Annotated in this window: 61 protein-coding genes and 10 pseudogenes (1 of these 71 cut by a window edge); 28 read left to right on the forward strand and 43 right to left on the reverse strand. The window is 39.7% G+C overall.

The features are described from left to right. The 15 genes and pseudogenes from traU to V3224_RS23550 form a co-directional block, all read right to left on the reverse strand. Window positions 1-382: pseudogene (traU, locus tag V3224_RS23480) on the reverse strand (conjugal transfer pilus assembly protein TraU); its annotated part reaches 368 nt to the left of the window's first position; the annotation flags it as partial. After that, complete coding sequence (locus V3224_RS23485) at window positions 382-1,026, reverse strand: thioredoxin domain-containing protein (RefSeq protein ID WP_334472970.1); 645 nt, start codon at window positions 1,024-1,026, stop codon at window positions 382-384. The gene V3224_RS23485 and the pseudogene traU, both read right to left, overlap by 1 nt. A 35-nt stretch (window positions 1,027-1,061) precedes the next feature. Further along, entirely contained in the window at window positions 1,062-1,685 is a 624-nt protein-coding gene (gene traW / locus V3224_RS23490) for a type-F conjugative transfer system protein TraW (RefSeq protein WP_334472968.1), read from the reverse strand. Beyond that, a complete protein-coding gene (locus V3224_RS23495; protein ID WP_334472967.1) occupies window positions 1,678-2,019 on the reverse strand; it encodes a TrbI F-type domain-containing protein in 342 nt (113 codons plus the stop codon). Before V3224_RS23495 ends, traW begins: the two co-directional genes overlap by 8 nt. A 106-nt stretch (window positions 2,020-2,125) precedes the next feature. After that, window positions 2,126-2,290, reverse strand: a complete 165-nt coding sequence (locus tag V3224_RS23500; protein WP_334472966.1) for a hypothetical protein — start codon at window positions 2,288-2,290, stop codon at window positions 2,126-2,128. Between the two features lie 15 nt (window positions 2,291-2,305). Beyond that, window positions 2,306-4,891, reverse strand: a complete 2,586-nt coding sequence (gene traC, locus V3224_RS23505) for a type IV secretion system protein TraC (RefSeq protein WP_334472965.1) — start codon at window positions 4,889-4,891, stop codon at window positions 2,306-2,308. After that, entirely contained in the window at window positions 4,891-5,421 is a 531-nt protein-coding gene (traV, locus tag V3224_RS23510; protein ID WP_334472964.1) for a type IV conjugative transfer system lipoprotein TraV, read from the reverse strand. Before traV ends, traC begins: the two co-directional genes overlap by 1 nt. After that, window positions 5,415-5,801, reverse strand: a complete 387-nt coding sequence (locus tag V3224_RS23515) for a hypothetical protein (protein ID WP_334472963.1) — start codon at window positions 5,799-5,801, stop codon at window positions 5,415-5,417. The genes traV and V3224_RS23515 overlap by 7 nt, the downstream gene beginning before the upstream one ends. A 4-nt stretch (window positions 5,802-5,805) precedes the next feature. After that, the gene (locus tag V3224_RS23520; RefSeq protein WP_334473044.1) at window positions 5,806-6,126 is read right to left on the reverse strand and encodes a hypothetical protein; all 321 of its coding nucleotides are present in this window, start codon (window positions 6,124-6,126) and stop codon (window positions 5,806-5,808) included. A 112-nt stretch (window positions 6,127-6,238) separates the two neighbouring features. Continuing rightward, on the reverse strand, window positions 6,239-7,441 hold the full coding sequence (locus V3224_RS23525; protein ID WP_334473045.1) for a TrbI/VirB10 family protein: 1,203 nt from the start codon (window positions 7,439-7,441) through the stop codon (window positions 6,239-6,241). Next, on the reverse strand, window positions 7,438-8,151 hold the full coding sequence (locus V3224_RS23530) for a TraK domain-containing protein (protein WP_334473047.1): 714 nt from the start codon (window positions 8,149-8,151) through the stop codon (window positions 7,438-7,440). The genes V3224_RS23525 and V3224_RS23530 overlap by 4 nt, the downstream gene beginning before the upstream one ends. After that, window positions 8,148-8,717, reverse strand: a complete 570-nt coding sequence (locus V3224_RS23535) for a TraE/TraK family type IV conjugative transfer system protein (RefSeq protein ID WP_334473049.1) — start codon at window positions 8,715-8,717, stop codon at window positions 8,148-8,150. Before V3224_RS23535 ends, V3224_RS23530 begins: the two co-directional genes overlap by 4 nt. Window positions 8,718-8,726: 9 nt before the next feature. Next, on the reverse strand, window positions 8,727-9,023 hold the full coding sequence (traL, locus tag V3224_RS23540; RefSeq protein ID WP_334473051.1) for a type IV conjugative transfer system protein TraL: 297 nt from the start codon (window positions 9,021-9,023) through the stop codon (window positions 8,727-8,729). Then, the gene (locus V3224_RS23545; protein WP_334473053.1) at window positions 9,024-9,377 is read right to left on the reverse strand and encodes a type IV conjugative transfer system pilin TraA; all 354 of its coding nucleotides are present in this window, start codon (window positions 9,375-9,377) and stop codon (window positions 9,024-9,026) included. A gap of 125 nt (window positions 9,378-9,502) precedes the next feature. Then, complete coding sequence (locus V3224_RS23550; protein WP_334473054.1) at window positions 9,503-9,727, reverse strand: hypothetical protein; 225 nt, start codon at window positions 9,725-9,727, stop codon at window positions 9,503-9,505. Window positions 9,728-9,972: 245 nt separating this feature from the next. Here V3224_RS23550 and V3224_RS23555 point away from each other — a divergent pair, with 245 nt between their 5' ends. Beyond that, window positions 9,973-10,623, forward strand: a complete 651-nt coding sequence (locus tag V3224_RS23555; RefSeq protein WP_334473055.1) for a hypothetical protein — start codon at window positions 9,973-9,975, stop codon at window positions 10,621-10,623. Between the two features lies 1 nt (window position 10,624). Next, window positions 10,625-11,269: a VUT family protein gene (locus V3224_RS23560; protein ID WP_334473056.1), complete on the forward strand. Its 645-nt coding sequence runs from the start codon at window positions 10,625-10,627 to the stop codon at window positions 11,267-11,269. Here V3224_RS23560 and V3224_RS23565 read toward each other — a convergent pair. From V3224_RS23565 to V3224_RS23595, 7 genes are all read right to left on the reverse strand, one after another. Next, window positions 11,226-11,930, reverse strand: coding sequence for an SDR family NAD(P)-dependent oxidoreductase (locus tag V3224_RS23565; RefSeq protein ID WP_334473057.1), 705 nt, complete (start codon window positions 11,928-11,930; stop codon window positions 11,226-11,228). The genes V3224_RS23560 and V3224_RS23565 overlap by 44 nt on opposite strands. Window positions 11,931-12,367: 437 nt before the next feature. Next, entirely contained in the window at window positions 12,368-12,640 is a 273-nt protein-coding gene (locus tag V3224_RS23570; protein WP_334473059.1) for a helix-turn-helix transcriptional regulator, read from the reverse strand. Window positions 12,641-12,658: 18 nt separating this feature from the next. Beyond that, window positions 12,659-13,285 carry a helix-turn-helix transcriptional regulator gene (locus V3224_RS23575; protein ID WP_334473060.1) on the reverse strand — a complete coding sequence of 209 codons (627 nt, stop codon included), beginning with the start codon at window positions 13,283-13,285 and terminating at the stop codon, window positions 12,659-12,661. A 256-nt stretch (window positions 13,286-13,541) separates the two neighbouring features. After that, the gene (locus V3224_RS23580) at window positions 13,542-14,285 is read right to left on the reverse strand and encodes an autoinducer binding domain-containing protein (RefSeq protein ID WP_334473062.1); all 744 of its coding nucleotides are present in this window, start codon (window positions 14,283-14,285) and stop codon (window positions 13,542-13,544) included. A gap of 259 nt (window positions 14,286-14,544) precedes the next feature. After that, complete coding sequence (locus tag V3224_RS23585; protein WP_334473064.1) at window positions 14,545-14,805, reverse strand: CopG family transcriptional regulator; 261 nt, start codon at window positions 14,803-14,805, stop codon at window positions 14,545-14,547. Continuing rightward, a complete protein-coding gene (locus V3224_RS23590) occupies window positions 14,796-15,440 on the reverse strand; it encodes an AAA family ATPase (protein ID WP_334473065.1) in 645 nt (214 codons plus the stop codon). Before V3224_RS23590 ends, V3224_RS23585 begins: the two co-directional genes overlap by 10 nt. A gap of 104 nt (window positions 15,441-15,544) precedes the next feature. Continuing rightward, window positions 15,545-16,501, reverse strand: coding sequence for a replication initiator protein A (locus V3224_RS23595; protein ID WP_334473066.1), 957 nt, complete (start codon window positions 16,499-16,501; stop codon window positions 15,545-15,547). A 655-nt stretch (window positions 16,502-17,156) separates the two neighbouring features. Here V3224_RS23595 and V3224_RS23600 point away from each other — a divergent pair. From V3224_RS23600 to V3224_RS23675, 16 genes and pseudogenes are all read left to right on the forward strand, one after another. After that, window positions 17,157-17,366 (forward strand): annotated as a pseudogene (locus V3224_RS23600) (HU family DNA-binding protein); the annotation flags it as partial. Between the two features lie 359 nt (window positions 17,367-17,725). After that, window positions 17,726-18,979 carry a UvrD-helicase domain-containing protein gene (locus tag V3224_RS23605; RefSeq protein ID WP_334473067.1) on the forward strand — a complete coding sequence of 418 codons (1,254 nt, stop codon included), beginning with the start codon at window positions 17,726-17,728 and terminating at the stop codon, window positions 18,977-18,979. 17 nt (window positions 18,980-18,996) lie between these two features. Then, window positions 18,997-19,281, forward strand: coding sequence for a hypothetical protein (locus tag V3224_RS23610; protein ID WP_334473234.1), 285 nt, complete (start codon window positions 18,997-18,999; stop codon window positions 19,279-19,281). Window positions 19,282-19,409: 128 nt separating this feature from the next. Beyond that, on the forward strand, window positions 19,410-19,745 hold the full coding sequence (locus V3224_RS23615) for an Rpn family recombination-promoting nuclease/putative transposase (RefSeq protein WP_334473069.1): 336 nt from the start codon (window positions 19,410-19,412) through the stop codon (window positions 19,743-19,745). Between the two features lie 601 nt (window positions 19,746-20,346). Next, window positions 20,347-22,011, forward strand: coding sequence for a group II intron reverse transcriptase/maturase (gene ltrA, locus V3224_RS23620; protein ID WP_334473236.1), 1,665 nt, complete (start codon window positions 20,347-20,349; stop codon window positions 22,009-22,011). A gap of 76 nt (window positions 22,012-22,087) precedes the next feature. Then, a complete protein-coding gene (locus tag V3224_RS23625; RefSeq protein ID WP_334473071.1) occupies window positions 22,088-22,726 on the forward strand; it encodes an Rpn family recombination-promoting nuclease/putative transposase in 639 nt (212 codons plus the stop codon). Between the two features lie 2 nt (window positions 22,727-22,728). Continuing rightward, entirely contained in the window at window positions 22,729-22,995 is a 267-nt protein-coding gene (locus V3224_RS23630; protein ID WP_334473073.1) for a hypothetical protein, read from the forward strand. Between the two features lie 35 nt (window positions 22,996-23,030). Next, window positions 23,031-23,216, forward strand: a complete 186-nt coding sequence (locus V3224_RS23635) for a hypothetical protein (protein WP_334473074.1) — start codon at window positions 23,031-23,033, stop codon at window positions 23,214-23,216. Between the two features lie 146 nt (window positions 23,217-23,362). Beyond that, window positions 23,363-23,515, forward strand: a complete 153-nt coding sequence (locus V3224_RS23640) for a hypothetical protein (RefSeq protein ID WP_334473075.1) — start codon at window positions 23,363-23,365, stop codon at window positions 23,513-23,515. Further along, window positions 23,490-23,675 carry a hypothetical protein gene (locus V3224_RS23645; RefSeq protein ID WP_334473077.1) on the forward strand — a complete coding sequence of 62 codons (186 nt, stop codon included), beginning with the start codon at window positions 23,490-23,492 and terminating at the stop codon, window positions 23,673-23,675. The genes V3224_RS23640 and V3224_RS23645 overlap by 26 nt, the downstream gene beginning before the upstream one ends. A 326-nt stretch (window positions 23,676-24,001) precedes the next feature. After that, window positions 24,002-24,307: a GIY-YIG nuclease family protein gene (locus V3224_RS23650; protein WP_334473078.1), complete on the forward strand. Its 306-nt coding sequence runs from the start codon at window positions 24,002-24,004 to the stop codon at window positions 24,305-24,307. A 111-nt stretch (window positions 24,308-24,418) separates the two neighbouring features. Further along, a complete protein-coding gene (locus V3224_RS23655; protein WP_334467716.1) occupies window positions 24,419-25,291 on the forward strand; it encodes an IS982 family transposase in 873 nt (290 codons plus the stop codon). 328 nt (window positions 25,292-25,619) lie between these two features. Further along, the gene (gene proP, locus V3224_RS23660; protein ID WP_334473079.1) at window positions 25,620-27,128 is read left to right on the forward strand and encodes a glycine betaine/L-proline transporter ProP; all 1,509 of its coding nucleotides are present in this window, start codon (window positions 25,620-25,622) and stop codon (window positions 27,126-27,128) included. Window positions 27,129-27,275: 147 nt separating this feature from the next. Then, window positions 27,276-27,455 carry a Rop family plasmid primer RNA-binding protein gene (locus tag V3224_RS23665; RefSeq protein WP_334473080.1) on the forward strand — a complete coding sequence of 60 codons (180 nt, stop codon included), beginning with the start codon at window positions 27,276-27,278 and terminating at the stop codon, window positions 27,453-27,455. A gap of 42 nt (window positions 27,456-27,497) precedes the next feature. Then, a complete protein-coding gene (locus tag V3224_RS23670; RefSeq protein WP_334473081.1) occupies window positions 27,498-28,412 on the forward strand; it encodes a deoxyribodipyrimidine photo-lyase in 915 nt (304 codons plus the stop codon). 12 nt (window positions 28,413-28,424) lie between these two features. Continuing rightward, window positions 28,425-28,517 (forward strand): annotated as a pseudogene (locus V3224_RS23675) (FAD-binding domain-containing protein); the annotation flags it as partial. A 10-nt stretch (window positions 28,518-28,527) separates the two neighbouring features. Here the strand turns inward: V3224_RS23675 and V3224_RS23680 are convergent. Then, complete coding sequence (locus tag V3224_RS23680) at window positions 28,528-29,400, reverse strand: IS982 family transposase (protein ID WP_334467716.1); 873 nt, start codon at window positions 29,398-29,400, stop codon at window positions 28,528-28,530. A gap of 113 nt (window positions 29,401-29,513) precedes the next feature. Between V3224_RS23680 and V3224_RS23685 the strand changes: the two are divergent. Next, window positions 29,514-29,897 (forward strand): annotated as a pseudogene (locus tag V3224_RS23685) (FAD-binding domain-containing protein); the annotation flags it as partial. A 58-nt stretch (window positions 29,898-29,955) separates the two neighbouring features. On the opposite strand, the gene V3224_RS23690 reads toward V3224_RS23685, so the two are convergent. After that, on the reverse strand, window positions 29,956-30,252 hold the full coding sequence (locus V3224_RS23690; protein WP_334473082.1) for a hypothetical protein: 297 nt from the start codon (window positions 30,250-30,252) through the stop codon (window positions 29,956-29,958). After that, window positions 30,221-30,703 (reverse strand): lytic transglycosylase domain-containing protein, encoded by a 483-nt coding sequence (locus tag V3224_RS23695; RefSeq protein WP_334473083.1) that lies wholly within the window; start codon window positions 30,701-30,703, stop codon window positions 30,221-30,223. The genes V3224_RS23690 and V3224_RS23695 overlap by 32 nt, the downstream gene beginning before the upstream one ends. Before the next feature lie 487 nt (window positions 30,704-31,190). Between V3224_RS23695 and V3224_RS23700 the strand changes: the two genes are divergently transcribed. Genes V3224_RS23700 through recD2 form a run of 3 tightly spaced genes read left to right on the forward strand, consistent with a single transcriptional unit; the run spans window position 31,191 to window position 34,356 of the window. Beyond that, the gene (locus V3224_RS23700; protein ID WP_334473084.1) at window positions 31,191-31,586 is read left to right on the forward strand and encodes a hypothetical protein; all 396 of its coding nucleotides are present in this window, start codon (window positions 31,191-31,193) and stop codon (window positions 31,584-31,586) included. A 49-nt stretch (window positions 31,587-31,635) separates the two neighbouring features. Further along, window positions 31,636-32,133, forward strand: a complete 498-nt coding sequence (locus tag V3224_RS23705; RefSeq protein ID WP_334473085.1) for a TIGR00645 family protein — start codon at window positions 31,636-31,638, stop codon at window positions 32,131-32,133. Window positions 32,134-32,163: 30 nt separating this feature from the next. Next, on the forward strand, window positions 32,164-34,356 hold the full coding sequence (gene recD2, locus V3224_RS23710; protein WP_334473086.1) for an SF1B family DNA helicase RecD2: 2,193 nt from the start codon (window positions 32,164-32,166) through the stop codon (window positions 34,354-34,356). Between the two features lie 45 nt (window positions 34,357-34,401). On the opposite strand, the gene V3224_RS23715 is transcribed toward recD2, so the two are convergent. The 3 genes from V3224_RS23715 to V3224_RS23725 all read right to left on the reverse strand — a co-directional run bounded on the left by V3224_RS23715 (window position 34,402) and on the right by V3224_RS23725 (window position 39,935). Then, entirely contained in the window at window positions 34,402-35,430 is a 1,029-nt protein-coding gene (locus V3224_RS23715; protein ID WP_334473087.1) for a hypothetical protein, read from the reverse strand. A gap of 162 nt (window positions 35,431-35,592) precedes the next feature. Next, complete coding sequence (locus tag V3224_RS23720; protein WP_334473089.1) at window positions 35,593-35,838, reverse strand: hypothetical protein; 246 nt, start codon at window positions 35,836-35,838, stop codon at window positions 35,593-35,595. Next, on the reverse strand, window positions 35,823-39,935 hold the full coding sequence (locus V3224_RS23725; protein ID WP_334473237.1) for an AAA family ATPase: 4,113 nt from the start codon (window positions 39,933-39,935) through the stop codon (window positions 35,823-35,825). Before V3224_RS23725 ends, V3224_RS23720 begins: the two co-directional genes overlap by 16 nt. 76 nt (window positions 39,936-40,011) lie before the next feature. On the opposite strand from V3224_RS23725, the gene V3224_RS23730 reads away from it, so the two are divergent. Continuing rightward, complete coding sequence (locus V3224_RS23730; RefSeq protein WP_334467716.1) at window positions 40,012-40,884, forward strand: IS982 family transposase; 873 nt, start codon at window positions 40,012-40,014, stop codon at window positions 40,882-40,884. A 10-nt stretch (window positions 40,885-40,894) separates the two neighbouring features. Here V3224_RS23730 and V3224_RS23735 read toward each other — a convergent pair whose 3' ends face one another. From V3224_RS23735 to V3224_RS23775, 9 genes and pseudogenes are all read right to left on the reverse strand, one after another. Further along, a complete protein-coding gene (locus V3224_RS23735; RefSeq protein ID WP_334473090.1) occupies window positions 40,895-41,185 on the reverse strand; it encodes a relaxase domain-containing protein in 291 nt (96 codons plus the stop codon). 33 nt (window positions 41,186-41,218) lie between these two features. Beyond that, a pseudogene (traT, locus tag V3224_RS23740) lies at window positions 41,219-41,943 on the reverse strand (complement resistance protein TraT). Between the two features lie 108 nt (window positions 41,944-42,051). Further along, window positions 42,052-42,504 (reverse strand): hypothetical protein, encoded by a 453-nt coding sequence (locus V3224_RS23745; protein WP_334473092.1) that lies wholly within the window; start codon window positions 42,502-42,504, stop codon window positions 42,052-42,054. Further along, the gene (locus V3224_RS23750) at window positions 42,501-43,781 is read right to left on the reverse strand and encodes a hypothetical protein (RefSeq protein ID WP_334473093.1); all 1,281 of its coding nucleotides are present in this window, start codon (window positions 43,779-43,781) and stop codon (window positions 42,501-42,503) included. Before V3224_RS23750 ends, V3224_RS23745 begins: the two co-directional genes overlap by 4 nt. 44 nt (window positions 43,782-43,825) lie before the next feature. Then, window positions 43,826-44,137, reverse strand: coding sequence for a hypothetical protein (locus V3224_RS23755; RefSeq protein ID WP_334472489.1), 312 nt, complete (start codon window positions 44,135-44,137; stop codon window positions 43,826-43,828). Between the two features lie 21 nt (window positions 44,138-44,158). Then, window positions 44,159-44,482 (reverse strand): conjugal transfer protein TraG N-terminal domain-containing protein, encoded by a 324-nt coding sequence (locus V3224_RS23760; protein WP_334473095.1) that lies wholly within the window; start codon window positions 44,480-44,482, stop codon window positions 44,159-44,161. Further along, on the reverse strand, window positions 44,382-45,275 hold the full coding sequence (locus V3224_RS23765; RefSeq protein ID WP_334473096.1) for a conjugal transfer protein TraG N-terminal domain-containing protein: 894 nt from the start codon (window positions 45,273-45,275) through the stop codon (window positions 44,382-44,384). Before V3224_RS23765 ends, V3224_RS23760 begins: the two co-directional genes overlap by 101 nt. A 2-nt stretch (window positions 45,276-45,277) precedes the next feature. Then, complete coding sequence (locus tag V3224_RS23770; RefSeq protein ID WP_334472494.1) at window positions 45,278-46,636, reverse strand: conjugal transfer protein TraH; 1,359 nt, start codon at window positions 46,634-46,636, stop codon at window positions 45,278-45,280. Further along, window positions 46,633-46,758 carry a hypothetical protein gene (locus V3224_RS23775; RefSeq protein ID WP_334473098.1) on the reverse strand — a complete coding sequence of 42 codons (126 nt, stop codon included), beginning with the start codon at window positions 46,756-46,758 and terminating at the stop codon, window positions 46,633-46,635. Before V3224_RS23775 ends, V3224_RS23770 begins: the two co-directional genes overlap by 4 nt. Before the next feature lie 60 nt (window positions 46,759-46,818). On the opposite strand from V3224_RS23775, the pseudogene istA reads away from it, so the two are divergent. Beyond that, window positions 46,819-47,848: pseudogene (gene istA, locus V3224_RS23780) on the forward strand (IS21 family transposase). Further along, a pseudogene (istB, locus tag V3224_RS23785) lies at window positions 47,835-48,596 on the forward strand (IS21-like element helper ATPase IstB). The pseudogenes istA and istB overlap by 14 nt, the downstream one beginning before the upstream one ends. Here the strand turns inward: istB and traF (V3224_RS23790) are convergent. Then, complete coding sequence (gene traF / locus V3224_RS23790; protein ID WP_334473099.1) at window positions 48,551-49,099, reverse strand: conjugal transfer protein TraF; 549 nt, start codon at window positions 49,097-49,099, stop codon at window positions 48,551-48,553. The pseudogene istB and the gene traF (V3224_RS23790) overlap by 46 nt on opposite strands. Before the next feature lie 2 nt (window positions 49,100-49,101). Next, window positions 49,102-49,437: pseudogene (gene traF, locus V3224_RS23795) on the reverse strand (conjugal transfer protein TraF). 169 nt (window positions 49,438-49,606) lie between these two features. Here traF (V3224_RS23795) and V3224_RS23800 point away from each other — a divergent pair. Continuing rightward, window positions 49,607-50,785: pseudogene (locus tag V3224_RS23800) on the forward strand (IS91 family transposase). Window positions 50,786-51,010: 225 nt separating this feature from the next. Here V3224_RS23800 and V3224_RS23805 read toward each other — a convergent pair. The 4 genes and pseudogenes from V3224_RS23805 to V3224_RS23820 form a co-directional block, all read right to left on the reverse strand. Next, the gene (locus V3224_RS23805) at window positions 51,011-51,649 is read right to left on the reverse strand and encodes an Rpn family recombination-promoting nuclease/putative transposase (RefSeq protein ID WP_334473100.1); all 639 of its coding nucleotides are present in this window, start codon (window positions 51,647-51,649) and stop codon (window positions 51,011-51,013) included. A gap of 76 nt (window positions 51,650-51,725) precedes the next feature. Beyond that, window positions 51,726-53,389 (reverse strand): annotated as a pseudogene (gene ltrA / locus V3224_RS23810) (group II intron reverse transcriptase/maturase). A 601-nt stretch (window positions 53,390-53,990) separates the two neighbouring features. Beyond that, window positions 53,991-54,326, reverse strand: coding sequence for an Rpn family recombination-promoting nuclease/putative transposase (locus V3224_RS23815; protein WP_334473102.1), 336 nt, complete (start codon window positions 54,324-54,326; stop codon window positions 53,991-53,993). Window positions 54,327-54,996: 670 nt separating this feature from the next. Further along, window positions 54,997-55,269, reverse strand: coding sequence for an HU family DNA-binding protein (locus V3224_RS23820; RefSeq protein WP_334472501.1), 273 nt, complete (start codon window positions 55,267-55,269; stop codon window positions 54,997-54,999). Window positions 55,270-55,758: 489 nt separating this feature from the next. Between V3224_RS23820 and V3224_RS23825 the strand changes: the two genes are divergently transcribed. Together V3224_RS23825 and V3224_RS23830 are read left to right on the forward strand one after the other, a co-directional pair. Beyond that, window positions 55,759-56,295, forward strand: coding sequence for a replication initiation protein (locus V3224_RS23825; RefSeq protein WP_334473104.1), 537 nt, complete (start codon window positions 55,759-55,761; stop codon window positions 56,293-56,295). A gap of 155 nt (window positions 56,296-56,450) precedes the next feature. Then, entirely contained in the window at window positions 56,451-56,654 is a 204-nt protein-coding gene (locus V3224_RS23830) for a hypothetical protein (RefSeq protein ID WP_334473238.1), read from the forward strand. Window positions 56,655-56,986 lie beyond the last annotated feature (332 nt).

Consider the following 56,986-nt stretch of genomic DNA (forward strand, 5'->3'; position numbering starts at 1 on the left):
CTGGATTTTCATTCGCGCCTTTGGTGCCTTTTCCCATGCCAATTTGTCCTATCGGAATGGTGAAACCACCCATATTGACCATACACATCGGTGAGCGCGTCACATCGGTCATGGCAAACGGCTCCCAGAAACCTATCGCAAGACCAATACGCTGAAATAACGGCGGTGACGCAGGACATAGCTGAATCGGTGATGAAGGATTACGCGTATCCGGTAGACTACTGCTATTTAAACTGATATCACCAAGGCTGATTGGAAACAGACAACGCCAGCAGATATCGGTAATGGGATTAACCCAGCGACCCTCACACAACGATGCTTTTGCTAGCATCGGATTGAGTAGTAAAAAAGCAAACAATAAGTGCAAGCGTCGCGTTTTCATCATTTGCCTCGCTTCGCTTTTTCAACAGCAGCTAATAACGTTTTTTCATCGACCACACCGGTTAATATTGAATTATTCTGTGCAACGGGGTTTTCGCTACTAGCAATAATTAACGCGGGTAATGTTTGTATATTAAATTGCTCAGCAAAAAATGCGATCGTTGTTGCCAGTTTTTCGTTAGCATTTTGAAAACCCCTAAGTTGAGATTCTTTGTCCAGCAAAGGAACACCGTTTTTTCTAAAGCTCTCATCAATACTGATGCCACTAAATAAATCCGCGTAATAATTTAAAAATGCTACTTCGCCACCATTTAGCCATACCATCAATTCGGCTTGCGCCGCCAACAACGATTGTTTTGACTCATCTGGCAGATTTTTAAAAACAAATCGAATATCAGGGTGGTTTTTGGCTAACTTTAAAATCATCGGCGCCATCTTTGCGCAGTCGGCACATTGATAGTGATAAAGCACCATGACCCTGACTTTGCCAGCAGGATTGACAACAGGGGTAATATCACCCTTATCACTGTCGTAATATTCCCCAAGCATTTTTAGATTTTCTAGCCCTGTTAACTCCTCTGCCAATGAAATGATTGGCAACAAAAATGCACCCAGTAGTGATCCGATAATGAGATGTTTGTTCATTATTCCCTTTTCTCCATTTTGCGTGTTTTGGAGTTTCATTGTACCGCAACCTCGGTTATCCGTAGCAAGGATTGATTTGGCATTTCATCCACGACACTGGGTAATTTCTCAATGCCAAACCGGTTAACCAAAACGCCACCTTGGTCAAAGTAGATACGCTGATTTAAGGTCTTTGCCGTGGTTTTTATATTTCCGTTCACCAAAATGATTTTTTGGATGGCAGTCTTGGGTTTTTGCGCCACGACCCAGGCAAGTTGTTTTTCGTCATCGCCATCGATGAAATAAAGCGTTTCATTAAAAGGGGTGATATCAAAGGGGGTTATCTTCTGCCCTTTGCGCGCAAACACCGTGCCGTTGTGGTCACGAATATCTTTGGTGACGGTGAAACTGGGGTCAAACGTTCGTGTGGTATATTTTACCGCTTTGGTGAGTCCCTGCACCGGTTCAGGTCGCTCGGCATTTTTTGTTACCCGTTGCCGCCATTCCTGCTGAATTTTTTCCTCATTGCCTAAAAAGGCACTTTCCACCTGTTCTTTAATCACCGTCAGCAAATTTTGTTCGGCTATCGCCCAAACATCGCCAAACGTGCCGATTTCAGTGGCTAGACTTCCTGCACTGAAATTCATCAAAATACCGATACAAGGCAGCCACTTATTCATGGTTTTTCATTGCCTCGGCAATTTGTTGCTGGATATCAGCGGTTTTATCGACTGCCCCTGCCATCACCGCACTATTGACCAGTATTACAGTGTTACTTTTACTATTTTTTTCTAGTACCCGCTTTAAGGTGTTGTTATATCGTTCTATCAGCTGGTCTTTTTTCTCATCTGACAAGTCCAGTTTGCTGACCTGCAGTAAAAAGCGATCAGGGGTCTTTTTCATATCAAAGGTGATAATGTTCGTCCGAGGACAAAGACAGTGGTGTACGGAAATCATCAGCAGAGCACTTAATAAGCTCCCCGTGATAAAATTGATGATGGCGGTCTTTTTCATGCGGCTATGCCTTTGAGTAATGCGACTATTTTTTGCATTTATTTGTACTCCAAAAACAGTTAATCGATATGACAAACGCTAACTAAAGCCTTATCCCATGACATACCTAGGTAATACCCCGAATACTTGTTGAAATCATGAAAAACTCAGTGGTCATCGCAACTACCAGCACCACCTGAATCACCCAGCGCCACCTTGACTGCGGATGTAACTTGAGAAGCACACACAACAATGCGATGATTATCAACGCCATGATGATTATGATGTCCAATTCACACCACCTCTCTCATGGTTTCACCTGCTTTAATTTCGCCAATAACGCAGGGTCTTTTTGTTGCGCCATTTCAAAAATAATGTCATTGATGCTTGCCCCTTCCTTTAGGCGTTTTTCCCGATAGGTGAAGTCGTCACCTCGGGAAGAGAAAAGCTCATTACTTAACGGGTCGAGCATCAATCGATGAAAACTGCTGTAACCGCCCACACTTAAATGCACGGCACTAAATCCGGCACGGCTGGCAGGGGGAAACTTTTGAATTAATGCCCACTCCATTTCGTTGAAGGTGGAAGGTTCTTCTTTCTGGAAGGTGGTAAAGGCTTTTGCATCCTGCATCAGCGTGAATTTAAAGCTGCTGTTGTCATAAGCGGCCAGCGCTGCCGTACTTAAATTTTTATCGCGGATGCTTTGTGTTACAGTGCCAAATGAGCCATTATGCCGACGGGCAGTACGGTAACCTTCTTCGATGAAATCGCGGACTTTAGGGCTTTTGGCATCCAGCAGTTTCCAGCCTTCATCAATGATGTTCATCTTGCGTAAACTGCGTGGCGTGTTGTACATCAGGTTTTCTGACCAGAGCATGAGCGTAAATAACACTGCCATGAGCAAATCCCGATTGGCTTTTAAGCCACCGAGTTCGGTGACCACAAAGCGCATATCCGGCTTTAAGGTCGGCTCACTGCTATTAAAGTATTTGCCGTATATCCCCTTGGTGGTGTATTTGTTTAGCAGTACCAGAATTTCATCAATGCGACCGGTGATACGGCTAGCCGTCTCGATTTTACCGCGATGTTTTTTTAGATAGTTAACGACATCATCAATACGCATATCCTGTTTTTTGTTAGGCCAGGATTCGGTGATGGCTTCGAGTATCAGTGATTCATGCACTTCATCCATCAATCCATTGGGGCTTACCAGAATGCACAACTGGTCACGAATGCGCTCAGCGCTCAAGGTGATATCGGTAATGTTGGCAAACGGATTAAAGCGCAAGGTTTCGCCGTTAATGTAGGTGCCCCCCACACTCTGGCAAAACGCCTTGTAGCTGTCACCGATATCAAAGATAGACAAATAACCGCCGCTATCTAATACCTGTCTGGCAATCGTTTGTGCCAACACCGATTTCCCTGCGCCGGAGGTGCCCGATTCAAACCAGTTGAAATTGGTATTGGGCAAACTTGCGTCAAAAATATCGAGAAACGCCAGTTGATGGCGGTAACTCGGGAAGACTATCCCTGCCTGACTGAGCTTGTTATCGGCGATAATCGGCATGAGATTGACCGCCTGAAAAGATTCGGCTCGTTGAATGGCTCCGGTTTTTAAGAAGTCTTTCCAGAGCTTCGGGTTATCGCCTACCGCAAAAGGTAGGTGCCCCAGGAAGTTACGCATCTGCATTAAATCCGCTCTGACCATATTAAGCCCCTGCATGGCAAACGCTTTTTTGGTGCGCTCCGCTTCTTTAGCGGCCTCCTCTTCATCATCACGACAAAAGAGCGTAACCCCGAAGTAATAACCGGACAGTGACGTCGCGGTGGACAGCAAGCCTTCGCGCAAACTCTTCCATTCCGCGTGCTGGCGTTTGGTTGAGGGGATATATTTGGCATAAGACGAGGAGACTTTCCGCTCCAAATCCAGAAACTGCTTATTGGCTTCACCCTGACTCCGTGACTGGTCTTCAGTTTGAATAATAAAACTCATCACAAATGGGCAGCGGATGCCGTTTTGCGGATTGAGTAAATTAGAAATGATGTTGCCGTTTTGCCAGAGGTAGTGCTCTCTGGGATTACTGTCGAGATTAAAGTGAATGGCTCGGGTGGAAAACGGGTTATCTTCTTCATTGCGCCCCGTGATTTCGACATACCCAGGCTTAAACCAGTAGCAGGTATTGTTCTGCACAATCTGCTGATTAATCGCTTTGTCTTCTATCCACTCTGCTAAATACGGCTTCAATCTTTCTGTGTCCAAATTAATCATTTCGCGCATCATCTGCAAAAAGCGGGTAATTGACGCATTGTCCGCATGAATATCCGAAGCATTAAGTGCACTTAACAGATTACGGCGGGTTTCACGGATTTTGATGATTTCCCTTTCCGTTACCCGCTTGCACGGCTGGCAGAACGCAAAAAACAGATGATAATCTCTGAGCGTCAACGGCAGATTTTGGGGATTGGCAAACTGATGGCGCGTCGCATCAAGATAAAACCCCTGCGTGATTTGATTGCATTCATCAGCACGATTGCCCTGCCAGCTAAAATCACGCAATCCGTTAGCTAATTTTTCATACACCGTTTGACTGGACAGTAAAATCACCTGTAGTGGCATATCGCGCGGTAGATTGTTTTTCACCAGTTCTTCGAGTGATTCGACCAGTTTTTCATTGGCACCGATTAGGGGCTGCGCTTCTAGCAAAAAGCCCAGTGAGTGCTGATTAATAAACAACTGATGGTCGCTGTCATAATCCCGATAGGGCAACAGATCGCGTAAATGCGGATAATCCATCGACTCGAGCTTTTTTGCCGTTTCACGGGTGGTGTCTTTTTCCATCAAGGCGTTGCCCACCAGTTCAATAATTTTGAGTGGATTGACGTGTTTTAACATCACACCTTCTCCACATTTGCCCAGCTGGACGGGGTGGTCACGAAATAAACCACTTCACCAGCATGAACGACTTCATCCGGTGAAACATAAGGCGCAATCCATGCACGCGTTATCCGCTCCACCTGCCGAGACGGTGCGCTGATTTCAGACAGACAAGGACTTGCCGGACAGGCAGTACTGGACTGTGTGAGGGCGTTATTCGTTAGCCAGCGTGAAGAAAGATTTTTAGCGGGTGACGGTAATGGGTTGTTTATGTTCTGAGGTCGTTCAGTTAAAAATGTTACAGCTGTTTGCATCGGGTTTAATTGAATTAAACGATAAGCCGATAGCGTAAATCCTTTAGCGGACTTGACGACCTCGCCTTTATATTGGGCGACTAAGTGACTGGCGGTATCGGTCATCGCATCCGCCTCGCTCATCCAGTAACCGGAGTCTTTGGCAGGTTTGCCAAATTCAAACTCACTATTCATGCCAGCGCAGCCGGAGAGCAACACAATGCTACTGATAAGCGCTATGCGATACTTCAACATAATGTTGAGTCCTTCTTGTTAGATTTTTTTTGAAAAACCCCGATAGCCAGCCTCAAAAAACTAAGCATTAAGGTGATAGCAAGTGACAGACGAAAAACAGGGAAAAGCAGGTCGGCGACCTTATCGAACGTTAAAACCACCGCCTCAGGTTCAAAGGGATAGGTCATTGAAAAATGACCGTTTAATGCAAACGCCACCGTGAGCCAAATAAACGTCATGGGAAAATAAAAACTGACATTCATTATCAGTTGCAAGCCATGCAGGGCGATTTTTTTAACGATTGACGCCTTTTGTTTAATCGGCAGCATCGCGGGGTTTTTTGTACTCACCCCATTAAGGAATGGATGTTTGATAATGGGTTTCTGCGCTAACGTATTCATCAGGTTATTCCTCTTTGGTTAATGGCGTCCGGTCGGAATTTCGACGAAAAAGACCGATAGCAAGCTGCAAAACACAAAGTATCAGCGTGATACAAAGCGACAAGCGAAAAACCTGTTCAAGCAGTTGCCAGCCGGCATCCATCACCTGGCTTACTTCGCTAAATTTAAACACTTCATCCGTTGATAAATGCCCCACATAAAAAAACATCATCGTTAACCAGAAAAAGATAACCGGTAAGTAAAAAAAGCCTTTTTTAACCTGTTGTAACGTGTGTTCAACGCACTGATTAATGTCGACGAGGATGTTTGTTGCGAATCGATTCATGGCTTTATGCCTCCGTGATTTGACGGTGGTTTTGTGGGTGTGACAAAATCAGATAAATCCATTGAGGCGGCACTGCCCAACTGGTTAAGCAGTTCCGGTGGCAGGTTGGTTTTCACGCTGTTGCTGACGTTTTTCGCCAGTTGGTGGGTGATTCGCTGACCTTTTTCGCTTCCAGGTCTTCAATAAATTCCGCCTTAAACCCTTTTTGGAAAACCACTTCGACACGATTCGCAGCGCCTATCGGGATAACCGGATGGTATTGCTCGGAGCGCTCAATGTAATAATCCGCCAGTTTATTGGCTGCGGTCGAAGCCCCGCTACCGAGCGCTTGTCTGGCGACCTCCTGAGTCGTAGCCTGATGAGTTGCCCCCATGCCGACGGTGGTATTGCCAATTTGCGAGAAGGCGTTACCCAACCCCCCTAGTGCACCCGCCCCAAAAGCCAGTCCCAGCATGGCACCATTGCGCATAACGGGTATGCCTTTAATGCCGTTTTTGCCATAAAAACCGACATGTCCTTCAACCACCTGGTCAATATGTTTGTTGTTGATGACACACGACAGGCGCTCAAGTCTCACTTCTGCCCGTTCGCTCGAAATCTCGCCCCAGGCCGATGCGGTGACAAAGCAGTGGGTTAATTTATCCAGCTTTTGATTGCCAGGCAGATGGGCAAGTCCCGTTAACTTAAACTGCATGGCGACTTTTTTTGTTTCGCCTTTCACCGACGCATTGGCATCCGCCCCTTCTAGCACGATGGCGGTTGAAAACGTCCCCGAGGGGACATAAAAACCGGATGAGGCTGTATTTTCTTTTTTCGGATAAGTAAAACGGGTACTTTCAAGCTGGCCTTTCGGTGGCAGGATAGCGATTTGCGAGGAATACTCTGTTTGACTTGCCCCTGGTGTCGGCCGGCTTTCCATTGCTTTTTGATTACTCTGTATTTCAGCCTGAAGCTGACCCACATTAGCCTTTAACTGGCTATTTTCGTTTTTAACCGCATCAAAATCACGCTTAATGCCCTGAATTTCTTTTAGCAACATGTCCATCGTCTGCCGATTCGCTTTTTCGCTTAGCTGCGCATCCGTAACCACATTGCCTTGCACCTTATTGTCAAAGGTATTAGTGATGGCGCCGGTTAAATCCGGCTCCTGAGCGGTGGGATTACCTGATTGTGCGGTGCTGTCAGCAGCGGTGAGTTCCACGCCTGAGGCTTGCCTGTTTATCCACCACAGCAGCGTGAAAATCGCCACCACACCGAGGCCAATTGCACCAAATACCACCTTTTGATTTTTGCGGATAAAATGATTGATATTCATTGCGGTTTCTCCTTAATCAAAAGAAACAGCGTGACCTGCTCATGCGGTAGTAAGGTGTTAACGGTCGGATTAAACGCAATGGCCATCGTTTGGGGTACCCAAAAGACCCGCTCATTTAACTGAATGGGTTGGGTCGTTTTATTCTCAATATTAACCCGTAATAGCCGAAACTGTTTACCCTGGAAGCTGACACTGTCCCGAAAGCGAAAATTGTTTAATGCCGAAGCTGACCAGTTGACATTTACACGACCATTTTTGACAAAACCGGTAGGGATATTGTCGTTCATCGCTACTGTGAAAGTACGGGTAATAAACTGGCTATAAGAGTCGCTAGTCTTCTCCCAATCCTGGGCAACCGCCTCCGCTTTCGCCTCGGCATTCATCACGCTCACATTGATGCCCTGGGATTTTTTAACCGGTATCGCATTGACCGTGAAACCAAAGCCCTTTTCGGTTTCGATGTAGAGCGAAAACGGCGCGGTTTCCTCGGTGGTGAAAATTAATGCCCCACTGTCGGTCGCTTTTTTATCGGCGAGCTTGCCGGCGGCGCTATTGGCTTCCACAATCCGGTCGTTCATCACCGCAATCACATTGGGTTCACGATTACTCACCATTAGTCGCACCACGCTGTGGGGGGTAACGGTCAGGTTCTCTGCCCAACCCGATGTGGAAATCAAAATAAAACTTAAGCAAAAAAGCGGTTTGTTCATGCCGGCAACTCCACAAAATCCGTCAGTTTCAATGCCCCGTCGCGCGTCTCAAGGAGCAAGCGATAGTGCTTCTCGACCGGCTCCACCGCTTTAATGCCGTAGAAGAAATGCAATTCGCCGGTAATATCCACCACCCCACTATCAGGACTCACTTTGACTTCCTTGAGATAAAAGGTAGAGCTGGCTTCATTGATAGCCATCCGCTGACGCTCTTCGGCTAACACTTCTATTAATTTTTCGCGTAAATGCGTATCACTATAGGCCAGCAACAAATCATGACTGTCTTTAATGGTTTGCGCCGAAACGTTAAGACGCAGATTCAGCAGACTTAAGGCCATCAGCCGAAGATAACGCGCATCACCGCGCGTGCCGTAAAAGCTAAAACCTTCGTGGTCAACCATGGGGGTAATAATCGTTTGATGATTGTTAATAAGCTGAGAAGTCAATTCCCTGTTTTGCATCAGCAGGCGGTAGCAAACACCTAAACTTAACACCGTTATCACCACACAGGTCACGACCCCGATGGCCAGTTGTTTTTGTGATGATTTTCGCAGTTGATAATCCATTCACGCGCCTCACGCTATCCAGTACCGTTTGAAACTTTCGGGTAAAACAGTGATAAAAAAACGCATAATGGAAGTCGGTAGACACCAGTACGCCAGCCCCAACAGATAACTTGACCCTTTGCCCTGCTTAAGCCTGCGAAGCCCAACAAAGGCGATGGCTAATGCGGGGGCAAATATCCACATATTGACGAAAATCGCACAACCAATAAGCGGCAAGTAAACCACCCCCTCATCCATCGTCAGCCCACAAAAACGACGCTGATGGGTAAGCGTGGTAGGGAACTGATAGCGAGAAGCGGCATCCATTTAAATCAACCCGAAGACCACGTTAACAAACACAATCACCGCGGCAATCCCGCCAAACACCGCCAGATTTTTGGTTTTTACGTAAGCAAAAATCGCAGCAAGGATTTTCAGTACGTACAAAATCCAGACAACGGTTGAGCCTTTACCAAAGGTACTTTTCACCACCTCCTTGCCACCACTGAATAAATCCCCGGTTGTCGGTGGGTCTGCATAAACCTGCATGGCAGGAATAAACATTAATAATCCAAAAAACATCAGAGTGAATAACGATTTTTGTTGCTTTAACACCTTACACATAGCTACCGCACCCACAGTGAAAGGGTTTTTTAGGCATGAAGTGACCTTGCCGTTCATTTAAGTCTCCTTAAAACGGTTAATAGTTAAATTGAGTAAAAACTTAGCGTTTGTGTCTTAATAACGTTGAAAAATAAGGCGTCTATAAATTGAAGGAGAAAATCTCTGATTGCGTGATCTCCTATTTACCTCATTTCATCGATACATTTTCTTTCTTCTGAGCTCCCTAGTAGCTCTTTTAATTTATCTTTCGCTTCATCTCCTGATTTCTCAACCAAATAACGGATAAATTCATTTACTGTGACAGGTCTTCCTATGTAATGACCGATGTCGAGTACAATCTTGTCTAATCTGTCTCTTAATTCAGTGCCAACATAAATATTTTTTCCTTTTGATAGCTGCTTAAACATACAAGATCCCTTAAAAATTCATTATTAATGCTTGATTAAGTAAAAGTAATTATCCCAAAAAATTTCCGGATAATCTGTCCCTTCTTTTGAGTGACAGAATCCGCATACTTTTCTATGACACTTTTGTTAAAACATCCCTATCTCTTTAGGTAAATTGTTTTTATAATTCTTAATATGTTAATTATAGCAACATTTGTGTCTTTTAAAAAAATAGACACTAAAAATATTTAATATGAGGAAAAGAAATGAGTAATCAGCCAAAATTTATTAATAAAATGATTGCTCTATCAGAACAACTTATTCCTGATATAAAAAATAAAGAAAAAAGAATCGCCAAAATTTGTGGGGAAAATGAATCAACTGTTAAAAATTGGTTATTTCATGATAGAACGCCTCCGGCAAAAAAGAGAACGATCATTGCAGATAAATTTGGGGTATCAGAAGAATTTTTATTCGGGGAGACAGACATATTATCCGTTCCTTGTGCACTCTATAAATCAGATATGGATATATGGCTTATTCCACGTATAAAACAATCTGACATTAACAAACTAGCAGAACGTTGTTCACTTTATGTCTTAGACAGATTACCGCTAAAGATAACCAAAAAGATAAGTCAACAACTCATTAATCCAGAAAATACTTACTGTATTGAAATTGAAGATATTGATTTTCCGCCTTTTCTTGTAAAAAATGATTATGTTTTTATTAATAATACTGCTTTGAAGAAAGCAGGGATCTTCTGTTTTTATCTAAGAAAGCATAATATGGAAATCGTCAGGTTAACAAATTGGGAAGACCATAAAGAAATGTCAAATAAAGCAGGAAAAAGAATAGATTACGAAAAAAACTCAACCATTATTCCAATAATATTAACAATTTCAAATAATTATTGATATGAAAATTAAGATACTTGATATTATTTTTGGTGAAACCATTGATTCTGATCATGGTAGAATTTTTCTACCTGTTCTTTTTTGTATAGTTTTAAGCTCCACGACCCTTTCATTTTTTAATCATAAAACAATTTTGATATTTGGCTACCCATTACATCTGTCAATGGGACTCATAGTTTTCCCATTAACATTTACACTAACTAATATTATGCAAGAACTTTATGGAAAACTATTTGCCAATACCGCCGTCCGTTATGGTTTTCTTTGTGATACTTTGCTTATTTTTATAGCTTTTATTCTTTCAAACTTAGGAGAACGCCAAGATTATTTTACAGTCTATAGGGATCCACCAACAATAATGGGAATGACCTTCATATTTTTATGGATGAGCACCTTAATTAACACGATTATGTTCGAGAAATTAAAAAATTGGGGAAAAGGCACCTTTGCAAGGTTTTTCATTTCTTCAGTATTAGCTGAAACTTCTATTAGCATTATATCAATTCCAACAATGATGTGGAAAAACAACCTAACTGATGGGGCATTTTTATCGGTGCTTTTCATCGTTCTTTATAAGGTCATTTCTACTTTCATTCTATCCGTTATAATCTCAGTAAAAATGCACTGGAATACCCACCATCAATAACAATATCTTGACCTGTAATAAAGTTGTTCTGAATTAACATTGAAATAACAGAAAACACGTCTCCTGTAGTTCCACAATTACCTGTAAGATACATTTTGCTATAGTCTGGTAATCTTCCATGATACTTTTTTCGTATCATTGGTGTATCAATAGTCGCGGGAGAGATAGAGTTAACTAAAATATTAGGCGCATTTTCAACTGCACAAACTTTTGTTAAATTAACAATGGCAGCTTTAGCACAACTATAAGCAGCCATGTTATTCGCACCCACAGATGCGGTTGAACTTGCAATGTTGATAATTTTAGATAAAGATTCCCTTTCTTTCATTAATTTTATTTCTTGCTGCAATGCATAAAAGGTTGGCATAAAAATGGAACGAAAAGAATCAATAATATCCTCAGATGTCAACGCTAAAATAGGCTTTCTGACACCCGCCACCCCTGCACAATTCACAGCATAATCAATATGAGGTAATTGCCCAAATGTTTTTATTACCTGATTTTCATCAGTTAAATCACAAGCAATCTGTAAGATTGATTTGTCTAACTCTTTATTTATATTAACATCTAAGCCAATTACTTCGTATCCTTGATTATGAAACTGTTTAATCGCGTGATCGCCAATACCACTAGCATGTCCTGTTATAAGAATTTTTTTCATTTTTTCCGAAACCTTACTCGTTATAAAATTACAAATATTACCGTGAAAAATGATAATATCATTATAAATATATCTACTTTCTTAACATTGAGACTTCATAACGTCAGTCCAGTCACAATAAAACATCTTACTTTAAGTGAATGCATTAAAAGGATAAATGTATTCAGGTACCCTGATAACAATATACTTAAACTTATCAATATATTGTTCACCAATAGACTGTTAAAACGTAGAAAGATAATTCTAGACAATAAGATGCTTATAGAATATGAGAATGGAGATGTCGTTGAAATTGACTACAATACGCTTTCTAACATGCTAAATTTAAATATGAATCTCAAAGATACATTAGCAATAATAACATTTATTGTTGGTGGAAATAAAAATTGAAATAGAATCAGAAAAACTCCCCATTTTAGAGGATATTCTTAAATTTATTAAAAATTTAACCGATTAATTAAGTTTAATAAAAAACACTGCATTCTATTATTAAATAACAATTTCAACTCAAATAATGAATTTACCTGATATTTTTCTTTTATTCTCTTCAAATGTTCACAAACTGTGTTTGTCTTAATATCCAAAGTTAAAGCAATATGATCAATTTTATAAAGATTCACATATAAAATTAACACCTTCAATTGAACGCCCGATAATTCAGGAAAAATTTTTGCATACGGAGAAAAATCATTTATATGATATAATTTCATTGTTATTTTTTCCTCCTATTAATTAACATAATTATTGCTAACTTTAATAACTGTCTTATCAGAAGACAGTAGTTCAGAAGGGATATAGCGCTCAAATCCTTTGGATTTGGCAAAATCCCTTAGCTGACAAGCAGAATGCACATCGGCTTTTTCATAGATAATATTTAAATGATTATCAGTTGTTCTCGTTCCGATATTTAACCGTCTGGCGATTTCCTTGCTACTCAAGCGATGCAACGATAAAAATAAAACTTCCCACTCTTTAGCAGTAAACCGTTCGTTAGGTTTCTCCGTAGTAACTGAATAAGGCTGTCTACCTTCCACATATTCCATCGGTGACAAAAACAGGAATTCATGGGCGTGGAAGAAAGTGCCTAGGTAGCTATTTTCACTACAAAAAAGCGGTAAAAAATGGAATTGCCAAACTTTGGGCGCTTTGTTGTAATCAGATGGCAAATGGCATATTACGAAAAATGGGGATCTTTCAATCTGTACTTTTTCTATCAATGTTTTCATTTCAGGAGTACGGATTAACTTAAAAAGTAAATCCGTCATTTTGGCATCAGTCTGAATTTTTCCCTTGCTATTACTAAAACCACAGGGGACATTTGCGCTCAAAGAGAGTTTTATCATCTCAGGTTTCACGAAGCACCCCCAAATCTATTGATAACCTGAGTTCGGGATAAGCGTTAGTTATGAGAAAATAAAAATAGCTCATTTATCAATAAAAACCTTTTAAAATCAATAAAATGATAAAAAAGGGAATATTTTTAGTTGGTTGTAGGTTAAAAAATAAGCTATTTTCTCTGCTAAAATCATGAAAAAAGCCAAAACTTAGCACTGTTTTATGTAAAAATTTTAATTTAAGTAATTGAATATATAATGAAAAACTTTATATTCCTTATCCCGAACTCAGGTTATTGATAAGGCCGAGTTCAGCACTGACTCTTATTGCCTGTTTAGCGTTGCATACACACAGTTTTTTCACTACGTTGCTCATATGGAATTTAACTGTGCCTGTTTTAATACCTAATATCATCGCGATTTCAAAATACGTTTTGCCTAGACTCACCCAGTAAAGAATCTCATTTTCACGTGTTGTAAATATTTCAGTCGCTTTTTTCTCCTCATTGCCCCGTTCGATATAAGCGTCAATCAGTTTGTTGTGCGTGACCATCAGTAACATTTGCAGTTTTTCTTTGATTTGCGTTTCCAGTTCAGGAGAATTTTGCTCATCGACTATCACATTTAACCGCGCCAAATAGTGGTTGAGGTCATGCAAGATGAAGGTATGACCGCCACCACAATCAGCATTTTTTGCAGCATTCATGATCTTTTTTAACGTCAATTTCAAATTGATGAGAATGTTTTCATCCCAATAGAACGGTAACGTCCGGTTTAATGATTTTTTAATCAGGGGGTCAACATACTGGTAGCTTTCTGCTTTATAAATTTCAACCCATTCTTCGGGATAATTTGACAAACAAAAATAACGGTTCGGGTTATTTTTATCAAAAACCGAATAGGAATATTTCAACGGGCCAATTTTATTAATCTCCCGCTCCAAAGACGCCTTGATAACATGATTAATATTTTGGTCATTCAAAAATAAATTTGGCTGGTTGTTTGAAGTCAAATATCTCATACCGCACCTCCAATACTACGAAGGTACTCACCCTGACGGGGTGTAAGGTGTTTTGACGTGTGAGCAAAGCTCAAAAGCTGCTCGATTGATATGTTGCACGCTTTCATTATGCGTGCAATATGCGTACTATTTCGCATAGTCCGACTCCTAGTACTGTTAGGTTTTGGATTAGCTGGTTGTGTGGGCTACAATCCCATTCAGCCAGCGATAATAATTATCTATTCTTACTTAACAAGTAATAATTATTAAGTATTACTTGTTATTTATGTTTTATTAAATATTCTTCTAATGCAGCTCTAATTATTGAGCTATTATTTTTTGGATTAATACCATTTCTTTTATTCTTTAAGGCAAGATCTTCTATAACCAGTAACAATTGTTTTGGTAAAGATATAGTTGTTCTAACAAAAGCATCAGTTTTTTCTTGACCATAAGGACGGTCGGCTAATTTTTTAGCTAATAATTCAGCTTGATCTATTGTTATTTCATTTCTTTTTATTGATGTTTTCTTTAATCCCATGAGAAAGCCTCTTCTAATAAGGAAAAAATTTCATTTTTTGCTTTTTCATTACAAGATTCTAAAACGGACTTTCCTTCTGAAATTACATCTCTATACACTTTTCTGTAACATCCAAATGAATTTAGAGAAATTATTGCGTCAAATTCTTTCATAAACTCCAAAAACTCATAACGCTCATTGGTTTGTAAAATAGGGTTTGTTGTGGCCATGGATTGATAGCAATAAGCTTTTAGATCTGGATTTAAATCTCTTATAGCGTCTAGTTGTTGTTGAAGTTCAATTAAAGTATCTAAATCTAACTGAGAACATTGATGAGGAGCAATTATTTGATCAGCTACAGTACATCCTGTTATTAATTCTCTACTATTTCTTCCTGAAACATCAACAATAACATGCTCATATTTGTCATCGAGACTTCTTAATGTCTGAGATATATTATCTCTTTTTTCAATTAAAGTAATTTTTGGTTCTAAACATGCTTGTTCCCTTTCAGAATACCATCTAGAAGCGGATCTTTGTGGATCTGCATCAACTAAAACAACTTCATGGCCTTTTAAAGCTAATCCGATAGAAATATTAGTAGCTGTAGTTGTTTTGGCTGATCCACCTTTATTACATCCAATGACAGTTATCATAATAAACTCTGATGAAAAGTAATTTATTATTACTTAATACATAATAATTATCAAGTATTAAGTAACACTTATTATGTAATCTACATTACCTATTACTTAATACTTTAAGTTCTTTTCAAAGTGCTAGGTTTAGCAAACATCTTATTTTTAATCTTAAAAATCTCTTTCTTACCTTTTTCTCGTTTACGTGATGATTCTCCTTTATCTGTATTTTGATTACGATTTTTAAAAGTAACTTTATCTGTTACAGGATCAAACAAAATTTCATAATCAGGAAGATCATTAACCTTAGTGAGTTTCTTGATATCAAATCTAAATTTTCTGAGTTCTCTCGAGGAGCCTGTTTTTTGATGAAGCTTATCAAGACAAATAGTAAATTCATGCTGACTGCCACAATGCTTGCGGGCTATCTCATAGATACGCCTGTCTATTGCTTTACGAATACGAAAATAATCAGGACTAATTTTTAGCACTTTAGTTTTAGCTATCGCCTGATAAAGCCAATCAGGTAAGGTCACTTCCACCATCCCAATTTCAAGTTTACCTTTTTGTTTTTCAACAATCCGCCAAGTATCGATTAACCCAAATTCTATTGTTTCCTGTTCATTTTCCGAATAAATAATATTCGTTTTAATTCGAGTACCAGATAACCTAGACAAAGTTTTTTCCAAATCATCGTAAGCCCGTCCACTTTTAGCTCGATTAGTGGTTACAAAAAAATCATAGGGAGTAAAAGCAACCGTACGACTAATAGATTGATTATTGTTAATGGCTTCTTGTAATTTTGAAATGGCATAAATCCATATGTCTTTATCAAAGATTGTTGCTAAACCTATACCAGCTAGTGATCTTACAATGACAGTCACATTACCATTTCTATACTCCCGAACTTTCGTATCGCCACCTTTTAAAGCAAAAAAAGGATGCTCCATACTTGCCATTTCATCTCGGAAGGTTGAAATATCAATATCATCCGCAATAAAAAACTCAATTTGTTTATGTATGTGTGGACGTAAAGTATTCAAATTGCGTTTTCCTGTTTTCTTTGTATGATCAGCCATAGCCTATTTCCTAGAGTGTTTAGGATTGTTGGTTAAAACCGTTTAAGTGTCGCAAGCACTTAGACGGTTTGTTTTTTTGATAAAAATTGTTTCGACTTTTACGGACACTAAATTAATCGACTTTCATGGACATTATATCGACTTTTACGGACAATTCAAACTAACGAACAAAAAAAACACAAAAAAACTGTGAATAATTCAAAAATGCAATCGACTTTTACGGACAAACTATCGACTTTTACGGACAAACTATCGACTTTTACGGACAAACTATCGACTTTTACGGACAAAGAAAGTTTTTTTTACATTCTAAATCAAATACTTAATCCATCTTTTTATCCTTTTAACTCTTTTAACTTATACATAACTAAATATAACTACGCGCGCGCAAGGGTTATCTGTGGATAACTTTTATTCCAACAAAAACCCTGAACGGAAAAATATGTTACTACTGAGTGACCGTATTTCTTTTTTGCTAATAGTGATATTCCGCTTCCTCGTCTGCTCACTCGCTACGCTCGGTCACAGACTCCGGCAAGCGTAGGAATTTTAATTAAAAATATTTTTTTTAAGTTAATTAACCTGAAACATTGCACTATCCAGACGCTACAGCTAGCATCACTAGGATTAACGTATCCATTAATTCAGGCCCACCATGAACAAAACCGAACTCCTCAATCAAATCGCTGAAAAAGCCAACTTAACCAAAAAAGATTCAGAGAAGGAGGCACTTAACGCCTTCATTGAAACCGTGACAGAAACACTAAAGGCGGGAGATGAAGTACAACTCGTTGGCTTTGGTAGCTTTCAAGTTAAGTAAAGAGCAGCCAGAGAAGGGCGCAATCCACAAACAGGGAAGACTATTTAAATTGCTGCTGCAAACGTACCGAGTTTTAAAGCGGATAAAATTTGACTATTTTCGTACAGGTGTTTTGTGGCGTGTCCGAAACCGAATGGTTAAATCTAATAATTTTTGAAAATTAAAACAGAAATACCCGTCATAACCCCCTCTAAAACCGCCTGTAATCCATTCTGAGCCATTTTCTCGATAAAAACGTAAATTCGTACAGCTAAAATTTTATCGGCTCTCACAATGCGTTCCCGGACTCTTTAAGTTTAAGGCTAACGTCAAACGCAGTATCAAAAACGCCCCAGATTTCCCTAAAACACCTATTCAATTAATTTCTGGTAAACTTATTACATTAAGTTATGCAGGAGAAGATTTTGATAAATCCAACGCCAGAACAACAAGCCGTCATTGACTGGCAAGGCGAGAAGCTCATTGTTAATGCTTTCGCCGGAACAGGAAAAACCTCAACGTTAGTGAAATACGCCGAAAAGGATCCCGAACTCCGGATGCTCTACATCGCGTTTAATCGCTCAGTGAGGGAAGAGGCTGATGAGAAATTTCCGGCTAATGTGCTTTGTAAAACATCCCATCAACTGGCATGGCCTGCCTTTGGCAGAAATTACGCTAATCGATTAACCCATTCTCTGCGGCTTTTTGATATTGCTAATGCCACTCAGAGCGATGACTGGGTATACGTAAAAGCGATACAGGACACCTTAAAGAACTTTATGTGCGGTGTCGATAATCAGATTATGTTACGTCACTGTCCCTCAATATTGATGGGGGAAGTCAAAAAATCGTTTACGGCTCATGAAGTTGTCATGCAGTGTGAACGTCTTTGGCATCGAATGATTGACCTTGCTGAGAATTTCCCCGTTATTCATGATATGTATTTAAAATTGTACCAGCTCTCCCAACCTAACCTTTCCCATCGGTTTGACGTTATTTTGTTTGATGAAGCCCAGGATGCTAATCCGGTTACTCACGATATTGTTTTTAGTCAAACGACGAAATTAGTGATGGTGGGTGATGCCCATCAACAGATTTATCGTTTTCGAGGGGCTGTGGATGCATTAAATGCGCCTTCGCTTAGTGATGCTGACCGTCTCTGGTTAACCCATAGCTTTCGCTTTGGTGTCTGTGTTGCGGATATGGCGAACGCATTACTGGCCATGAACGGTGAAACGCACCAAGTGGTTGGCAGAGGTGAAAAAGATGACATTCTTATTGATATGCCTAAGCAAGGTTTTTCTCACCGAGCCATCCTCAGTCGAACAATAGCTGGTGTGATTAGAGTAGCATTGGAAGCCAGTAGCAAAAAAGCGACTATTTACTGGGTCAACGGGATTGATGCTTATCGTATCGATGAATTAATTAACCTTCACTGGTTCTCACTCGATAAGCGAAATAAGATGAGCAACCAGCGGCTTTATACCGAATATCGCAATTATTCCAATTATAAGCGCATAGCGCATGCCAGTGGCGACCAGGAAATGTTGCAATCTATCAAAATCATCGAAAAATTCACGCCATTACCAAAAAAAGTGGATGTTTTACGTAAACGAACGGTAGATACTGAAGATGAAGCCAGTATTACCGTTACCACTGCCCACCGAGCAAGGGACTAGAGTGGGATATTGTCGAAATCAACAATGACTTTCCGAATAATCTTTTTGACCCTAATATGGACAAAGCAGCCTTTAAAGATGAAGTGAATTTGCTGTATGTTTCAGCGACCCGAGCGAAGAAGACACTCGTTATTAATAAATTGTTGGTAAATATTCTGGCCAAAATTGCTGAGAATGAGAAAATGAGAAAACGGCACAGGCTTAATTCAGTAATGCTTCTAGAAGCGCCTGTAATCGATTGTGAGCCATTTTCTGTGATTAGCCATGTAGAGATACCAGTAACAAAAAATAAACGCACCTGAGAAGATAAGGTGCGTTTTTGTATAGCTGGATTATGATGTCTGATATGTAATGAATAAATAGCGTATTTAATATAGTCGGTTTGTTTGCCATAATTCAATCTGACGCGAGCAATTATTGAAGATATCGGATGAGTAAAAAATTCACCCCAACACTCCATGATGCCATATTCAAGCAGTTTTTAAGTGAAAAAGAGACGGCAAAAGACTTCTTCGACATTTGGCTACCCGATGAGATTAAAGCACTATGCGACTTAGAGAGCCTCAAAGTGGAGTCTGGCTCATTTATCGATAGTGAGATGAAAAATTACCAGAGTGATATTTTGTATTCAGTCAGAACCTCAAAGGGAAGTGGTTATATCTATGTTTTGATTGAAGCACAATCTTCGCCTGATAAGCTCATTGCATGGCGGTTGATGCGTTATAGCATGGCCGCGATGCAAAAGGTGCGACAGGAAGTTGTCTGACATATTGTTTTGACAAAGGAATGGACAAAACCAGTCATCCCATTGACTGTAACCTACCGTGACAGGCGTGGCGGGCAACTGCGGGGTCTGAAGCTCACGGGACAATGAAACCTTGCGTTGTAAAACGCGATAACGAAACCGTGAGGGAATAGTTATTACCTGCAAGCATCATGCGGATGAGGTGCTAGGTTTATCGGTGTGGTTAACGTATGTGAACTGTTAATAAAGACCGTGATCGCTAACAGGCCAAAGATGCTGATAGGCCTGAACCAAAAGGTATGAGGTAGGTTATCTGTGGTTTTTGTGCGGATACATGGGCAATAACCCTCCGGTCGAGAGATAGAACCTAACCCGATAGTTTGTATGTCAGGTGAAACCTGGTAAGCCCGTACCGCCGCCGTAAGGCTAGAGATATCGTAAGATAGATTGATAACGGTGCGGGTAAAGGATGATGAAAAAAGCGAATGCCGGCCTGTAATGGGACGGATAGAGGTTCAAACTTTGCCTTACCACGAAAGTGAGCAGACTTTCATCGGGTCTTTAATCGTGAGAAGACGAGTAAAACTTTCAAGAGGAGGAAAGCAAGTTGAGTGCAGCCAACATGTGTGCATCTGCATCCTTCCACCCAACAAGCTGGCATTCTATTAACTGGAAAACCAGTCATGTACGGGTGCGAAAGTTACAAGTACGTATTGCGAAAGCAGCGAAGAACGAGCAATGGCGCAGAGTAAAAGCGTTGCAACGTTTATTAACACGGTCATTCACCGCTAAAGTGATGGCGATAAAACGTGTGACCGACAATACAGGCAAGAAAACGCCTGGTGTCGATGGTGTTATGTGGAATACACCCGAAAAGAAGTGGAACGCAATAGGGGCTATGAAACGTACAGGGTATAGACCAAAACCTTTACGCCGAATATATATCCCGAAAGCAAACGGAAAACTGCGACCTCTTGGTATACCGACCATGCTTGACAGAGCGATGCAAGCGCTACATTTGCTAGCCCTAGAGCCTGTATCGGAAATCACAGCGGATAAGAACAGTTACGGATTCCGGTCACTTAGAAGTACCGCTGATGCGATAGAGCAAATATTTTGTAATTGTGCAAAATCTAAATCAGCAAAATGGGTGTTAGAAGCGGATATTGCAGGATGCTTTGATAACATTAGTCATGATTTCTTAATCAACACAATTCCTATGGATAAAGTGATATTAAGTAAGTGGCTAAAATCAGGTTTATTAGATCGTGGAGCCTTTTACACCACCAATGGTGGGACACCGCAAGGCGGTATTATTTCCCCAACATTGGCTAATATGGCACTGGATGGTCTTGAAGCTGAACTCCGACAAGTATTTGGATATTCAGGTACGGCTAAAGGTAATAAGCATAAAGTCCATTATGTGCGATATGCGGATGATTTTGTGATAACAGGTATCTCACATGAACTCCTTAAATCAAGGGTCAAACCACTGGTTGAAGGATTTATGGCAAAAAGAGGCTTGCGTCTATCACAAGAAAAAACGAGAATTATCCATATTAGTGAAGGGTTTAATTTCTTAGGACAGAATGTTAGATCTTTTAACGGAAAATTTTTAATATCACCCGCAAAAAAAAATCTCACAAACTTTTTGAAGAAAATTAGAACCACGATAAAGCAGGAAAGGTCAAGCAGCGCATGGAAACTGATAACTAAACTCAACCCGATAATTAGAGGGTGGGTAAATTACCACCGACATGTTGTTGCGAAAAAAAAAGCCTTTTCTAAAATCGATCATCTGATTTGGCAAGTTTTGTGGAAATGGTGTTTAAGACGTCACCCAAAGAAAGGTAAGTATTGGGTAAGAAAAAAATACTTTACCGTTCAAGGGAATAATCAATGGGTGTTTAGTGGAAAAGCGCCGGAAGGCAAGAATTTTACACTGTACAAAGCATCTTCCACACCTATAAAGCGCCATATAAAAATCAGAAGTGAAGCCTGCCCATTCGATAAAAAATGGGAAATGTATTTCGAAAAAAGGCTAGAAAATACCTGGAAACAAAAAACCGTAGGAAGTAAGAAAGTAAGAGTACTATGGATAAGACAAGATAAACGCTGTTTATGCTGCAACCAATTAATTACTCAAGAAACTGGCTGGAACATACACCATAAAGTCGAAAGAGTGAAAGGAGGCGGAAATGAACTGGGTAATCTTGAACTCTTACATCCTAATTGCCATCGCCAAAAACATAGTCGGGCTGCTGGTTGCGATCATACTGTATCGTGACTTATAAAGGCTTGAGCGGTATGCGGGGAAACTTGCACGTACCGTTCTTAGGGGGCGGCGTGACAGAGATGTCACGTTGCTACCCGACCATTTAGAGGCTGGTCACAAAGAGTTGCCGCTGGTGTTTCCCATCCTGTTTTATTGTGGTGAACAAAGTCCTCATCCCTATAGCACGAACTGGTTAGACTGTTTTCATGACAGAAAACTCGCAGAGAGTATCTACACCAATCCCTTTAAGTTAGCCGATGTCACCACACTTGAAGACGGTGAGATTATGAAACATAAGCGCATGGCTTTGTTAACTTTGATACAAAAGCACATTCGCCGAAGGGATATGACAGAGCTTTTTGATGAAATTGTGACACTGCTGTCGTATAATTATTATACCGATAATCAAGTTATTACTATGTTCAACTATCTCATCCAAGAAGGTAATGCTCAAAAGCCAATGGAATTTATCACTGAGATAGCTAAACAATCAGAGAAACACGAAGGAGCACTTATGACTATTGCTCAAGCATTAAAACAAGAAGGCTACCAATTAGGAAAAAATGATGGCATTCAAGAAGGTATTCAAAAAGGTAATCTTGAAGGCAAACTTGAAGCCCAATTTGAGATAGCAAAACAAATGTTGATAACTGGCATGGACAGGCAATCCGTGATCAAATTTACCGGCTTAAATGATGCTGAAATGAGTAACTTGTTTAAAGATTAACCATGACAGAACGCAAGAAATTAACTCTCAATCGCCCAAGAAAAATTTCACTGGAAGAACAGACCTCAAGTAACCCCGTTTACGGTAAAAAGGTCTGGGTAAACGCTACGCCCAAAAAAAAGGCAAAAAAATCGAAACCCCAAAAGGTAGCAAAACAACAGCCCAAAAAGGTGGTTGAAAAACCTAAACAGGAAGTGAAGGTTAAAATACCAAAACCACCTACACTGCCCAAAAAGCGATTGCCGTTAGAAGAAGCATCTCACAAATAACCACGCTTTGGCCTAATCTATTTCCTGAAAATCAATTGAAACCCATGAAAATTGGCATCCAGCAAGATATGTGGCAGGAAGTGAAAGAAAAGGGCTTACCGATAGCGAGAAGGCGTTTAAGAGCGTGTTTAGGCAGTATTGGTCATCACGCTGATTATCGGACACTTATCCAGTTAGGCGCGTTTCGTTCACGAGTTTCGCACAGGCCTATAAAATTCTAGAAATGGCTTAAAAGTAATGATTAATCTGCAAGTTACTGAAATGTATAAATTCACTTAATTTACAATAAGTTATATTTAATTTATAAGGTTTTATCTATTTACATATTATGCTGAATTAAACTTAAAAATAGAGCGTTTTTTTATTGGTGCGAAACTCGTGTCGTTATGACAAAGACGGTCAGATAGTCGGAGAGGTTACCCAAGCTGATGTTGAGGATAATCTGCAACGTTTGGCACGTCGAAATAAATCAACCCGTCAATCTACTGATGCTCATGCTGATTTGGCGTTGGGAAAATGATTTTCGCTGGTATGAAGCGGAACTCTGTTATGATTTATTTGGTGATTTATTGCTTATTCAGCGTTGGGGTGGATTGGGTAATCATCTTCATGGGCAAAATACTAAAATTGTTTCTGATTTACTTACCGGAGTTGCACGGCTCCATGCCATTGATCGGTAGCGCCGGAAAAGAAAAAGTCCTTATCATCGGATAAAATAACCTAATATCTATTTCCTTTTTGATGCAATTTTTCATATCGAATTGGCGTAGAACTAGAGGCTGTCGTCACAAGATGAAAATATCGAGAATAGTATATTTAAGACCCAAGTTATGGTCAAAATTAACCCAGATCCATACCAGCATGACGAGTGATTTAATCAAACCTAAGGTGTACGGCTACCTTTTCCCATTTTTTTTGCCTAAAAAAAGAACAACCAATGCCTGTCTTTAACTCGTGACGACAGCCCCTAGAATTACTGAATGAACAAAAAATAAATTTCCCCAACATGGCTAAAAAGCATTGGATAATTTACATCATAAGAAATAGATACGATGAGCTTTATACTGGCATTACAACAGATATAACCCGTCGTTTTCAACAACATCAATTAGGTAAGGGAGCTAAGGCTTTAAAAGGAAAAGCCCCTCTTTTGTTAGTGTATCAATCCAAACTCGCAAATCATGCAGAGGCTTTATCGTTTGAATGTCAAATAAAACAATTAACAAAAGCACAGAAAGAGCGACTCGTGACAGACCAACCTTTATATCTAGTTGATTATTTTGTTAAATTATCAGGCATTAGAATAACCTGAGTTCGGGATAAGAAATAAAGAGAAAGTCTTGATATTCAAATAGTTGAATGAGCCTGTTTTGTTAAAATACTCTAACAGTCTGGTTAAAGAGTAGAGCATTGTTAAACAATTATGGAAAATCTTACTGAACTTTATTGCCTGATGGATGATTTTTGCAAAGACTTCGAGCCAAAAATGCATGAATATTTGCTGACTAACGGTACTAAGCGTCGTAGACGGTCTACTCAGCTTTCGTTGGCGGAAATGATGACACTGGTTGTGTTGTTTCATCAACTCCGATTCAGGCAATTCAAGGTATTTTATCTCTATTATGTCCGCTTATATCTCCGGAAGGAATTTCCTAACTTGCCATCCTATTCACGCTGTGTAGAGTTACTTCCGCGTAGTGCCTTAGCGTTAACGGCACTGTTTGAGTCAATTAAGGGAAAATGCACGGGGCTATCGGTTGCCGATTCTACTCCGATAGCGGTGTGTGATAACTTACGGATCCGCAGACATAAAGTCTTCAATGGGATAGCTGAACGGGGAAAAAATTCAACAGGTTGGTTCTTTGGTTTCAAGCTTCATGTAATTATCAATCATTTGGGGGAAATACTCAGTTTTCGACTCACACCAGGAAACACCGATGATCGGAAACCATTGCCTGAGCTGACAAAGGATCTTTCTGGTTGTTTGTACGCAGATAAAGGGTATTTATCGGCTTCACTGAAACAGCAACTCAAAACGATGGGAATTAGCCTTATAACGAATATCAAGAAGAAAATGAAGCCTATTAAACAGACTTGTTTCGACAAAGCCATCTTGCGTCATCGTTCTGTCATTGAAACGGTATTTGATGAGTTAAAAAATCTTTGTCAAATAGAGCATACGCGACATCGCTCTCCGGCTAACTTTGTAGTGAATTTATTAGGCGGACTGGTTGCATATTGTTTAATGCCATCTAAACCAAAGATACCTGTTGCAGGTACGTATCTTCAAGTCTAATTGATAATGCTTATCCCGAACTCAGGTTAGAATAAGACACGAGTTTCGCACCGGCATATAAAATTCTAGAAATGGCTTCAGAACAATAATTAATCTGTAACTTGCTAAGACGTATAAATTTACTTAAATTACAATAAGTTATTTTTAATTTATGAGATTTTTTCTATTTATATATTATGCTGAATTAAACTTAAAAATAGAGAGTTTTTTTATTGGTGCGAAACTCGTGTAAGAAAAAAATTAATTAATTCTAAATAATAAAATAAGTTAACTATTTTTAAGTAAGTTTTTTAGACTTCCAAATTACTATTAGCTAAAGGTGTTTTTTATGAAATTTAGCCATACCCCCGTTAAACCCATGAAGTTAAAGGACATAACGATTATTAATGATGATAAATTGCGTAAAGCTGTTATTGCTGCAACGCTAGGTAATTTAATGGAGTGGTTCGATTTTGGGGTTTATGGTTTTCTAGCCTATGCTCTAGGTCAAGTGTTTTTCCCCGAAGCCAGCTCAAGTGTACAAGTGATTGCTACACTCGCAACTTTCTCTATACCGTTCTGTATTCGTCCTTTTGGTGGTCTTTTTTTCGGTGTACTGGGTGACCGGTATGGTCGACAGAAAATTCTGGCTATAACAATCGTGATTATGTCAATAAGTACATTTTCCATTGGGATAATCCCCTCTTATGCCTCGATAGGAATTTGGGCACCTATTCTGCTTTTATTTGCCAAAATGATGCAAGGTTTCTCAGTGGGAGGAGAGTATACTGGGGCATCGATTTTTATTGCGGAATATTCTCCCGATCGTAAACGTGGTTTCTTAGGTAGCTGGCTAGATTTTGGTTCTATTGCTGGTTTTGTGCTGGGGGCTGGCGTTGTATTATTAATTTCAAACTTTTTCGGACAAGAAAAGTTTCTTGAATGGGGTTGGCGTATTCCATTTTTGTTTGCATTACCACTTGGTATAATCGGTCTTTACCTCCGTCATGCGTTAGATGAGACTCCAGTGTTCCAGCAACATTTGGATAAACTAACACAAGATAATCGTGATGATTTGTTTGCTGTCGAAAAAAAGATCTCTTTTAAAGCGATATTGACAAAATATCGCAGAAGCCTACTGAGTTGCACTGGTCTTGTGGTAGTCACTAACGTTACCTATTATATGCTTCTGACTTATATGCCAAGCTATCTGTCGTATAATTTAAATTACAAAGAAGATCATGGTGTATTAATTATTATTGTTGTGATGATAGGTATGCTCTTTTTTCAGCCGCTCATTGGACTGATGAGCGATAAATTTGGTCGTCGACCTTTTGTTATTTTTGGTAGTGTAGCTCTGTTAATCTTGGCTATTCCTTGTTTTTTCCTGATAAACAGCAAACTAACTGGGCTGATTTTTATTGGTCTTTTGATTTTAGGTGTGTTGCTGAATGCTTTTACAGGCGTAATGGCCTCTTCATTGCCATCCATGTTTCCAACTCATATTCGTTACAGCGCACTTGCGGGTGTTTTTAATATCTCGGTAATGATAGCCGGGTTGACTCCGACCGTAGTGGCTTGGTTAGTTGAAACTACTCACGATCTTTTTATCCCAGCATATTACCTTATGGTAATTGCTATTATTGGTTTAATTACTGGTTTTGCAATGAAAGAGACAGCTAACAGACCATTGCGAGGCGAAACCCCAACTGCTTCTGATATTGATGAAGCTCGGGAAATACTTCAGGAGCATCACGATAATATTGAGCAGAAAATTGAAGATATCACCCTACAAATTTCTGAATTAGAAGAAAAGCGTAAACATCTGGTTGAACAGCATCCTATTATCAAAAAATGATTCAACAATGTTATGTTTTTTTATATGGAATTTTATTATAGAAAACTGTTTTTATAAAATTGACAGGTAGTGCAAGAAAAGAAAGCATCCTTATCATTGTGTAGAATAACCTTATATCAAATCTTTTGCTGAACGTTTTAACAAACGATGAAAAAACAAGAACTCTCAGTTTTAAATATGGCCGGCTTCATAAAAAGCCAAACATTAATCCTCTTAGATAAGCTCAATCAACTAAATCTGGATGATTGTGCAGATGAGTGCGAAGATTTGCACGACATGGCAGAAAAACTTTATCTTAATTTAAAAAAAACACTGGAAAGTGAGTAACTCAGGCTCATTACTTTTCGTTGTTTTTGGAAGGCATTTAACATGAATCGTCTTGTTTGGTTTCGCAATGATCTTCGTATTACAGACAACGCAGCGCTATTTAATGCATGTCAGGATCAACATGTGAAAATTATCGCGGTTTATATAGCAACGCCTAAACAATGGCAAAAACATCATATATCAGTGCGTCAAATCGCTTTTATTCACGAGAACTTAATAAAGTTACAACACAGTCTCTTTGAATTAGGTATTCCTCTCATTTATCAACAATGTGCCGATTTTAATGCATCATTAGATTGGTTAAAAGAATTTTGTCAAAAAGAAGAAATCAGTGAAATATTTTTTAATCGACAATATGAGTTAAATGAGCTTAGACGAGACCAGCAGTTGGAACATATTATAGGCAATAAAGTTGCGATTCGTAGTTTTGACGATAGTGTTCTTTTGCCTCCAGGTTCTGTTTTAAATATTAATAATGAGATGTATAAAGTCTTTACGCCATTTAGGCATGCCTTTATTAAACAATTAATCAAAACCGAAGTTTGTTCTCTGCCAGCGCCTAAAATGCGAAAGGGTGGTGGAATTTATATAAATCCTATCCATCCCTATTTAAATGACGTCTACAAATCAGAGGCGTTTCCCTCTGGTGAAAAAATTGCATTAGCTAAATTATGGAATTTTTGTCGTGAGAATGTTAACAATTATCAAAAAACAAGAGATATTCCTGCTATTGATGGTACAAGTTGTCTGTCCCCTTATTTAGTTGTTGGTGTTCTTTCCTCTCGGCAATGCTTTAATAGATTAAGAACTGAACATCCTCGTTTATTAGAAAATAGAGATGGTGCTTTTATCTGGTTAAATGAGTTAATTTGGCGTGAATTTTACCGTCATTTAATCGTTGCTCATCCTTTTTTATGTAAAAACAAACCTTTTATTGACTGGACAGACCGAGTGTAGTGGAAAAATGATGAGGCTATGTTGTTGGCCTGGCAGCAGGGTCTTACTGGTTATCCGATTGTTGATGCAGGTACGCGACAACTAAATAACCTGAGTTCGGGATAAGCATTATCAATTATACTTGAAGATACGTACCTGCAACAGGTATCTTTGGTTTAGATGGCATTAAACAATATGCAACCAGTCCGCCTAATAAATTCACTACAAAGTTAGCCGGAGAGCGATGTCGCGTATGCTCTATTTGACAAAGATTTTTTAACTCATCAAATACCGTTTCAATGACAGAACGATGACGCAAGATGGCTTTGTCGAAACAAGTCTGTTTAATAGGCTTCATTTTCTTCTTGATATTCGTTATAAGGCTAATTCCCATCGTTTTGAGTTGCTGTTTCAGTGAAGCCGATAAATACCCTTTATCTGCGTACAAACAACCAGAAAGATCCTTTGTCAGCTCAGGCAATGGTTTCCGATCATCGGTGTTTCCTGGTGTGAGTCGAAAACTGAGTATTTCCCCCAAATGATTGATAATTACATGAAGCTTGAAACCAAAGAACCAACCTGTTGAATTTTTTCCCCGTTCAGCTATCCCATTGAAGACTTTATGTCTGCGGATCCGTAAGTTATCACACACCGCTATCGGAGTAGAATCGGCAACCGATAGCCCCGTGCATTTTCCCTTAATTGACTCAAACAGTGCCGTTAACGCTAAGGCACTACGCGGAAGTAACTCTACACAGCGTGAATAGGATGGCAAGTTAGGAAATTCCTTCCGGAGATATAAGCGGACATAATAGAGATAAAATACCTTGAATTGCCTGAATCGGAGTTGATGAAACAACACAACCAGTGTCATCATTTCCGCCAACGAAAGCTGAGTAGACCGTCTACGACGCTTAGTACCGTTAGTCAGCAAATATTCATGCATTTTTGGCTCGAAGTCTTTGCAAAAATCATCCATCAGGCAATAAAGTTCAGTAAGATTTTCCATAATTGTTTAACAATGCTCTACTCTTTAACCAGACTGTTAGAGTATTTTAACAAAACAGGCTCATTCAACTATTTGAATATCAAGACTTTCTCTTTATTTCTTATCCCGAACTCAGGTTAAATAAAATCGGATGGATGCACAATCGTTTGCGAATGATTACGGCAAGTTTCCTGGTTAAAGACCTACTGATAGATTGGCGTAAGGGCGAACGTTATTTCATGACTCAATTATTGGATGGCGATTTTGCGGCAAACAATGGTGGCTGGCAGTGGGCTGCATCGACGGGTACAGATTCTGTCCCTTATTTTAGAATTTTCAATCCGATAACCCAAGGAAAACGTTTTGACCCAAAAGGTATCTTTATTCGTCGTTGGTTACCCGAACTGAGTAAAGTGCCAGATCAGACTACTCTAAATTATCCATTACCTATCGTTGATCATTCTAAAGCTAGGAAAGAAACATTAGATGCTTTTAGCTCAGCAAAGAATATGAAATAAATTTTGATTAATATTTCCTCTGTTAGTAAATTTACCCAAATAAAGACAGGTTGTTTAATTAATTATCTTTGCGGGTTTTATTTCTTTTAAAATCCGCAAGGCTAATGACGGGGGCTTTTCTTCTTTTCCTTTTGCGTGGTTTTATAACTGGAATATTATTATCATAAATAAAAATGACAGGGGTATCATTTTCGTTTCGAATTTCAATCTTATCAAAATGAATATTTTCCCCATGAAAATAAAGATTAACGCCGGAGAGAAATTCAATGTCATAAAATTGTAATTCCTCAATCGCTTCACAAATTGCATTTTTAAGGCTTTGTTTATTCCAGCGACCCGTAAATTTTATTCTCATTTATTTTTTCCGTTTTTATTTTCTGATAATGTCGATAAATTTTATTTGCATAGTGGTAACGATTTTTAATTGATGTATTGGTATTTTTCATTCCCGCGTTATACATACCAACGGCTAACCAATTTTTACCGTAGGTAGCAAAGTTACGAGTTAAAACCATGGCACCAATATGAATATTTAAACAAGGATGATTGATTAAGTCATTTTCAGATAATGTAGGGTATTCATTTTTGATTGCGTTAAAGGTTTTGCTATTAATTTGCATCACCCCTAAATCAAGTGAACCATCTTTATTTTTTGCATGGGGATTAAAATTGGATTCTTGTCTGGCAATCGCTCTTAAATAATCGGGGTCTATTTGATAATAACTTCCAGCTTTATCAAAACAATCAGCAAGGGATAATTTTGAGATAACAAGACAAAATAGCCACATTAAATTTTTAGTTTTCATCACGTAGCTCTTTATTCAAAATAACATAACAATTGGGCATATTGTCGCCCCTATAAAACGAAAAGTTTTTTAAGAAAATTCTAATAAAGACTATCAATGTTACCTCACCAAATCCGATTTTTCTATCACTAATTTACAGACCACACGCAAAATATATATTTTGTTTTAATTATATGAAATATAATATTTTTTTGGTTAATTATATATATTTATTCATCAAGTTTAGACTCTATTTAGAGTCTATCAAGAATCTTTATTGCATCCTTTTGTTTTATAAGTATATTATCTTAAAAGAATCTATATAAAGTCTATTAAGATTCTTGAGGGATTCTTTTTTTTTTATTAATATATTGATTTTAATGTATAAATAATTTATATTAAAAATTAGATGCTATATAGATTCTTTTAAGAATCTTAAAAGATTCTTTATTAACTTGTATTTTAATGTAAAATGATATTCATTATATAATCATTAAGGTTCTTTTTCATGGAAAAAGTTAAAAACAAATATCGCTTATCTTTACCCATACCTGATTCTATTCTGAAACAAATAGACGAATTCGTTGAAGATAAACGCGCCGATGGTGAGCCTAATTCCACTTCAAATCGTACCGTTATTGCGATGGAAATGTTAAAAATTGGTTGCCTTGTTATGCAAAAAAGAAAAGAGAATAAAAATAATGAAGAGCCTCAAATTACTCTAGATGATAAACTGGCTTTAATTGCACAATCTGTTTTAAAAATTGAATATATGGAAAATCTTTTATTTTATGCAACAAAGAAAAATAAAGAGAAAGCCTCGCTATATATGTCAGATGAAAATTACCAAAAGTATTTGGAAGAGATAGAATATAAGCTGAGTTATTTTTTTAAACGGAAATAATATCTTTGATAATTTTTGCAAAATTTTAAAATAAAGGAAAGCTAAAAGAATGGATAAATCTATTGAAAAAATCATTTATGCATCGAGATGGTTATTATTTCCTGTCTATATTGGGTTGTCATTTGGATTTATTTTACTTACTTTAAAGTTTTTTCAGCAGATAATTCATGTCATCCCAGAACTTTTTTCTATCACTGAATCTGGATTAATTTTGACGGTTTTATCGCTGATTGATATTGCGTTAGTTGGTGGGCTTTTAGTTATGGTTATGTTTTCAGGTTATGAGAACTTTATTTTAAAAATGACCGTCGATGATAAACATCAAAAATTAAGCTGGATGGGAAAAATGGATGTTAATTCCATTAAAAATAAAGTGGCCTCATCGATTGTCGCCATTTCTTCAGTTCATCTTTTACGAATTTTTATGGAAGCAGAAAAAGTGGCGGATAATAAAATAATGTGGTGTGTTATTATCCATTTAGCTTTTGTTGTCTCTGCATTTGGTATGGCTTATATTGATAGAATGAGTAAACATTCTAAAGGCTAATTTTTAATTACATTATCCTTGAGATAGTTCATGCAAAATAGTCAATCTCAATCACCGCAATCCCTTGAAGGGGTTGTTGAACGCGTCTCTTTTCATAGTGAAGTTTCCGGCTTTTTTGTCATTAGAGCTAAGGTTTCCGGACATAAAGATTTAATTACTGTAACGGGTAATACTGCTTCTATTAGTGCAGGGGAATATATTGAATGTATGGGTATCTGGCTTAACGACGTTAATTATGGTCTACAGTTTAAAACCCATCATATAAAAACTATTGTTCCTACCACTCTGGAAGGCATGGAAAAATATTTGGGTTCAGGTATGGTCAAAGGGATAGGCCCCGTTTTTGCCAAACAACTTATCAAATCCTTTGGTGCTGATGTTTTTAATGTTATTGAACACCACCCTGATAAATTACTTGAAGTTGAAGGCATTGGAAAAAAACGCCAGCAAAAGATTAGTTCTGCCTGGGCAGAACAAAAAGTAGTCAGGGAAATTATGGTTTTCTTACAATCTCATGGGGTCGGAACTTCAAGAGCTGTTCGTATATATAAAACCTACGGTGAATCGGCAATTTCTAAAGTACTTGAGAATCCTTATCAACTCTCGATTGATATCTATGGTATTGGGTTTAAAACAGCAGATCAAATCGCACAAAACCTAGGCGTCGATACACAATCTCTGATCCGTGCTCAAGCCGGTATCCGGCATGTTTTACAGGAATTGTCTAATCAGGGACATTGTGCAGAAGAACAAGAAGCATTAATTAATAAAACCCATCGCCTACTGAATATTCATGAAGATATTATACGCCAGGCCATTGAGATTGAATTAACAGAACGCCGGCTGGTTTTACAATCGGTTGAAAATGAAATCTGGGTATTTTTGTCGTCATTATCTTTTGCTGAACAAGGTGTTGCTGGTCATTTAAAGCGTTTGATTTCTGGAAAACTTCCCTGGGAGAATATCGCACAGGAAAAATCCATTCCCTGGGTTGAGAAACAAAATAAGATAACGTTATCCGATTCGCAAAAGACCGCTATCGAAAAAACCTTAAACAGCAAGGTGAGTGTCATAACAGGCGGGCCTGGTGTTGGTAAGACTACGGTGATTAACAGTATCCTACATATTATAAAAACTAAAGGGATAAAACCGACGCTTTGTGCGCCAACTGGACGGGCTGCTAAACGATTGAGTGAATCAACCAGAGAAAATGCCACTACGATTCATCGTCTTCTGGATTTTGATCCTTCACAATTTGATTTTAAACACAATGCTGATAACCCTATTGATACCGAATTACTGGTTGTTGACGAATCCTCAATGATTGACATTGTATTGATGAATAAATTACTACGGGCATTACCTGACCATTCAGCGTTGCTGTTGGTAGGGGATATCGATCAGCTACCATCGGTAGGACCCGGGAATGTCTTATCTGATATTATTCACAGTCAGCAAATCCCTATTAGTCGATTAACCAAAATATTCCGGCAATCAGCTTGTTCTAAAATTATCACCAGTGCTCATGCTATTAATATGGGGCGCTTCCCTGAAATTGTGAAAAAAGGCGAGGAAAGTGATTTTTTCTTTATTCATTCGGAAGATATTGAAGATATCAAAAATAAACTTCTAAATATTATCTTACATCGATTACCGATGCGGTTTGGATTTGATCCGGTCAGGGATATCCAAGTATTAACTGCAATGAATAGGGGCGGAATTGGCGCGCATAGTATTAATGATATGTTACAATCTCAGCTTAATAATAATGTCACTTCCTCGAAAGTGACACGTTATGGCCGGACGCTTTCTTTGGGTGATAAAGTTATTCAATTAGTGAATAATTATGATAAAGATGTTTTTAATGGTGATATCGGAATTATTACGTTAATTGATACGGTTGAATCTGAAGTGATCATCGATTTTGATGGCAGAACAATCCGGTATGATTTTAATGAGCTTGATGAGATATCCTTAGCTTATGCAACAACTATTCATAAGAGCCAGGGTTCTGAATATCCTTGTGTTGTGATTCCGATAGCTATGCAGAACTATCTTATGCTTGAACGAAATTTGATTTATACTGGGGTCACCAGAGGTAAAAAAATGGTGGTTATCATTGGACAAAAGAAAGCACTTAGTCTCGCTATCAACAAACAGAACTCGATTAAACGAAAAACATGGTTACTAGCACGATTAAAAATCGCGTTCGATAAATCATAGTGCTTTTTTAACTATGATTCTTTAGGTAAATCGTATTACCCACATTTAGAAAGAATGCCGCCGATATAGGGGAAATGCTTTTACTACATTTGAGTCATTTTGTTGTTCATCTGAAGATGTCGCTGCTTTATTAAACTGATTAATTAACGTGTCCATTTTTTCTTTCAACTCGGTCAGCTCAGTTTTCAATATACTAATCTCGTTTTTCATTTCAGCGTTTTGTTTTTCTATTGAACTACTTTGTTCATTAACTTTTTGAAATCCCTGTGATTGATTTAATCCCAGATCATAAACTGATTTTAACATTTTCTGGTTCCTTAATTCATTTAAATGAGTATATGTTTTAGAAAGTATAGCATCGAATTCATTCCATTTATCGCGGTGAGAATTTATTTTATATTGTTTGTGAGTCTGATATAGGCCAAAGGCAATACCCGAAAAGCCAGCAGCGGTTGATATTCCAGAACCAATTATATGTAAGAGAGAGCCACTAATTAGACAAGGCGCAACACAGGGTAAGGCGAAAACCATTGCGCCTACTAACAAGCCTACGAAGCTCAGCGCAATGCCTATTAAAGAAAATTTCAGATATTTCTTTGTTGTTGATTCTGGCGCCGTTTTTTCTTTTAATTGTTCGATGTCTTTCAGGCAGTTATGTAAAATATCTAATGTTTCATCGATATTTTTGAATTCTTTTCTAACCTGATTTTCAGTATGGATTGCTGTTTTATTCAAGATGCCAAAATGTCTGATGAACTTATCTGTTGCTCCGGTAAGCAAGGATTTTGATAAGGGTAAGTCGATATCTTTAAGCTTATTTTGACAAGCTCTTAAGTCCTTATGAAGATCAGGATATTCTTTTTCTGAAAAAAGGGAGAAATAAGTTCCTTCCATGAGGTAATCTCGCATTTCTGTGAAACTATTCCATAACAGTTCTTCAGGTTTTTGAATAGATTCATTGATAATTTCCTCTTGAGATGTGTTGATTATTTCTGTTGAATTGGTTGATTTATTAGATAAATTATCACCTGGTTCATATACTATCTGTGAAGATGAATTAGTAACTGAAAGCATCTTTTATGGTCCCCTAATCGATGTCTACTTTTATTTGTTTTTTAATAACCGCTATTTTGCTTTATTCCATTAGTAAAAATATCAGGTCAAGACAGGAATAACAAACTTAGCGTCTATTTAAGGTTATTTATTATAAAATTAATTTATAAGGCTATGGTTAGATTAATCACCGTACTCTTTTTCTTTGATTTTTTGTTTATCTTCATGATGCAAAATATTGACTTCATCGTTATCTAATCGTTTAGATTCTTTATCGGAGTCTACCTCGTCTATCGATAGATTATCTTCAGTTGGCAAGGATAATTTCTCAGTATCCATCAATTTTTCAGCATCAACATTCTCAGGTAATTTGCTCTCTTCATCTTTAAGTAATGTATCATTTATGTCAAGATTTAACGCTTTGTCCATATCAATGAAAGACTTTCTTCTACTGCAGTTGTCAATTCGTTGGGTTTTGCGGTTTCCTGCGTAATTTCTATTACGATGGTATTATCCGTTTCTATTTGTTGTAGTGCGCTTGGTAACTGGTCGGTTTGATAGGTTTTGGGTTCGACACTTTCATCGCCCTTCTGGAGAATGATGTATTTACCCTCTTTAGCACCCTGATAGCGGGCTCTTTCAAAATCAATATTGCCCGTATAAATTCCCACCGGTAAATGGTAGTTGCCTCGGTGAATGCCGTTTTCATTAACAACGGGCAATAAGATTTCAGGGGATTTATTGAGGGTGCTTAATCTTCCTGCCTCGGCGATTAAGGAGTCTACTTTTTTCGCGAATGCGGTTTCGGTGATAACTTTGCTTTGCTCCCACACGTTTTTTTCACTCACTGCCAATTGGTCATCCTGAAGTTTGATAAAATTATGGGCTGAAAAGCGCTCACCGCTATGGATTTCAATGTGCTTTATCCATTTTTCGGCCTCGTCGAGGTAGACCTGAACATGGGCTTTACTACGTGAGAATTCGACATAAGTATTATCCAGCGCAGCCAGTTTTGCTTTGTTATCACTGGCACCATCATACACAATCACATAAGGCACGGATGCGCCCTGTGAAGCATAAGCGGTAACGGCATAGGTATAATCAAGATGCCGGTCGCTCATCTCTTTATGGGGCTGATAGGCTAACGTCCTGCCATTAAAATCAATTAACAAGTTATCACCTTCAATCTTTTTCACTATTCCCACCTCATTGTTTGCCGCCATAGGTTCTTTATCGGTAACGGTTAGCCTAATTCTTTCGCCAGGACTGACGGTTATCGTCTGCGCTTGATACAATGTGACGGCATCGGGATTAAGCGTCATGACTGACAGATAACGCTCCTGCTGATTGTTAGGCTGATGCAGTGAAAGGGTGCCATCTGATGACGTTTCGTTAATGTGATAATAGGTTTGATTGATTTTGGCAATGTTACCGGTGTTTGTTTGCCAAAAATCAACGGTTTTGATGTCAGCGGCAGCGTGATTAATGCGTTGCAAGGTGGGGATAGTGAGGCTTTTTTTATCATCCTGGTAAAGCGTTTGATGAATCGCTTCATTAATCGCGGCTCGGTCACGGTTTAATGGAGTGACAATCAGGGTATTATTCTGTGCGTCTTTTGTTCTGCTGGTGAAATCTTTCACAATGGCGGCTATTTTTTCTTCCTGTGTTTTGCCTTTGAGGTCAACCACTGAATTAGCTGGAATATCACTATCTTTCATCCGCGTAACGGTATCTGGCGGCACGTTGTTAATAACGGCTAGTGATTGCTTGATGTTGCCCGCTATCACCGCTTCGATGGCGGGTTTTAATTCCGGATTTTGTCGAACAATTTCACGCATCACCACGGTGTCTGCGGCACTCCGTTCGAGCGTTACTTTAAACGGTACGCCACTTTCAAAGGATTTGAGTTGTTGCCGGTCACCTGACAGTACAATACGCCCTGATTTTTCAGTAATGGTTTTTAATAAGGTCACATAGGTTTTATTGCCTATCATTGAGCTTTCATCAATAATAAACAGGGTATTTTTAAAGTTGGTTTCGGTATTATTTTCATTCAGAAAACTGGCAATGGTTTGTGAGGGTGTACCGGCTTCTTTAAGTCCTGCCACCGCTTTGTGGGTGGGCGCAAGTCCCATTAGCGTGATGTCGGGTCGATTCTGTTTGAGGGATTTAGCCACGGTTTTAAACTGGGTGGTTTTCCCCACGCCTGCATAACCTTGAATGGCGATAATCTGGTCAGGTGAACGTAAGATTTTTTCGGCGGCTTTTTGTTGCCCCTGCGTGAGTCCGGTGGTATCAATAGGTAGACTTTGTTTAATCAGGGGTAACTGGGTGTTTTTGCCTTTTAATATCTGTTTAAGTATATGTGATTCTCTCTCAAAGGTTGATTTTTCGATAAAATTGCCCATCAGTGTGTTAAAACTGCCATCAATAGCGATAAAATCGCCTTGTTTTAACTGTTTTTCAAACTGAGCGGCAATCCGTTCAATGGGCGCATGAGGTAATAACTGCACCGCTTTTGTGATGACTGCTGCACCATTAAAAAAGACCTTTGAACCGGTTACTTTATCGATAGCAACCTCGATGGCTTTTTGTCTATCGGCTTGCGGATTTTGTTTTGCGGTCTGGGTATTTATTACCTTATAAAAATCGTTTTTTTCTGCACTGATGGTTTCCATTTTTACATCGTTAAAGGCCATTTTTTTATCAATGGTGGCTTTATCGTGTCCAGTGATGGCAATGACCGTTTTACCACTGCGTTTTATCTGATTAATCTTGCTATCGTTGAGTTCTCGGTCATTGGTGATAGCAATTACTGTTTTGGTTTTTGATAAGCTCTTTCCTAACGATTCGCAATAATGGTACGCTAATGGGACTTCGGTTTTCGGTGAAAAGGAAAAGGTCTTACCTTTATTATCTTCAAGGATGACTTTATCCCGAAACAAAAAATTTCCTTTTCTTATCTGGCTGAAGGTAAAGGCTTTACCTGCAGGAATATTGTCACCAAATCGCCCCTCTGATTTCACTTTATCGCCCATCCTCAGCTCTAAGTTTTCGGTCTTATAAAGTTGATAGTGATTTGATATTTTATTGATAGGGAGCTGCGTATAACAGCCGTCACCATTTAATAACACAAGGGTGTTGGTCTTTTTATCAATATCTTTAATTAAAAAGGTTTCCTTCTGGTCACCGTTTATTTTTTCTAATTGATTGCCGACCCGATAGGTATTGCGGTTGTTACGGTTTGATGCATCGAAAAACACTGATTTTTGCGTTGAGATGGTGACCGATTGTGATGACAATAATCCTTTTTCTATTAAAGTGTTACGAACTTTATGCGTTATCTCGGCATTCAGTTTATTACTCCCTGTCTGAATGATAGCCTCCTTGTTGGTGACGTGTAACAGAGAATAATAGTTTGCCGCGAGCTGTGCTCTGTCTCTTTTGTCCACTTTTTCGACAAAATAAAGCTGTTTGCTGGTATTAACCTGATGACAGTTAATCGTTGGGATAGTGAGGTTACCAGCAATCTGTTTCGTTAATCCTGGTTGTGACCGTACTGTGCTATCAAAAACAATCGCTGTCGCATTGTGGTGGTTTACGGTTTGCAGTAGGGATTTCATCTTATCAAGCCCTATCTTTTCGGACTGATAGACGCTTAATAAGGCTTTTTTGACAACTCTTTCATTTTGTTCGATGTCTTTTAACGTCATTACATTCATGTCATTTTCAAGCTCAGCAACCAAATTGTTTTTGGTCGTCACATTTGGCACGACAATAATATGGGGTTGGCGATTTTCCTTCGCCAGCGTCTGAATCTGGGAAAGCGTGCTGAGATGGTGATTTGCATCGCCTTTTAGATTGACAACATTCACCGCTGCATTATTTTTTACCAGACTGGTTGTCAACGGGCTGTTTTGTGTTGAGGTTAAACCACTTTCTTTGGCGTTTAAGCTAGTTATTAGCTGTGCTTCGGCGTTTTCTGCTTTTAGCTGATAGGGGGTTGTCAAGGCGGTACCTTCTCTATTAACCGGAATTAAATCGCCCTTATCCAAAAACGTTCCGATTTCGGCTCTTATGCTATTTATCATGCCTGATTCAAAAGGCAATTGATTAATCACCTGTGTTAAAAGTTTGTCATAGATGAATCTGTGGTGATTAATTTCCAGTGACTGAATGGCATTTTTAACGGCTTGTTGCAGCGTAATTTGTTGTTGCTGGTCGATTTTTTGGTGGGTCACCGGTTTAATAATGGCATTTTTATCAAATCCGGTTGCTTGTAACTTTTTTTTCCATTCCTGACGTACGGTTTCAATATTGGAAAAATCTTTTTTCTGGCGAGTATCTAAAGTGGCCACCATTTTTTGTTTTGCGGGTGCCTTTTCCCCAACCGCTGCAATGATTTCCTTGCGACGACTGGAGAAAATATCGGTGGGTACGCCTTTTATTTCCCACTGGCCGTTTTGACCGGCTGCAATAAACTTAACCTGAGTTCGGGATAAGAAATAAAGAGAAAGTCTTGATATTCAAATAGTTGAATGAGCCTGTTTTGTTAAAATACTCTAACAGTCTGGTTAAAGAGTAGAGCATTGTTAAACAATTATGGAAAATCTTACTGAACTTTATTGCCTGATGGATGATTTTTGCAAAGACTTCGAGCCAAAAATGCATGAATATTTGCTGACTAACGGTACTAAGCGTCGTAGACGGTCTACTCAGCTTTCGTTGGCGGAAATGATGACACTGGTTGTGTTGTTTCATCAACTCCGATTCAGGCAATTCAAGGTATTTTATCTCTATTATGTCCGCTTATATCTCCGGAAGGAATTTCCTAACTTGCCATCCTATTCACGCTGTGTAGAGTTACTTCCGCGTAGTGCCTTAGCGTTAACGGCACTGTTTGAGTCAATTAAGGGAAAATGCACGGGGCTATCGGTTGCCGATTCTACTCCGATAGCGGTGTGTGATAACTTACGGATCCGCAGACATAAAGTCTTCAATGGGATAGCTGAACGGGGAAAAAATTCAACAGGTTGGTTCTTTGGTTTCAAGCTTCATGTAATTATCAATCATTTGGGGGAAATACTCAGTTTTCGACTCACACCAGGAAACACCGATGATCGGAAACCATTGCCTGAGCTGACAAAGGATCTTTCTGGTTGTTTGTACGCAGATAAAGGGTATTTATCGGCTTCACTGAAACAGCAACTCAAAACGATGGGAATTAGCCTTATAACGAATATCAAGAAGAAAATGAAGCCTATTAAACAGACTTGTTTCGACAAAGCCATCTTGCGTCATCGTTCTGTCATTGAAACGGTATTTGATGAGTTAAAAAATCTTTGTCAAATAGAGCATACGCGACATCGCTCTCCGGCTAACTTTGTAGTGAATTTATTAGGCGGACTGGTTGCATATTGTTTAATGCCATCTAAACCAAAGATACCTGTTGCAGGTACGTATCTTCAAGTATAATTGATAATGCTTATCCCGAACTCAGGTTAAACTTATAGCCCTGCTCGGTTAATTCCTCTTTCAAGAACTGGCGATATAACGCCCCTAATGCCACCTGATTATTCCAGGTAACCTCAACAAATCCCTGCCCCATTTGACGGTCTGATGATAGCGTTTTCCACTCACCCTGCTTATTTTGTGTGACATTGGCAATTACCGCATGCGTATGGAGTTGTGGGTCAAGGTTTCGGCTGGTGTCATGCAAAAAAAGGGTGGAGACTAAATTACCCGTGTTTTCAAAGGTGCTGACACCCTGATGCATGGTACGGGTCTTGGGCTTTTATTTTGTGAGAAATTAAAGAATATTAGCGATGCTTTTGGCTAGCTGGTTTTCCAGTTCCGGTTTTGCTTCTTCAAATTTCAGATTAACCTTATTGGCATTAGACACAATGCGCGTCTGGTATTTATGGCGATTGGTGGTTTCGGTACTGGTCTGAAGTTTTGCGCCAGAAGTGCCCTGTTTTAAGCGTGCGGTATCATTTACCGTCACATTGGTGCCGTTGTTTAAGGCGCTAATCTGCAAATCGGTGATCATGGTGTAATTTACATCTTCCACCATCGCATCGACCGCGGCGCCAACCAGTCCTGCGGCTAATCCAACACCTAATGCGCCGCCGGGGGAATCGACGTTATAAGCCATGGCACTTGCGCCCACTGCTGCGCCAAGGGCAGCGCCTTCATAACCTTGCGATAAAAAGCGTTGGGCATCTCTTAAGTCCATCTTATCAGCCTTTAATACATTGGCCTGTATCCAGTAATAGGCGGCATTCTATAGCCTTTCGCTTCCACCGCTTTTCTAATCAAGCTCGCTAAATCCGACATATCTTTATCGGAGGTATTTTTAATTTGTAGGTAAACAGTTTTTTGGGAAGCAGGGTCTAACCAGATGGTTTCACTCATTTGGGTTTTTACTTCGAGGTTGCGTTTTTTAACTGCTGTGCTGACTGCACTACAACCGGTCAGTGCCAGTGAACTTGAGATGAAACTGACCAAAATTAAACGCTTAAAAGGGTGTACCATTTTAAAAAACTCCTTGAATTGAGGTAACAGAGATTTGATCTATCTTTCGATAGATCGTAATTAATTTCGATTAATAGGATTAATTTTCTTTAGATTTATATTCTGGTTTCAGTCGTCTGATTTTGAACATGCTCCATACATATTACCAGCAATATCAGTCCCTCCGACCATAGGTAAACCATTGGCTGGATTATGAGAAAAATCATTGTCACTGACTGTGTAATTTGGATTTTTGATATTTAATGAAATAAATAAAAATAAAATAACCAAGGTGGAAATGATTATTGGAGTAACAAATAACTCATTAGTAAAAACTCCATCATGAGATAAAGTAATATCTAAATATTCTTTTATTAAAATAAGCGAACTACCAAATACGTAAAAAAAACTAACAACTATTTTTACAATTTTTTGACTATTTTTCCAACGGGTTGCAGTAAAACAAAAGAAACCACTTATCGCTATAATCGACATAGTGATCATAGAGAAAGTTTGTTTAAAGAAAAACAAACATAATGATTCCAGTGTAATTATCATGATGACAAAGGTTAAAAATTTCATTTGCCCCCCTTCTCTTCATATCTATTAATATTAGCCGATTTTTCCTTATTTATCGCCTTTTCATTGGCGGTGATTTTATCCTGCGTGGGTGTCACTTTATGCCCAAAATCGGTTTTTTCTGCCCGTATCGCTTTTGCATATTCACCGGTATTGGCCTCGGCGGATTCAAGTAGGCTGACCTTATTGCTTTCACCCGTTTCTGGGTTAACAATGGTCTGGTGTTGCCGGATTTGACCTTTATCGGCTTGCGTTTCTAATTGCGCTGCACTTTGATTAAAACCGACTGGATTATATTGGCTCGCATCGTGAGATACCTGTATACCCTTATAATGACTGGCTACTACCGTTTGACTGGCAAAATGATTATGGCGGATATCTTCGGCTATCCTGTCACTGAACTCGCTGGCCAGCGCTTCACGTTGCGCCCTGACCGCAGGTGTTCCGGCATCCGTTAACACACGACCTGCCTCAGCTTCCCCCAAACGCGAATACGCAAACTGGGTAAATTCCTGCTCCAGGCGGTGGGAAGCGCTTAGGCGTTCGGTTTCGGTTAAATTAGCTTGCTCAGAGATAGTTTGCTCTTTGGTTTGGCTAGCAGTGAATCCAGCAAAGTTTTCTCTGGTATTTTGTAGTGAGGCTCGTAAATCTCTCACCAAAGATCGCGTTTCGGCATTGGAAATCCGGCTAACCTCATTATCGGTCATATTTCTTATCACCGATGCGGATTGGCTGGCAGAAAAGTCTCTTGCTACCTGCAGATCTTCTGATGTTTTATTGCTTTTTGACGCAGAGTCTGTATTAGTGTCAACCCATTGGTGTCGATATGACGCTTCAAGATTTGCCTTTGCATTAGCAACACCGCCCATATTTTCGTTACTAACACCAAAAGATCCAGATACTCCAAATCCCCCTATGTCGGTTCTATCCGTTGAAGTTTTATCCTCTCTTGGCGTACTATTATTTGATGAAAGAGAAGATTTCGCTTGTTGTGATTGTCGTTGGATGTCTTCAATAGCTTGAGGCTGTTCACCGGTTAACCCGCTTTCAAATGACCCTTGCTTGTTAAACTGGTTACTTAACGCGGTTGAGATATTGTAGGTGTCCGAAATCGCACTTTTTAAGCCCTGATGGTAGCTTTCGGTCTCGCGGTGTTGACTGCTTAACGCTTTGCTAAAGCTGGTGTCGAGCATCGAACTGGTATCCAGGCTAAACGGCCGTTTTGAGATGGCTTGGGTGGTATCGACAATATGCTGACCACTTTGGGTGGTGCTAATCACAGCACCATCCCGCTTTCGCTTTGAAACTCCGGTTTAAATCGGTCTTAAAGCCGTTGATGTTCTCCACCTGCATATTGGCCATGTTGTAATTGCCGCTTGCCACCGCATCCCCAGTCTGCCAGGGCATTACCCAGATAGGAGCCGGCACTGGCAATCTGTTGGCCAAGGGAAGTAAAGAGCTTAAAACTTAAAAACGGAATAGACATCATCATCCAGCCGGCAATACCTGCCGTGGTGGTGCCGGTCTGGGTGAGTCTGTCTAGATTAGAAAACGTCACATTTTCGCCATTTAGCGTGGTTGCCATCATGAAGTTGTAAACATGATTAAAGATAGCAAACATTACAGGCCACAACATGAGGCCACCCATAATGTTAAGTTAATTAATTATCACTTTTGCGGCAATCTCTCTCACAAAAAGCGCTAAAACCATAATCGGAAAGAGCGAAATACATAAAAGCATCAACACGGTATTGAGTTGCGGTAACATTTCACTGGCCAGATGATAACTGGCCTGATGGGATAAGCGCATTTTTGCCAGCGATTGCTCGGTGGTAATGAGATTTAACCCTCCAGGGTCATTCATGGCCGCGGCATAGGCGTTAAAGCCTTTTCTCAAGCCCGCTATCATGATGTTCTGTTTTAAAATATCGGCGGCAGATTGGCTGGCTTTCATAAAGTAGTTGTAGCTGCCTTCGAGCATATGCGGTAATACCACTGAGGCATCGTGGCGGCTCTGGAAAGAGCTTTCTGGCATAAAACATCAGCGTGCTGCCGGTGCCTGTGGTATCCAGATTAAGCAGGTTTTTAAGTTTTACGGTGGCTTGCTGACAGGTCATAAACTGACTGCGTGCGCCTTCGGTATTTTCAGATTCCCAGCCCTGATAATAAATCCCTCTTAAGGGGCTGGGTTTGGAGAAAATCAGGCTATAAATATCGCGGGTGTTGAGTAGTTGGCTTAAGCTGTATTTGTGGTTTAGCTGAATATCAGGGATAACACAGTTTTTCACGTATTCGCTGAAATTGGCATTAATCTCAGGACTGTGGCTGTGAAAAGTCAGGGATTCCTGCATCAGTTTCTGGCCAAACATTAAGCCGGTTTTGCTATAAGCAACACTGTCGGGGAGATGGAAAAAGTCATCATAAAATGTCGCTACCGAATGGCCGATACCGGTCAATAACCAAAGTGGGGTGGCCAGTCCCACCGGCACATTATCCACCCGATTGATTTTGTCTGGTCTTGTCAGGTCGTTGACCACCACGGTGACTTTCGGTGTGAGCAGGAGTGCCGTCACACAAACAAAGGTAAAGCCCCAGGCAAAGAGTCCCTTTAAGTCATTGGTTTTTACATAGGTCATGACGCACGTTAAAATGCCGAGCGTTTCGGCTAAATAAAGTAGCCCACCCCAGGTGCGGTGATTTACCATGGCTCCCACCGCATTCAAGGTTTGGGTCACCATGTCACCGCCGCTGATAAACCAGGTATCCAGTACCATCTTTACCCTCCAAACTGATAGTTGCTCATCAACCGGTCAGACAACCCTGATGAGAGTTGCTGGCGCAAATAGTGCAAATTGCGTTCAAGCTCCAGCAGATGATTTTGATTAATCGGCATTCTGGTTAAGCGCTGCGCCATTTTCTCGCGCACGGTTTTAAGGCTGTTTTGAAACTGCTTGTTTTCTTCTTCGGTATTGAGACTCCCTGCGCCTGCTACTTCCACCAAATCAATCAGACCGTCGATATAGCTCACCACCATGTCGCTGGCGATGTATTCAGCCAGTGACGTCACCATTGATTCGTCGAGGCTTAACGAGGCACTGTCAATCACGTAGCGCAGGATTTGGACGCGGGTACTGCCAATCAAGGCCGTTTCCTTATCGGTAAGTGCTGCATCGGACGTTGATTTTTTAAACAGACTTGACAATAACTTTTGGATTTGTGTTATCATGCCCTGGCTGGCGGTGACTGTGATTTTGCTCTTCGTTGGCTTTAGGCATTGCGTGACATTGTCACAAGGATATACCTCCGTTGTGCCACCTTTTAAAATTGCGTCCATGACACTGTCACTTGCCCCTAGCCCTGGCAATATCGATAACTCTCCCTGATTGCCATAAATCACGGTGCCGACCAGCGACATCATCAGCTCCTTTAATTCCCTGTCACTACTGATAAACTGATTGATTTTCTCAAATGCACTCCAGGTTAAATTGCGATTACGCGGTATCCGCTTTTTCTCTTCGTCACTCGCGTGGTTAAACACTTTGTTGGTTTCATTGCCCACGCCACAGCCCTGACGGGAGGCTGCCCAATCAGCAAAAACGCTGTGATTGCCGGCGATATCCTGACAAATATGTTGGGTGTTGGCCTGATTTTTTGGCCACAGTCCACCGATAATGCCTTGTGCCGCCTGACAGGTTGAAATATTGGTGTTGTTAATATCGGTCGCGAGCTTCTGCAGATAATCCTTGACGGCTTTCACTTGCGGTAGTGCGGCTTCCAAGGCCAAATCAAACGCGTAACCGGCCGCATTACTTAAAATCTGTTTGGCCATCACTTTTATCTGGTCGGAGTTAATAAAACTAAATGACCCCAGATAGGCATCAATGCCGCCACAACCGGATTTCACTTCGGGTAAGGAGACCGAGACAAGCTGGATTTGCCTGACGGGATTGCGCAGAAACAGCGACCCACCGGTGAGATAACCGGCTACCTGTCCTTGCCACGCCGCCGCTTGCGTAATATTCCCGCCACTGCCACTATCGAGTTGCTGGAAAAATTTGTTTAAATCTTCATTGATACCAGCATGCGCTGTGGCAGCAAACAGCATCAGGGCGATTATTGGATTGCGATTTTTCATTGCAATCCCCCCAGTTTTTCAGCAAGCAAAAAAGACTGTTCCAGTCGGTTAACGAAGGCGGTTGCACTCAGCATGCCTTGCGAAACGGGAATAGTGTCACCGATCATGCAAAACTGATCCACTAACGATCATCTAAAACTGATCCACTTGGTATTATTCGCACATTTTTGTACGGATAATTTATGTTAACCAAGGAGATATTTGTGGATATTCATGTTCGCTTTGCACAAGGACAAAGCCTTCGAAAAATTGCCCGTGAATTGGGCATATCCCGTAACACCGTAAAACATCATTTACAACAACAGACAATGCCAGCTTATGCTAAAAGAAGTCAACAACCGACTAAATTAGCACCCTTTAAACCTTATTTGCTTCATCGAATTGAACTGGCTAAACCTGATTGGATCCCTGCAACAGTCTTATTTGATGAAGTAGTTGAAAGCGGCTATCAAGGCGGTATTGCTCAATTACGCCGATTTGTTTGTCAATTTAAACCAAGCATTGTTCCCGAAGCTGTCGTCCGTTTTGAAACACAGCCAGGTCAACAAATGCAAATCGACTTCACCAGCATCCGGCGAGGTAAAAAATCACTAAAAGCGTTTGTTGCAACGCTAGGCTATTCGCGTGCGAGTTATGTAAAGTTCTTTGATAATGAACGAGCAGAATCGTCGCAACAAGGTTTACGAGAAGCTTTCGACTATTTTGGTGGTGTACCACAGGAAATATTGTGTGATAACGCAAAATCCCTCATCATCGAACGGGATGCTTATGCAGAAGGTGAACATAAATTACATGTCGAAATGCTTCAAATGTCGAAAGATTACGGGTTTAAATTGTGTGCTTGCAAGCCCTACAGGGCAAAAACGAAAGGGAAAGTAGAGCGCTTTAACCTCTATTTAAAAAACAGCTTTATCGTACCATTAAATACCGACCTTCGTGCTCATAATCTTGAACTGGATATTGAGATAGCTAATGCAAGAGTGGGGCCCTGGTGCCCATCAGCGGATTCATGGAACAACGTTAGAGAAGCCAGCAGATAGACTAGCTAAGGAAGTTAAGTATCTTCTACCCTTACCAGCAAGGGTTTGCCAATCTATCCCGCAGACTGATACGCTTAATATCCGTATCGTACCGCCCCTTGAATCTGTCAGTTTGCAACACTCAATCAGCGTATACGAAGCATTGCTGGGAGGTGAACATGTTATTGCATGAACAAATTGAACACCTGTGTGAGTCATTGAAATTAAATTCTATTCCGACTCATTGGTCATCACTTGCCTAACAATGCATTGCCCAAGACAAAAGCTACGGAGAGTTTTTACTGTCCCTATTAAAATGTGAGCAACAACAACGAGATGAACGAACCCGTAATCTTTTGAGTCGGATGGCAGGATTCCCAGCACATAAAGAACTTAATACGTTCGATTTTAAGTTTGCAACGGGGATCCCCAAACAACACATACAGGAATTAAGCGCATTAACGTTTATTGAACGTAATGAAAATGTCGTGTTGCTTGGCCCAAGCGGTGTAGGCAAAACGCATTTAGCTATTGGGTTAGGATTAAAAGCAGTACAGGCCAGGAAGAAAACCCGCTTTACCACGGCAGCTGAACTGATGTTGCAACTCTCAACTGCCAAACGACAAAATAAGCTCAAACAATATCTATCACGTTCGGTGATGGCCCCGAAATTGTTGATTATCGATGAGATTGGATACCTGCCGTTTGGGCGAGAAGAAGCAAACCTGTTTTTCAATGTGATTGCCAAGCGTTATGAGCATGGCAGTGTCATATTGACGAGTAACTTATCATTTGGGCAATGGCCAAATGCTTTTGCTGATGACGCAACATTAACTGCCGCTATGCTTGATCGTTTACTTCATCATTCGCATGTACTGCAATTAAGCGGTGAAAGCTATCGATTGAAAGATAAGCGGCGCTCAGGAGCAATGACTGAGTAAAAGTGGATCAATTTTGATTGATCGGATTTAGCTAAAAAGTGGATCAGTTTTCGGTGATCGTTGACAATAGCGACCAGGGTTTGCGTGTTAACAATAAAATCCGTTGGCGTTACCTGCGGTAATTCAGGGAAAAACTCACTTATCACATCAGGGGTTACCGGCAATACGTTGCTAAAGGTGCTATCACCGAGTCCGTCAAAACTGTAGACAAAAACCGGAATACCCAGTTGCTGCGCGGTGGCATTGAGCACAGGGTTAAACTGCTGACAATACTGACAATCGGATTTCATAAAATGCACGATTTGCCAATGGGTGATATTAATCGCCTGTCCGTTTGATAAGCGAAAGGTCTGTGGCTTCGCTTTGGGCGCTGCGCGCTGTTGAGCCAGCTTCTTCTCTGCTGCTACCGTTTTGTGTTTTTCGAGTGCGGCGATTTCGTCAATCACGGCCGCGTTAGCGGGAATGACGAAAAGCAGCACAAAAAAAGCAAATAGTGTTTTCATCGTTAATCCCTCGGGGCAAAATCAGTCACGCGGTTTAACAGCCGTTTCGCTAAATCATCCTGACTGATGAAGCCATAAGCCAGTGGATGGTAGCTGCCGGTACTCGGGTCAACCAAAAAAAGCGCAGGGAAATAGCGAATTTGCATCTTCGCCGCCTGTCCTCGGTCTTTCTGGCTGTTGGGTAACTCGGGGTTGATGACACCATCGACACTAATTGGCATTACCGTCATCTGTTATTGCTGGGCAAATTCCCGCACCACTTGGGCTAATTTGTTGTCCAACGGTACCTTGCCGCGATAGAAGAAAAAGACCCCATAGCGTTGATTGACGGCTTTAATGGCAGTGGCCTAGGCTTTGCGTTCGTTCGCGTAAGACAAGGTTGCGGTGGCGTTATAATGGGAATGCCGGTTGTCGTAATCAAGATGGTCGCCTCCGACGACGACTTGTCATTGCTCGTTAGTACTGATATAACCTCAACTCTATTTTCTCAACCTTTTAGTCCTTTTTATGTCACCGCGTTTTAGTCATGTTTTTCAATTTGGTCAACGCTGGCTCAATTGGCTTAACCGTCAACCGCCTAATACCGTTCGCCCAGTTGTGATGCAAACCATGGTAAAGATTATGGCTTGCGGCATTTCGCTTATGGGATGGTCAATTTGGCGATGCCCTAATCATGAGAAGCGGGTTAAATTTACCTGCAAAAGCCGAAGCTGCCCTCATTGCGGCGTAAAAGCTTGCCTACAATGGATTAACAATACGCTGGCCTGGTTACCTAAAGTCCCTTGGCAACACATTACTTTTACCATGCCTGGTGAATATTGGCCTGTTATTCGCGCCAATCGGTGGCTGCTCGGTGAAATGAATCGATTAGCCGCTGATGTGGTATTAACTATCTGCCGTGATCTCAATATCACCCCCGGCATTTTCACTGCCATCCACACTTGGGGACGTGACCAAAAATGGCATCCACATATTCATCTTTCAACCACAGCCGGCGGGGTCACTAAAAATAACACCTGGCGAGATATGAGCTTTTATCGCGAAAACGTCATGACTATGTGGCGACATCGGGTAACCGAATCGTTGAGAAAACATTATTACACCCTGACGATTCCTGATGAGCTTAAATGTGAAGGGCGAAGCAAATTTTCTTGGAATCGCCTACTTAACACTCACTACAAACGTGGCTGGAATATCAATCTCTCTAATATCCTTTCCAATATCACCCATGTCACCCTTTATCTCGGATTTTATCTAAAGAAAGCCCCTGTCTCGCTTAGTCGTTTAAAACATTATGCCGGTGAAGATAACATCACGTTACGCTATAAGAGTCACCGCACAAAAAAACAGGAAGAAGAGGTCATAACATCCGACGAATTGATTACCCGGTTTGAGTCTCATGTACCTCAAAAATGGTTTCACATGATCCGCTATTACGGTTTTTTAAGTCCATCAGCCCCAATGCGAAAAATGTTAACAGAGGTTGTTTATCCGTTAATCCAGTAGGATAAAAAATCCGCTAAAAAAATCACCTTTCGAAACATGTATCGACATGTCTTTAAAGTCGATCCACTGGCTTGTCTCTTATGCGGGAAAGAATTACTCTTCGCAGGAATGAATTTTGGATTGAAGCTTAAAGAACTTATGGCTCGTCACGATGAATTGGCACGTTTGCGGTGGCAATAAAAACTCACTATAGGGTAGATCTATCTTTTGTTCAAAACTGATTAATAATTAATCGTTCCTTAACCCTTTATTCTGTTTTTTATCTCAACCTTCAAAAATAATTCTGGCAAAACTTAGAAAAAATAAAAATGGGTTCATCAGGGCCTAGGGTTACTTAATATCTGCTCTTCCGGTGAAACCCTTCTAGGGCGATTGAGGGTTAATTTCTTGCGTTCCGTCATCGTTTTAATCTTTAAACAGGTTGCTCATCTCGGCATCAGTCAAACCCGTAAATTTCATCACAGATTGCCTGTCCATACCACTTTCCAACATTTGGCGCGCTATCTTCATTGAAGCCTGTTTTTCGCCCTCTTGGATGCCCTCAATTTTCCCTTGTTGCATACCTTGTTGTATGCCTTTCTTGATTCCAATTTCTTCAATCTGTTGAGCAATAGTCATAAATGCCCCCTCGTGTTTTTCTGATTGTTTCGCTATCTCATTGATAAATTCCATTGGCTTTTTAGTGTTACCTTCTTGGATGAGATAGTTAAACAGGGTTATTACTTGATTATCAGTATAATAATTATACGACAAGAGTTTAACAATACTATCCAGTAGCTCGATCATATCCCTTCTGCGAATGTGCTTCTGGATGAGTTCAAGCAACGCCATTCGCTTATGCTGCATGATCTCCCCGTCATCAAGCGTGGTGACATCAACCAGCTTAAACGGTTTGGTATATATCTTTTCGGCAATATCTCTGCCACTAAAGCAGTCTAGCCAATCTGTACTATACGGGTGTGGGCTTTTCTCACCGCAATAAAACAGGATGGGAAAAACCAGCGGCAACTCTTTGTGTCCAGCCTCTAAATGGTCGGGTAGCAACGTGACATCTCTGTCACGCCGCCCCCTAAGAACGGTACGTGCAAGTTTCCCCGCATACCGCTCAAGCCTTTATAAGTCACGATACAGTATGATCGCAACCAGCAGCCCGACTATGTTTTTGGCGATGGCAATTAGGATGTAAGAGTTCAAGATTACCCAGTTCATTTCCGCCTCCTTTCACTCTTTCGACTTTATGGTGTATGTTCCAGCCAGTTTCTTGAGTAATTAATTGGTTGCAGCATAAACAGCGTTTATCTTGTCTTATCCATAGTACTCTTACTTTCTTACTTCCTACGGTTTTTTGTTTCCAGGTATTTTCTAGCCTTTTTTCGAAATACATTTCCCATTTTTTATCGAATGGGCAGGCTTCACTTCTGATTTTTATATGGCGCTTTATAGGTGTGGAAGATGCTTTGTACAGTGTAAAATTCTTGCCTTCCGGCGCTTTTCCACTAAACACCCATTGATTATTCCCTTGAACGGTAAAGTATTTTTTTCTTACCCAATACTTACCTTTCTTTGGGTGACGTCTTAAACACCATTTCCACAAAACTTGCCAAATCAGATGATCGATTTTAGAAAAGGCTTTTTTTTCGCAACAACATGTCGGTGGTAATTTACCCACCCTCTAATTATCGGGTTGAGTTTAGTTATCAGTTTCCATGCGCTGCTTGACCTTTCCTGCTTTATCGTGGTTCTAATTTTCTTCAAAAAGTTTGTGAGATTTTTTTTTGCGGGTGATATTAAAAATTTTCCGTTAAAAGATCTAACATTCTGTCCTAAGAAATTAAACCCTTCACTAATATGGATAATTCTCGTTTTTTCTTGTGATAGACGCAAGCCTCTTTTTGCCATAAATCCTTCAACCAGTGGTTTGACCCTTGATTTAAGGAGTTCATGTGAGATACCTGTTATCACAAAATCATCCGCATATCGCACATAATGGACTTTATGCTTATTACCTTTAGCCGTACCTGAATATCCAAATACTTGTCGGAGTTCAGCTTCAAGACCATCCAGTGCCATATTAGCCAATGTTGGGGAAATAATACCGCCTTACGGTGTCCCACCATTGGTGGTGTAAAAGGCTCCACGATCTAATAAACCTGATTTTAGCCACTTACTTAATATCACTTTATCCATAGGAATTGTGTTGATTAAGAAATCATGACTAATGTTATCAAAGCATCCTGCAATATCCGCTTCTAACACCCATTTTGCTGATTTAGATTTTGCACAATTACAAAATATTTGCTCTATCGCATCAGCGGTACTTCTAAGTGACCGGAATCCGTAACTGTTCTTATCCGCTGTGATTTCCGATACAGGCTCTAGGGCTAGCAAATGTAGCGCTTGCATCGCTCTGTCAAGCATGGTCGGTATACCAAGAGGTCGCAGTTTTCCGTTTGCTTTCGGGATATATATTCGGCGTAAAGGTTTTGGTCTATACCCTGTACGTTTCATAGCCCCTATTGCGTTCCACTTCTTTTCGGGTGTATTCCACATAACACCATCGACACCAGGCGTTTTCTTGCCTGTATTGTCGGTCACACGTTTTATCGCCATCACTTTAGCGGTGAATGACCGTGTTAATAAACGTTGCAACGCTTTTACTCTGCGCCATTGCTCGTTCTTCGCTGCTTTCGCAATACGTACTTGTAACTTTCGCACCCGTACATGACTGGTTTTCCAGTTAATAGAATGCCAGCTTGTTGGGTGGAAGGATGCAGATGCACACATGTTGGCTGCACTCAACTTGCTTTCCTCCTCTTGAAAGTTTTACTCGTCTTCTCACGATTAAAGACCCGATGAAAGTCTGCTCACTTTCGTGGTAAGGCAAAGTTTGAACCTCTATCCGTCCCATTACAGGCCGGCATTCGCTTTTTTCATCATCCTTTACCCGCACCGTTATCAATCTATCTTACGATATCTCTAGCCTTACGGCGGCGGTACGGGCTTACCAGGTTTCACCTGACATACAAACTATCGGGTTAGGTTCTATCTCTCGACCGGAGGGTTATTGCCCATGTATCCGCACAAAAACCACAGATAACCTACCTCATACCTTTTGGTTCAGGCCTATCAGCATCTTTGGCCTGTTAGCGATCACGGTCTTTATTAACAGTTCACATACGTTAACCATACCGATAAACCTAGCACCTCATCCGCATGATGCTTGCAGGTAATAACTATTCCCTCACGGTTTCGTTATCGCGTTTTACAACGCAAGGTTTCATTGTCCCGTGAGCTTCAGACCCCGCAGTTGCCCGCCACGCCTGTCACGGTAGGTTACAGTCAATGGGATGACTGGTTTTGTCCATTCCTTTGTCAAAACAATATGTCAGACAACTTCCTGTCGCACCTTCTGCATCGCCGCCATACTATAGCGCATCAATCGCCAAGCCATCAATTTATCAGGCGTTGACTGGTGTTCAATCAGCAGATAGAGATAAGCGCTTCCCTTTTCTGTTTTGACAGAATAGAGAATATCACTCTGATAGTTTTTCATTTCACTATCGACAAATGACCCTGATTCCACTTTTAGGCTATCTAAGTCGCATAGCGCTTTAATTTCATCCGGTAGCCAGACATCAAAGAAGTCTTTAGCCGTCTCTTTTTCACTTAAAAACTGCTTAAATATGGCATCATGGGGTGTTGGTGTGAATTTTTTACTCATAGGATTTATTCAATAAATAATAATTTAAACGCCTGGGCGCTATTTTCTCTAAAAAGGACCAGCGGATAGCTGACCAACACTAGGGAAAATATTGCCCGTTAATTTAATAGTGGGCAACCGCATAATGCTATCAGAATACAAAAAAATTTTACTTAATTTTTTAATTCTAACATCTACCATAATTCTTATGGCTGCGACGGCTATAAAGGATTTTGATTAAGTTAAAATCACGCGTCAGGAAATTCTGCTATATTTAAATTGAATTGCTGATATTAATCCTTTGAATCTCTTCTAGCTCTGTGCGCCGGATATTAATCATCTGGCGTTTTTTTTTGCCAACTTTTGAAGTTGGCTTTTTCTTTTTTTGAAATCAGGAAAACTCAAAACGCACCAAAAGCATCATGAGCGACGATAAATTTTTTGCTGTACAAGTACGTTTTTATCGAGAAAATCGCTCAGAATCGATTACAGCGCGTTTTAGAGGTTGATTTGCGTGTAATCTTGTCTTAATTTTTAAAAATGGTTAGATTTATCGATTATTAATTTCTGATAGACGTTTTTTGCTGTTCGAAATCGTTCGGTTTCGGACATCACCCAAAACTCCTGTACAAAAATAGGTTAAATTGCGTTTCGTACAGGTGATTTGATTCGTACATTGTTTTCGGTCAGGTTATTTGACCGCTTCTTTCAACGTTTTACCCGCTTTAAAACTCGGTACGTTTGCAGCAGCAATTTTAAGTGCCTCACCCGTTTTGGGGTTGCGTCCATCTCTGGCTGCACGTTGCTTAACCTGAAAACTACCAAAACCAACGAGTTGAATTTCATCTCCCGCCTTTAGCGCTTCTGTCACAGTTTCGATGAAAGCGTTCAGCGCCTTTTCTGAATCTTTTTTGGTTAAGTCGGCTTTTTCAGCGATTTGATTAATGAGTTCTGTTTTGTTCATGTTGTGCCTGAGTTAGTAGATATTTTAATCCTAATGATGCTAGCTGTAGCAACTCAATAGTGCAATGTTTAAGGGTTAATTAACTCAAAAAAATTTTTTTAATTAAAACTCCTACGCTCGCCACAAGGCTGTGACCGAGCAAAGCGAGTGAGCAGACGAGGAAGCGGAATATCACAATTGCAAAAAAGAAATACGGTCACTTAGTAGTGACATATTTTTCGGTTCAGGGTTTTTGTTAGAAAAAAGTTATCCACAAACACTTTATCTTAAAAACCTTTTCTTTTTTATTTAAAGACTTAAAAACTTGTGGAATATCTAAATACATTACAAGTGAATTTATTATATATTTAAAATATAGATGTTTTTTTTATTAAACATGAGAGGTTTTCCGGTATTATCCCCAACAAAATAAACATGATATTATTTTGTTGAAATATCATGTTTTTAGGGCTGGCTTTAATGAAGGTTGAATAAAAAATGAGATTGGTAATGAATAAAACAGCCGTTTCAAGATTAACAAAAGTGAGGCACCGAAATGAGTTGAATTCTACTCTTTCATCTTTACCTATGAGCGCAAAAAAAGTATTATTTTTAGTGTTAAGTAAAATAAATACAAAAAACGAATTTGATGACAACCACATTTTTTATTTAACTGCAAATGAATATGTTAAATGGGTAAATGTTAATATAGATACAGCATATTGTTCTCTAAAAGAAGGCGCAATAATACTTGATAATGTCTTATTGAAACTTAAGCACGAAGAAATAATAGAGCTTTCTGACGAGCTCCAGCTTCTATTTACTAGTAAAAACGCTCCTGACTATATAAATTTAAGTTTGACTGAATTTTCTGCTTATTATAAAAACGAAGGGAAAATAGGTATTAAATTTACAAAATCTGCAAAGCAGTATTTATGTAAACTAGTCGGCTCAGAAAAAAAATATACCACCCAAATTTTGTTATCTGTTGTCAAACTTTCTAGTGTAAATGCATCCTCTATTTATCAATTGATAAGAAAAAAATAAGCAATAACAGTAGAATCAAATTTTTTGATATTTCTATTAATGAATTAAAAGATGAGATCTACTTATATGATGTAGATAGCAAAGGCAAAAAAGTATATAGCTATCCAAAATACCCGTTTTTTAGAAGAGATGTATTAAATAAGGCGGTCAAAGAAATAACAAAATGTACAGAAATAAAGGATTTAAAATTTGAGGTTATTGATAAAATAGGAAGGAAAGTAAATAAGATAAAGTTTACTTTTTTTATCAAAGAGTATGATACTAAACAAAACTTTACTATAGAAGAACAAGAATTTCTAGCTGATTTCGATAAGAATGTTCATACACCAGTAAAAAAACGAACTTATAAAAAACAGTAATTAATAATCACTCTGCATGTGTGCTAGTAACACAAATGCAGAGCTAATCCAAACCCTAAGCAAGTAGGAGTCGGACTATGCGAAATAGTACGCATATTGCACGCATAATGAAAGCGTGAGGCATATCAATTGAGCAGATTTTGAGCTTTGCTCACACGTCAAAATACCTTACAACCCGTCAGTGTGAGTACCTTCTGAGTGTCGGAGGTGCTTTATGAAACCAGAGAAACAGGGATTTGAAGTTAATAAATATCTTGATGTATAAGAAATTAATACCAGAAAAGGTTACTAATTAACCTATGCCCTGATGAACCCATTTTTATTTTTTCTAA

Origin of the sequence: Arsenophonus sp. PmNCSU2021_1, from assembly GCF_036919435.1 — a bacterium.
Lineage (GTDB): Bacteria > Pseudomonadota > Gammaproteobacteria > Enterobacterales > Enterobacteriaceae > Arsenophonus > Arsenophonus nilaparvatae.

Bases quoted from the DNA above. Each gene is read 5' to 3' on its own strand.
- ltrA (WP_334473236.1), top strand. From the start codon at position 20,347: ATGTGTGCATCTGCATCCTTCCACCCAACAAGCTGGCATTCTATTAAC.
- V3224_RS23565 (WP_334473057.1), bottom strand. From the start codon at position 11,930: ATGAAAAAAATTCTTATAACAGGACATGCTAGTGGTATTGGCGATCAC.
- recD2 (WP_334473086.1), top strand. From the start codon at position 32,164: ATGCAAAATAGTCAATCTCAATCACCGCAATCCCTTGAAGGGGTTGTT.
- V3224_RS23535 (WP_334473049.1), bottom strand. From the start codon at position 8,717: ATGGATTATCAACTGCGAAAATCATCACAAAAACAACTGGCCATCGGG.
- V3224_RS23520 (WP_334473044.1), bottom strand. From the start codon at position 6,126: ATGAATCGATTCGCAACAAACATCCTCGTCGACATTAATCAGTGCGTT.
- V3224_RS23770 (WP_334472494.1), bottom strand. From the start codon at position 46,636: ATGAAAAATCGCAATCCAATAATCGCCCTGATGCTGTTTGCTGCCACA.
- traF (WP_334473099.1), bottom strand. From the start codon at position 49,099: ATGAAAACACTATTTGCTTTTTTTGTGCTGCTTTTCGTCATTCCCGCT.
- proP (WP_334473079.1), top strand. From the start codon at position 25,620: ATGAAATTTAGCCATACCCCCGTTAAACCCATGAAGTTAAAGGACATA.
- V3224_RS23525 (WP_334473045.1), bottom strand. From the start codon at position 7,441: ATGAATATCAATCATTTTATCCGCAAAAATCAAAAGGTGGTATTTGGT.
- traC (WP_334472965.1), bottom strand. From the start codon at position 4,891: ATGTTAAAACACGTCAATCCACTCAAAATTATTGAACTGGTGGGCAAC.
- V3224_RS23545 (WP_334473053.1), bottom strand. From the start codon at position 9,377: ATGAACGGCAAGGTCACTTCATGCCTAAAAAACCCTTTCACTGTGGGT.
- V3224_RS23700 (WP_334473084.1), top strand. From the start codon at position 31,191: ATGGAAAAAGTTAAAAACAAATATCGCTTATCTTTACCCATACCTGAT.
- V3224_RS23755 (WP_334472489.1), bottom strand. From the start codon at position 44,137: ATGTTGTGGCCTGTAATGTTTGCTATCTTTAATCATGTTTACAACTTC.
- V3224_RS23550 (WP_334473054.1), bottom strand. From the start codon at position 9,727: ATGTTTAAGCAGCTATCAAAAGGAAAAAATATTTATGTTGGCACTGAA.
- V3224_RS23820 (WP_334472501.1), bottom strand. From the start codon at position 55,269: ATGAACAAAACAGAACTCATTAATCAAATCGCTGAAAAAGCCGACTTA.
- V3224_RS23680 (WP_334467716.1), bottom strand. From the start codon at position 29,400: ATGGAAAATCTTACTGAACTTTATTGCCTGATGGATGATTTTTGCAAA.
- traL (WP_334473051.1), bottom strand. From the start codon at position 9,023: ATGGATGCCGCTTCTCGCTATCAGTTCCCTACCACGCTTACCCATCAG.
- V3224_RS23765 (WP_334473096.1), bottom strand. From the start codon at position 45,275: ATGGTACTGGATACCTGGTTTATCAGCGGCGGTGACATGGTGACCCAA.
- V3224_RS23760 (WP_334473095.1), bottom strand. From the start codon at position 44,482: ATGCTCGAAGGCAGCTACAACTACTTTATGAAAGCCAGCCAATCTGCC.
- V3224_RS23485 (WP_334472970.1), bottom strand. From the start codon at position 1,026: ATGAACAAACATCTCATTATCGGATCACTACTGGGTGCATTTTTGTTG.
- V3224_RS23720 (WP_334473089.1), bottom strand. From the start codon at position 35,838: ATGGACAAAGCGTTAAATCTTGACATAAATGATACATTACTTAAAGAT.
- V3224_RS23650 (WP_334473078.1), top strand. From the start codon at position 24,002: ATGGCTAAAAAGCATTGGATAATTTACATCATAAGAAATAGATACGAT.
- V3224_RS23555 (WP_334473055.1), top strand. From the start codon at position 9,973: ATGAGTAATCAGCCAAAATTTATTAATAAAATGATTGCTCTATCAGAA.
- V3224_RS23730 (WP_334467716.1), top strand. From the start codon at position 40,012: ATGGAAAATCTTACTGAACTTTATTGCCTGATGGATGATTTTTGCAAA.
- V3224_RS23745 (WP_334473092.1), bottom strand. From the start codon at position 42,504: ATGAAATTTTTAACCTTTGTCATCATGATAATTACACTGGAATCATTA.
- V3224_RS23715 (WP_334473087.1), bottom strand. From the start codon at position 35,430: ATGCTTTCAGTTACTAATTCATCTTCACAGATAGTATATGAACCAGGT.
- V3224_RS23585 (WP_334473064.1), bottom strand. From the start codon at position 14,805: ATGGGATTAAAGAAAACATCAATAAAAAGAAATGAAATAACAATAGAT.
- traV (WP_334472964.1), bottom strand. From the start codon at position 5,421: ATGTTGAAGTATCGCATAGCGCTTATCAGTAGCATTGTGTTGCTCTCC.
- V3224_RS23570 (WP_334473059.1), bottom strand. From the start codon at position 12,640: ATGAAATTATATCATATAAATGATTTTTCTCCGTATGCAAAAATTTTT.
- V3224_RS23595 (WP_334473066.1), bottom strand. From the start codon at position 16,501: ATGGCTGATCATACAAAGAAAACAGGAAAACGCAATTTGAATACTTTA.
- V3224_RS23735 (WP_334473090.1), bottom strand. From the start codon at position 41,185: ATGCATCAGGGTGTCAGCACCTTTGAAAACACGGGTAATTTAGTCTCC.
- traW (WP_334472968.1), bottom strand. From the start codon at position 1,685: ATGAATAAGTGGCTGCCTTGTATCGGTATTTTGATGAATTTCAGTGCA.
- V3224_RS23655 (WP_334467716.1), top strand. From the start codon at position 24,419: ATGGAAAATCTTACTGAACTTTATTGCCTGATGGATGATTTTTGCAAA.
- V3224_RS23645 (WP_334473077.1), top strand. From the start codon at position 23,490: ATGCTGATTTGGCGTTGGGAAAATGATTTTCGCTGGTATGAAGCGGAA.
- V3224_RS23580 (WP_334473062.1), bottom strand. From the start codon at position 14,285: ATGAGATATTTGACTTCAAACAACCAGCCAAATTTATTTTTGAATGAC.
- V3224_RS23530 (WP_334473047.1), bottom strand. From the start codon at position 8,151: ATGAACAAACCGCTTTTTTGCTTAAGTTTTATTTTGATTTCCACATCG.
- V3224_RS23515 (WP_334472963.1), bottom strand. From the start codon at position 5,801: ATGAATACGTTAGCGCAGAAACCCATTATCAAACATCCATTCCTTAAT.
- V3224_RS23825 (WP_334473104.1), top strand. From the start codon at position 55,759: ATGAATAAAACAGCCGTTTCAAGATTAACAAAAGTGAGGCACCGAAAT.
- V3224_RS23705 (WP_334473085.1), top strand. From the start codon at position 31,636: ATGGATAAATCTATTGAAAAAATCATTTATGCATCGAGATGGTTATTA.
- V3224_RS23815 (WP_334473102.1), bottom strand. From the start codon at position 54,326: ATGAGTAAAAAATTCACACCAACACCCCATGATGCCATATTTAAGCAG.
- V3224_RS23590 (WP_334473065.1), bottom strand. From the start codon at position 15,440: ATGATAACTGTCATTGGATGTAATAAAGGTGGATCAGCCAAAACAACT.
- V3224_RS23495 (WP_334472967.1), bottom strand. From the start codon at position 2,019: ATGAAAAAGACCGCCATCATCAATTTTATCACGGGGAGCTTATTAAGT.
- V3224_RS23670 (WP_334473081.1), top strand. From the start codon at position 27,498: ATGAATCGTCTTGTTTGGTTTCGCAATGATCTTCGTATTACAGACAAC.
- V3224_RS23665 (WP_334473080.1), top strand. From the start codon at position 27,276: ATGAAAAAACAAGAACTCTCAGTTTTAAATATGGCCGGCTTCATAAAA.
- V3224_RS23695 (WP_334473083.1), bottom strand. From the start codon at position 30,703: ATGAAAACTAAAAATTTAATGTGGCTATTTTGTCTTGTTATCTCAAAA.
- V3224_RS23560 (WP_334473056.1), top strand. From the start codon at position 10,625: ATGAAAATTAAGATACTTGATATTATTTTTGGTGAAACCATTGATTCT.
- V3224_RS23615 (WP_334473069.1), top strand. From the start codon at position 19,410: ATGAGTAAAAAATTCACCCCAACACTCCATGATGCCATATTCAAGCAG.
- V3224_RS23630 (WP_334473073.1), top strand. From the start codon at position 22,729: ATGACAGAACGCAAGAAATTAACTCTCAATCGCCCAAGAAAAATTTCA.
- V3224_RS23690 (WP_334473082.1), bottom strand. From the start codon at position 30,252: ATGAGAATAAAATTTACGGGTCGCTGGAATAAACAAAGCCTTAAAAAT.